The organism is Bradyrhizobium sp. WSM4874 (assembly GCF_055811835.1).
Genome location: NZ_JBVVPR010000005.1, coordinates 113,332 through 168,471 on the forward strand (window position 1 = coordinate 113,332; position 55,140 = coordinate 168,471).

General features: G+C 64.1%; 55 protein-coding genes (1 of these 55 only partly in view). 30 read left to right on the forward strand and 25 right to left on the reverse strand.

Annotation, left to right across the window (positions count from 1 at the left end; all coding sequences use genetic code 11):
* The 5 genes from AC0L3P_RS07215 to AC0L3P_RS07235 all read right to left on the reverse strand — a co-directional run.
* Window positions 1-438, reverse strand: partial view of a TIGR02281 family clan AA aspartic protease gene (locus AC0L3P_RS07215; protein ID WP_275167471.1) — the 5' portion only. 117 nt of this gene lie to the left of the window's left edge; the window shows 438 of its 555 coding nt (coding positions 1-438); it begins with the start codon at window positions 436-438; its stop codon lies off the left edge, out of view.
* A gap of 28 nt (window positions 439-466) precedes the next feature.
* Window positions 467-670 carry a DUF1289 domain-containing protein gene (locus AC0L3P_RS07220; RefSeq protein WP_027569396.1) on the reverse strand — a complete coding sequence of 68 codons (204 nt, stop codon included), beginning with the start codon at window positions 668-670 and terminating at the stop codon, window positions 467-469.
* Between the two features lie 44 nt (window positions 671-714).
* Window positions 715-2,310: a sensor histidine kinase gene (locus AC0L3P_RS07225; RefSeq protein ID WP_275167470.1), complete on the reverse strand. Its 1,596-nt coding sequence runs from the start codon at window positions 2,308-2,310 to the stop codon at window positions 715-717.
* Between the two features lie 137 nt (window positions 2,311-2,447).
* Window positions 2,448-3,725, reverse strand: a complete 1,278-nt coding sequence (gene nhaD / locus AC0L3P_RS07230; RefSeq protein WP_354055702.1) for a sodium:proton antiporter NhaD — start codon at window positions 3,723-3,725, stop codon at window positions 2,448-2,450.
* A gap of 22 nt (window positions 3,726-3,747) precedes the next feature.
* The gene (locus AC0L3P_RS07235) at window positions 3,748-4,620 is read right to left on the reverse strand and encodes an NAD(P)-dependent oxidoreductase (protein ID WP_473301429.1); all 873 of its coding nucleotides are present in this window, start codon (window positions 4,618-4,620) and stop codon (window positions 3,748-3,750) included.
* Between the two features lie 182 nt (window positions 4,621-4,802).
* Here AC0L3P_RS07235 and AC0L3P_RS07240 point away from each other — a divergent pair, with 182 nt between their 5' ends.
* The 3 genes from AC0L3P_RS07240 (at window position 4,803) to AC0L3P_RS07250 (ending at window position 7,738) form a co-directional block, all read left to right on the forward strand.
* Window positions 4,803-5,240 carry a VOC family protein gene (locus AC0L3P_RS07240; protein ID WP_275167467.1) on the forward strand — a complete coding sequence of 146 codons (438 nt, stop codon included), beginning with the start codon at window positions 4,803-4,805 and terminating at the stop codon, window positions 5,238-5,240.
* A gap of 53 nt (window positions 5,241-5,293) precedes the next feature.
* The gene (locus AC0L3P_RS07245) at window positions 5,294-6,436 is read left to right on the forward strand and encodes an Mrp/NBP35 family ATP-binding protein (RefSeq protein WP_473301430.1); all 1,143 of its coding nucleotides are present in this window, start codon (window positions 5,294-5,296) and stop codon (window positions 6,434-6,436) included.
* 210 nt (window positions 6,437-6,646) lie between these two features.
* Window positions 6,647-7,738 carry a TRAP transporter substrate-binding protein gene (locus AC0L3P_RS07250; RefSeq protein ID WP_027517246.1) on the forward strand — a complete coding sequence of 364 codons (1,092 nt, stop codon included), beginning with the start codon at window positions 6,647-6,649 and terminating at the stop codon, window positions 7,736-7,738.
* A gap of 433 nt (window positions 7,739-8,171) precedes the next feature.
* Here AC0L3P_RS07250 and AC0L3P_RS07255 read toward each other — a convergent pair whose 3' ends face one another.
* Entirely contained in the window at window positions 8,172-9,185 is a 1,014-nt protein-coding gene (locus tag AC0L3P_RS07255) for an alpha/beta fold hydrolase (RefSeq protein WP_473301431.1), read from the reverse strand.
* A gap of 310 nt (window positions 9,186-9,495) precedes the next feature.
* Here AC0L3P_RS07255 and AC0L3P_RS07260 point away from each other — a divergent pair, with 310 nt between their 5' ends.
* From AC0L3P_RS07260 to AC0L3P_RS07270, 3 genes are all read left to right on the forward strand, one after another.
* Window positions 9,496-10,170, forward strand: coding sequence for a response regulator transcription factor (locus AC0L3P_RS07260; RefSeq protein ID WP_007592584.1), 675 nt, complete (start codon window positions 9,496-9,498; stop codon window positions 10,168-10,170).
* A gap of 1 nt (window position 10,171) precedes the next feature.
* Window positions 10,172-11,590: a sensor histidine kinase gene (locus AC0L3P_RS07265; RefSeq protein WP_473301432.1), complete on the forward strand. Its 1,419-nt coding sequence runs from the start codon at window positions 10,172-10,174 to the stop codon at window positions 11,588-11,590.
* Between the two features lie 245 nt (window positions 11,591-11,835).
* Window positions 11,836-12,924, forward strand: a complete 1,089-nt coding sequence (locus AC0L3P_RS07270; protein ID WP_275167462.1) for a TRAP transporter substrate-binding protein — start codon at window positions 11,836-11,838, stop codon at window positions 12,922-12,924.
* A 75-nt stretch (window positions 12,925-12,999) separates the two neighbouring features.
* Here the strand turns inward: AC0L3P_RS07270 and AC0L3P_RS07275 are convergent, their stop codons facing one another.
* The 5 genes from AC0L3P_RS07275 to AC0L3P_RS07295 all read right to left on the reverse strand — a co-directional run bounded on the left by AC0L3P_RS07275 (window position 13,000) and on the right by AC0L3P_RS07295 (window position 17,904).
* A complete protein-coding gene (locus AC0L3P_RS07275; RefSeq protein ID WP_275167461.1) occupies window positions 13,000-14,655 on the reverse strand; it encodes a TRAP transporter large permease in 1,656 nt (551 codons plus the stop codon).
* A gap of 27 nt (window positions 14,656-14,682) precedes the next feature.
* Window positions 14,683-15,264, reverse strand: coding sequence for a TRAP transporter small permease subunit (locus AC0L3P_RS07280; protein ID WP_473301433.1), 582 nt, complete (start codon window positions 15,262-15,264; stop codon window positions 14,683-14,685).
* Window positions 15,265-15,433: 169 nt separating this feature from the next.
* A complete protein-coding gene (gene moaA, locus AC0L3P_RS07285; RefSeq protein ID WP_473301434.1) occupies window positions 15,434-16,468 on the reverse strand; it encodes a GTP 3',8-cyclase MoaA in 1,035 nt (344 codons plus the stop codon).
* Window positions 16,469-16,577: 109 nt separating this feature from the next.
* Complete coding sequence (locus AC0L3P_RS07290; RefSeq protein ID WP_473301435.1) at window positions 16,578-17,078, reverse strand: hypothetical protein; 501 nt, start codon at window positions 17,076-17,078, stop codon at window positions 16,578-16,580.
* Between the two features lie 136 nt (window positions 17,079-17,214).
* Window positions 17,215-17,904 (reverse strand): HAD-IA family hydrolase, encoded by a 690-nt coding sequence (locus tag AC0L3P_RS07295; RefSeq protein ID WP_473301436.1) that lies wholly within the window; start codon window positions 17,902-17,904, stop codon window positions 17,215-17,217.
* Between the two features lie 177 nt (window positions 17,905-18,081).
* Here AC0L3P_RS07295 and rpiA point away from each other — a divergent pair, with 177 nt between their 5' ends.
* From rpiA to gor, 3 genes are read left to right on the forward strand one after another with little or no spacing between them, the layout of a single operon-like run.
* On the forward strand, window positions 18,082-18,795 hold the full coding sequence (gene rpiA, locus AC0L3P_RS07300; RefSeq protein WP_275167456.1) for a ribose-5-phosphate isomerase RpiA: 714 nt from the start codon (window positions 18,082-18,084) through the stop codon (window positions 18,793-18,795).
* A gap of 2 nt (window positions 18,796-18,797) precedes the next feature.
* Window positions 18,798-19,316, forward strand: coding sequence for a DUF2059 domain-containing protein (locus tag AC0L3P_RS07305; RefSeq protein ID WP_275167455.1), 519 nt, complete (start codon window positions 18,798-18,800; stop codon window positions 19,314-19,316).
* Window positions 19,317-19,371: 55 nt separating this feature from the next.
* Window positions 19,372-20,760 (forward strand): glutathione-disulfide reductase, encoded by a 1,389-nt coding sequence (gene gor, locus AC0L3P_RS07310; RefSeq protein ID WP_275167454.1) that lies wholly within the window; start codon window positions 19,372-19,374, stop codon window positions 20,758-20,760.
* Window positions 20,761-20,766: 6 nt separating this feature from the next.
* Here the strand turns inward: gor and AC0L3P_RS07315 are convergent, their stop codons facing one another.
* The 7 genes from AC0L3P_RS07315 to AC0L3P_RS07345 form a co-directional block, all read right to left on the reverse strand.
* The gene (locus AC0L3P_RS07315) at window positions 20,767-21,906 is read right to left on the reverse strand and encodes a hypothetical protein (RefSeq protein WP_473301437.1); all 1,140 of its coding nucleotides are present in this window, start codon (window positions 21,904-21,906) and stop codon (window positions 20,767-20,769) included.
* Between the two features lie 336 nt (window positions 21,907-22,242).
* Window positions 22,243-22,428, reverse strand: a complete 186-nt coding sequence (locus AC0L3P_RS07320; protein ID WP_354055672.1) for a hypothetical protein — start codon at window positions 22,426-22,428, stop codon at window positions 22,243-22,245.
* A gap of 63 nt (window positions 22,429-22,491) precedes the next feature.
* Window positions 22,492-23,718 (reverse strand): carboxylate-amine ligase, encoded by a 1,227-nt coding sequence (locus AC0L3P_RS07325; protein ID WP_354055670.1) that lies wholly within the window; start codon window positions 23,716-23,718, stop codon window positions 22,492-22,494.
* Between the two features lie 21 nt (window positions 23,719-23,739).
* Window positions 23,740-24,567 (reverse strand): class II glutamine amidotransferase, encoded by an 828-nt coding sequence (locus AC0L3P_RS07330; protein WP_473301438.1) that lies wholly within the window; start codon window positions 24,565-24,567, stop codon window positions 23,740-23,742.
* Between the two features lie 91 nt (window positions 24,568-24,658).
* The gene (locus tag AC0L3P_RS07335) at window positions 24,659-25,285 is read right to left on the reverse strand and encodes an FMN-binding negative transcriptional regulator (RefSeq protein ID WP_473301439.1); all 627 of its coding nucleotides are present in this window, start codon (window positions 25,283-25,285) and stop codon (window positions 24,659-24,661) included.
* Between the two features lie 75 nt (window positions 25,286-25,360).
* Window positions 25,361-26,827: a MocR-like pyridoxine biosynthesis transcription factor PdxR gene (gene pdxR, locus AC0L3P_RS07340; protein WP_473301440.1), complete on the reverse strand. Its 1,467-nt coding sequence runs from the start codon at window positions 26,825-26,827 to the stop codon at window positions 25,361-25,363.
* 172 nt (window positions 26,828-26,999) lie between these two features.
* The gene (locus tag AC0L3P_RS07345) at window positions 27,000-28,757 is read right to left on the reverse strand and encodes an MOSC domain-containing protein (RefSeq protein ID WP_473301441.1); all 1,758 of its coding nucleotides are present in this window, start codon (window positions 28,755-28,757) and stop codon (window positions 27,000-27,002) included.
* Window positions 28,758-28,925: 168 nt separating this feature from the next.
* On the opposite strand from AC0L3P_RS07345, the gene AC0L3P_RS07350 reads away from it, so the two are divergent.
* The 5 genes from AC0L3P_RS07350 to AC0L3P_RS07370 all read left to right on the forward strand — a co-directional run bounded on the left by AC0L3P_RS07350 (window position 28,926) and on the right by AC0L3P_RS07370 (window position 31,667).
* Window positions 28,926-29,306, forward strand: a complete 381-nt coding sequence (locus AC0L3P_RS07350; protein ID WP_473301442.1) for a nuclear transport factor 2-like protein — start codon at window positions 28,926-28,928, stop codon at window positions 29,304-29,306.
* 274 nt (window positions 29,307-29,580) lie between these two features.
* Window positions 29,581-30,054, forward strand: a complete 474-nt coding sequence (locus AC0L3P_RS07355) for a tellurite resistance TerB family protein (protein WP_473301443.1) — start codon at window positions 29,581-29,583, stop codon at window positions 30,052-30,054.
* A gap of 2 nt (window positions 30,055-30,056) precedes the next feature.
* The gene (locus tag AC0L3P_RS07360; protein ID WP_275167444.1) at window positions 30,057-30,419 is read left to right on the forward strand and encodes a hypothetical protein; all 363 of its coding nucleotides are present in this window, start codon (window positions 30,057-30,059) and stop codon (window positions 30,417-30,419) included.
* On the forward strand, window positions 30,416-31,051 hold the full coding sequence (locus AC0L3P_RS07365; RefSeq protein WP_473301445.1) for a TerC family protein: 636 nt from the start codon (window positions 30,416-30,418) through the stop codon (window positions 31,049-31,051). Before AC0L3P_RS07360 ends, AC0L3P_RS07365 begins: the two co-directional genes overlap by 4 nt.
* Window positions 31,052-31,082: 31 nt before the next feature.
* The gene (locus AC0L3P_RS07370) at window positions 31,083-31,667 is read left to right on the forward strand and encodes a TIGR00645 family protein (protein ID WP_473301446.1); all 585 of its coding nucleotides are present in this window, start codon (window positions 31,083-31,085) and stop codon (window positions 31,665-31,667) included.
* 22 nt (window positions 31,668-31,689) lie between these two features.
* Here the strand turns inward: AC0L3P_RS07370 and AC0L3P_RS07375 are convergent, their stop codons facing one another.
* Entirely contained in the window at window positions 31,690-32,628 is a 939-nt protein-coding gene (locus AC0L3P_RS07375; protein WP_473301447.1) for a LysR family transcriptional regulator, read from the reverse strand.
* Between the two features lie 159 nt (window positions 32,629-32,787).
* Between AC0L3P_RS07375 and AC0L3P_RS07380 the strand changes: the two genes are divergently transcribed.
* Window positions 32,788-33,363, forward strand: a complete 576-nt coding sequence (locus tag AC0L3P_RS07380; RefSeq protein WP_473301448.1) for a hypothetical protein — start codon at window positions 32,788-32,790, stop codon at window positions 33,361-33,363.
* A gap of 32 nt (window positions 33,364-33,395) precedes the next feature.
* Here AC0L3P_RS07380 and AC0L3P_RS07385 read toward each other — a convergent pair whose 3' ends face one another.
* Entirely contained in the window at window positions 33,396-34,478 is a 1,083-nt protein-coding gene (locus AC0L3P_RS07385; protein WP_473301449.1) for a substrate-binding domain-containing protein, read from the reverse strand.
* Window positions 34,479-34,590: 112 nt separating this feature from the next.
* On the opposite strand from AC0L3P_RS07385, the gene AC0L3P_RS07390 reads away from it, so the two are divergent.
* Together AC0L3P_RS07390 and AC0L3P_RS07395 are read left to right on the forward strand one after the other, a co-directional pair.
* A complete protein-coding gene (locus tag AC0L3P_RS07390; protein ID WP_275167804.1) occupies window positions 34,591-36,075 on the forward strand; it encodes an aldehyde dehydrogenase family protein in 1,485 nt (494 codons plus the stop codon).
* Window positions 36,076-36,262: 187 nt separating this feature from the next.
* Window positions 36,263-36,526 (forward strand): hypothetical protein, encoded by a 264-nt coding sequence (locus AC0L3P_RS07395; RefSeq protein ID WP_473301450.1) that lies wholly within the window; start codon window positions 36,263-36,265, stop codon window positions 36,524-36,526.
* A 7-nt stretch (window positions 36,527-36,533) separates the two neighbouring features.
* Here the strand turns inward: AC0L3P_RS07395 and AC0L3P_RS07400 are convergent, their stop codons facing one another.
* Window positions 36,534-37,430 carry an alpha/beta hydrolase family protein gene (locus tag AC0L3P_RS07400; protein ID WP_473301452.1) on the reverse strand — a complete coding sequence of 299 codons (897 nt, stop codon included), beginning with the start codon at window positions 37,428-37,430 and terminating at the stop codon, window positions 36,534-36,536.
* 180 nt (window positions 37,431-37,610) lie between these two features.
* On the opposite strand from AC0L3P_RS07400, the gene AC0L3P_RS07405 reads away from it, so the two are divergent.
* From AC0L3P_RS07405 to AC0L3P_RS07415, 3 genes are all read left to right on the forward strand, one after another.
* Window positions 37,611-38,999 (forward strand): class II 3-deoxy-7-phosphoheptulonate synthase, encoded by a 1,389-nt coding sequence (locus AC0L3P_RS07405; protein ID WP_106943045.1) that lies wholly within the window; start codon window positions 37,611-37,613, stop codon window positions 38,997-38,999.
* Window positions 39,000-39,003: 4 nt separating this feature from the next.
* Entirely contained in the window at window positions 39,004-39,357 is a 354-nt protein-coding gene (locus AC0L3P_RS07410) for a diacylglycerol kinase (RefSeq protein WP_275167439.1), read from the forward strand.
* Between the two features lie 97 nt (window positions 39,358-39,454).
* Window positions 39,455-41,212, forward strand: coding sequence for an NAD+ synthase (locus AC0L3P_RS07415; protein ID WP_473301453.1), 1,758 nt, complete (start codon window positions 39,455-39,457; stop codon window positions 41,210-41,212).
* A gap of 165 nt (window positions 41,213-41,377) precedes the next feature.
* On the opposite strand, the gene AC0L3P_RS07420 is transcribed toward AC0L3P_RS07415, so the two are convergent.
* Window positions 41,378-42,562 (reverse strand): DUF2865 domain-containing protein, encoded by a 1,185-nt coding sequence (locus AC0L3P_RS07420; protein ID WP_473301454.1) that lies wholly within the window; start codon window positions 42,560-42,562, stop codon window positions 41,378-41,380.
* 130 nt (window positions 42,563-42,692) lie between these two features.
* A complete protein-coding gene (locus AC0L3P_RS07425; protein WP_275167436.1) occupies window positions 42,693-42,998 on the reverse strand; it encodes a hypothetical protein in 306 nt (101 codons plus the stop codon).
* Window positions 42,999-43,290: 292 nt separating this feature from the next.
* Here AC0L3P_RS07425 and cysS point away from each other — a divergent pair, with 292 nt between their 5' ends.
* The 4 genes from cysS (at window position 43,291) to AC0L3P_RS07445 (ending at window position 47,416) form a co-directional block, all read left to right on the forward strand.
* The gene (cysS, locus tag AC0L3P_RS07430; protein ID WP_275167435.1) at window positions 43,291-44,673 is read left to right on the forward strand and encodes a cysteine--tRNA ligase; all 1,383 of its coding nucleotides are present in this window, start codon (window positions 43,291-43,293) and stop codon (window positions 44,671-44,673) included.
* Window positions 44,674-44,788: 115 nt separating this feature from the next.
* A complete protein-coding gene (locus tag AC0L3P_RS07435) occupies window positions 44,789-45,298 on the forward strand; it encodes a GNAT family N-acetyltransferase (RefSeq protein WP_275167434.1) in 510 nt (169 codons plus the stop codon).
* Window positions 45,295-46,893 carry a citramalate synthase gene (gene cimA / locus AC0L3P_RS07440; RefSeq protein ID WP_473301455.1) on the forward strand — a complete coding sequence of 533 codons (1,599 nt, stop codon included), beginning with the start codon at window positions 45,295-45,297 and terminating at the stop codon, window positions 46,891-46,893. Before AC0L3P_RS07435 ends, cimA begins: the two co-directional genes overlap by 4 nt.
* A 145-nt stretch (window positions 46,894-47,038) precedes the next feature.
* Window positions 47,039-47,416 carry a VOC family protein gene (locus tag AC0L3P_RS07445; RefSeq protein WP_473301456.1) on the forward strand — a complete coding sequence of 126 codons (378 nt, stop codon included), beginning with the start codon at window positions 47,039-47,041 and terminating at the stop codon, window positions 47,414-47,416.
* On the opposite strand, the gene AC0L3P_RS07450 is transcribed toward AC0L3P_RS07445, so the two are convergent.
* On the reverse strand, window positions 47,413-48,018 hold the full coding sequence (locus AC0L3P_RS07450) for an LOG family protein (protein ID WP_275167431.1): 606 nt from the start codon (window positions 48,016-48,018) through the stop codon (window positions 47,413-47,415). The two genes, AC0L3P_RS07445 and AC0L3P_RS07450, sit on opposite strands and share 4 nt — an antisense overlap.
* A gap of 202 nt (window positions 48,019-48,220) precedes the next feature.
* Here AC0L3P_RS07450 and AC0L3P_RS07455 point away from each other — a divergent pair, with 202 nt between their 5' ends.
* The 4 genes from AC0L3P_RS07455 (at window position 48,221) to AC0L3P_RS07470 (ending at window position 52,812) form a co-directional block, all read left to right on the forward strand.
* Window positions 48,221-50,176, forward strand: coding sequence for an ABCB family ABC transporter ATP-binding protein/permease (locus AC0L3P_RS07455; RefSeq protein WP_473301457.1), 1,956 nt, complete (start codon window positions 48,221-48,223; stop codon window positions 50,174-50,176).
* 82 nt (window positions 50,177-50,258) lie between these two features.
* Entirely contained in the window at window positions 50,259-50,957 is a 699-nt protein-coding gene (locus AC0L3P_RS07460; RefSeq protein ID WP_275167429.1) for a phosphatidylserine decarboxylase, read from the forward strand.
* Between the two features lie 86 nt (window positions 50,958-51,043).
* Entirely contained in the window at window positions 51,044-51,925 is an 882-nt protein-coding gene (locus AC0L3P_RS07465; RefSeq protein ID WP_473301458.1) for a CDP-alcohol phosphatidyltransferase family protein, read from the forward strand.
* Between the two features lie 167 nt (window positions 51,926-52,092).
* A complete protein-coding gene (locus tag AC0L3P_RS07470; protein ID WP_354055620.1) occupies window positions 52,093-52,812 on the forward strand; it encodes an RraA family protein in 720 nt (239 codons plus the stop codon).
* A gap of 18 nt (window positions 52,813-52,830) precedes the next feature.
* Here the strand turns inward: AC0L3P_RS07470 and AC0L3P_RS07475 are convergent, their stop codons facing one another.
* Window positions 52,831-53,142, reverse strand: a complete 312-nt coding sequence (locus tag AC0L3P_RS07475; RefSeq protein WP_473301459.1) for a hypothetical protein — start codon at window positions 53,140-53,142, stop codon at window positions 52,831-52,833.
* Between the two features lie 308 nt (window positions 53,143-53,450).
* On the opposite strand from AC0L3P_RS07475, the gene AC0L3P_RS07480 reads away from it, so the two are divergent.
* Both AC0L3P_RS07480 and AC0L3P_RS07485 read left to right on the forward strand, forming a co-directional pair.
* Window positions 53,451-54,224, forward strand: coding sequence for a motility protein A (locus AC0L3P_RS07480; RefSeq protein ID WP_275167425.1), 774 nt, complete (start codon window positions 53,451-53,453; stop codon window positions 54,222-54,224).
* A 23-nt stretch (window positions 54,225-54,247) separates the two neighbouring features.
* A complete protein-coding gene (locus tag AC0L3P_RS07485; protein ID WP_007608835.1) occupies window positions 54,248-55,078 on the forward strand; it encodes an OmpA/MotB family protein in 831 nt (276 codons plus the stop codon).
* Window positions 55,079-55,140 lie beyond the last annotated feature (62 nt).

Consider the following 55,140-nt stretch of genomic DNA (forward strand, 5'->3'; position numbering starts at 1 on the left):
GAGCAAGTTGGTCTTCATCTGACCGCGCGGCACGACGAGGGCGGGGACCGATTTCTCGACGAGGTGGCCGACCGAGAGGCGGTCGATCGTGAGGCGAGCCGCCTTGGTGCGACCGCCCGCGGTTTCGAGATCGACGTCGTATTCGAGCATCTCGAGCGGCAGCCCGATCGCTTTCGCAGTCTCCCAGGTCAGCACCACCGAAGTCGCGCCGGTGTCGATGACCATCGGTGCGGCCACGCCATTGATCTTCGCACGCAGCGCGAATTCGCCGCCTTGGCCGCGCTGAATCTGCACCGCGGGGGCGGGCGCTGCGGTCTGCGTGCGAAAGATATGCGAGACCTTGCTGCTCGCGCGCGCGATCTGGTCGGAATCGCCATAGGCGACGACGGCACCGGCCGTGCAGGCGAGCATGATGAGAACGAGCAGGAACCGGATCATGGCGCACCTCCCGATGCGCTCAGGCCGGTCAGGTGCGTTCCGGCGATCCCGCGATGGGCGCAAGTCCAGCCTGATTCATGCGCGCCGGCAACAGCGCCATGACCGCGAGCCGTTCCGCGCTCTCCATGGCGTGCCAGCGCGCGATCTCCGGCAATGTACGTCCGCAGCCGAAGCACAGCCTGGTCTTGGGATCGATCATGCAGACGGCCACGCACGGCGTTTCTTTGCTCATTCGGACATAGTGGCGGATGGTCGGGCATGTCTGCAAGCATCTCGTTACGAGCCCGTACCTGCGCTCATGATCGGCTTGCGACGGGGCCGGCGCTTCTCGTCCGCTACCGCGGAACTCTCGGGTTGGAGCGGCGGAGAATCATCCGACATCGGCGCCAGCGCGCTCATCACGCGCTCGGGCGGGAAGGTGACGATCACTTCGGTGCCGATGCGCAGCTTCGATTTCAGCGTGAACGTACCGCCATGCAGGTCGATCAGATTCTTGGCGATCGGCAGGCCGAGACCGGCGCCCTGTTCGGCCGATTTGATCGAGTTGGAGCCTTGGCCGAACGAGGCCAGCACGACCGGGATCTCGTCTTCGGGGATTCCGGAGCCGGTATCCTTCACCGAGAGATATTGTCCGCCTGAGGCCGTCCAGCCCGCCTTGAGCCAGATCTCGCCGCCTTGTGGGGTAAACTTGATCGAGTTGGAGAGCAGATTGAGCACGACCTGGCGGATCGCGCGCTCGTCGGCCCACAGCCGCGGCATCGCCTGCTCGAACACCTCGTGGATGGTGATGCCGCGGCTCGAGGCGCGCAGCTTCATCAGATGATGGCAGTCGGCGACGATGCCGACCAGCGAGACCGCTTCCTCATTGAGCTCGTAGCGGCCGGCCTCGATCCGCGACAGATCGAGGATCTCGTTGATGAGGTTGAGCAGGTGGACGCCGGAATTGTGGATGTCGGCCGAGTACTCCTTGTAGACCGGCACGGCATGCGCGCCGAAAATCTCGCTCTTCATCACCTCGGAGAAGCCGAGGATCGCGTTGAGCGGCGTGCGCAGTTCGTGGCTCATCTGCGCCAGAAAGCGCGACTTCGCGACATTGGCGGATTCGGCGCGGTGGCGCGCTTCGTCCGAGATCGCCTTGGCTTGTTCGAGCTCGCCGATCAGCGCGTCCTTCTCGGCCCGCGCCTCGAGCGTGGCGAAGGTCGAAGAATGCAGGCGGTGAGCCAGCAGCACGAAATAGCCTTCGGCGGCGACGGCGAGCGCGGCCAGGATGTAATTGTCCAGCGAGCCGGTCATCACGAAGCTCAGCGCCATCGCGACCGCGACCGGCGCGGTGGCGGCAAGGGCGGCGATCGGCAGATTGGCGGCCAGCATGCTCGATACTGCGATCACCAGCAGCATCAGGAACATCATCAGCGATTCCGTGATCATGTCGAGCACGGGATGGATCAGGATCGCCATCCAGCAAAGGCCATAGAGCAGGTCGAGCACGACGAAGCGCGTCTGCCATGTGCGCGTTGCCGCGGGCGAGGCGGGCTCGGCCAGGAAGCGGTGGCAGCTGCGGATCATCGCGGCATGGATGCAAAGCATGCCGGCGGTCCAGGCGGCGGCCGGGATCGGCTGCATCCACAGCCCAAACAGCACGCCCGTCGCGACCACAAGCAGCATTACGACATAGGAGGCCGACAGCCGGGTCTGGGCGTAATGGCGCAGCATCTCGGCGTCGAAAGCCGGCCGGGTTCCACTGGTCGACGTTAACTTGTCGCGCGCCTCGCGCACCCGCTGTGCCGCAGCCCGGCGATGGCTCGCCGACGGCACGCTCACCGGCTCGGCCGGAAGCTGCACAACCTCGGGCTTTTCAGCGGGTTTACTCATCGCACAACAACAATTCCTGCCCGCGCGGGACGGGCCTTCTGCATTGTCTATCTCTGGCAAGAAATCCTTAAGAGGTGACTTAAGGAGCTAAAGAATTACGTTAACCCGGCGTTAATTTTGGATCCGGCGTGAGCCGCTCAATGCAGCGCCGCGTGCTGCGCGATGTACACCACGGCGCCCGCCAGATAGCCGGCGAGCGCGGGAACGGCGATGCGGCGGGCGTACCAGAGGAACTCGATGCGCTCGAGCCCCATGGCCGCGACGCCTGCGGCCGAACCGATGATCAGGATCGAACCGCCGGTGCCGGCGCAATAGGCGATGAACTCCCAGAGGAAGCTGTCGGGTGGATAACGCGCCAGGTCGTACATGCCCATGGTCGCGGCGACCAGCGGCACGTTGTCGATGACGGCGCTGAGCAGCCCGAGCACGATCACGATGATGTCCTGTCGGCCGATCGTGGTGTCCAGCCATTTGGCCACCATAGAGAGCACGCCGGCATGTTCGAGGCTGGCGACCGCGAGCAAAATGCCGAGGAAGAACACGATCGAGCCCATGTCGATCCGTGTCAGCGCATTCGCAAGCGTAAGCGGACCGCGGACATGCTCATCCTTGTTGCGATGAACGATCTCGCCAACCAGCCACACGATGCCGAGCCCGAGCAGGACACCCATGAAGGGCGGCAGGTGCGTGATCGTCTTGAAGGCGGGCACCGCGATCAGTACGCCGAGTCCGAGATAGAACATCACATTCCGCTCGAACGGATCGACACTCTGCAATCCGTCCTCTTTCGGCGGCGGTGCGATGGTCTTGCCCTTGAGCGAAAAGCTGATGAATGCGAGCGGCACCAGCAGGTTGAGCAGCGAGGGCAGGAACACCGCGCCCATGATGTTCACCGGCGAAATCTGTCCGCCGATCCACAGCATGGTCGTGGTGACGTCGCCAATCACGGTCCATGCACCGCCGGCATTTGCGGCGATGACGATGAGTGAGGCAAACAGCAGGCGGTCGTCGCGCTTGGCGATCAACCGCTGGATCAGCGAGACCATGACGATGGTGGTGGTCAGATTGTCGAGAATGGCACTGAGGAAGAAGGTCACGAAGCCAATCAGCCATATCAGACGGACCTGGCTCGTCGTGCTGATGCGGGAAGTGATGACCTCGAAACCGTCATGGGCGTCGATGACCTCGACGATGGTCATCGCGCCAATCAAGAAGAACACGATCTGCGCGGTGGCGGCGACGGACTCGTCAAGCTGACGGCCGACCAGCGTATGGTCTCCCGTCGCGAGCGCATAGATTGTCCAGAGCACGCCTGCGCCGAGTAGCGCAGACGCGCTCTTGTTCACCCCGATAGGATGCTCAAGCGCGATCGCCGCATAGGCGAGGACGAAAATTGCGGCGAGTGCGATCAGCAAGGCAGGATCACTTCATCAGGTGTCAGCGATTGAGGCGCGCGAGCAGGCTCGACGTATCCCAGCGCTTGCCGCCCATCTTCTCGACCTCGGAGTAGAACTGGTCGACCAGCGCGGTCACCGGTAAATTGGCGCCATTGCGGCGGGCTTCGGCGAGCGAGATCGAGAGATCCTTGCGCATCCATTCGACCGCGAAGCCGAAATCGTATTTGTCGTCGTTCATGGTCTTGTAGCGGTTCTCCATCTGCCAGGACTGCGCGGCGCCCTTTGAGATGGTTTCGATCACGGCCGCGACGTCAAGGCCGCTTTTCTTGGCGAAGTGAATACCCTCGGAGAGGCCCTGGACGAGGCCGGCGATGCAGATCTGGTTGACCATTTTGGTCAGCTGGCCGGAGCCTGCCGGCCCGAGCAATTTGCACATCCGCGCATAGGCGCCTGTGATGATCGGCTCGGCGCCGGCATAGGCGTCCTGCGCGCCGCCGCACATCACCGTCAGCACGCCGTTCTCGGCGCCGGCCTGGCCGCCGGACACGGGTGCGTCAATGAACTTGAAGCCGGCCTTGGTGGCGGCCGCATCGAGCTCACGGGCGACCTCGGCGGAAGCGGTGGTGTGGTCGACGAAGGTCGCACCCTTCTTAATGCCGGCAAACGCGCCGTCGGCACCGATCGTGACCGCGCGCAGATCGTTGTCGTTGCCGACGCAGCACATCACGAAATCCTGGCCCTCGGCTGCAGCCTTCGGGGTCGCCGCGGTCTTGCCGCCGAACTTGTCCGCCCACTCCTTCGCCTTGGCCGCGGTGCGGTTATAGACGGTGACCTCATGGCCCCCTTTTTTCACGAGGTGTCCGGCCATGGGGAAGCCCATCACGCCGAGACCGAGGAAAGCGACTTTAGCCATCTGTGGTACCTTGTCCGTAGTTTGGGTTTTACGGTTCTTGCCGGGCGAGGGGCGCCCGGTTCCGCCATTGCGGCAGATCGGGCGCACCATAAACCCTTGAGGCCGGAGGGCAACGGCTTCGTTTGGCCCCCGCCTGTGCTAGGATGGCGGACCTAAGGACTTCAAAAAAAGGGAGCGAAGGCATGGGCGGCGTAAGTGTGGGCGTGCTCGATCATTTCAACATCCGGACCCGGAATCTGGCCGAGACCGTCCGCTTCTATGAGGACGTGCTGGGCCTGGAAAAAGGCGCCCGGCCGAATTTCGCATTCCCCGGCGCCTGGATGTACAGCGAGGGTAAGCCGGTGGTGCACCTCGTCGATATTTCTCCGACTGCCGAGCCACAAAAGCCGGATTCCGGCGTTGTCCACCATGTCGCCTTCGCCAGCCGCGGGTTTGACGGCATGAAGCAGCGGCTGGCCTCAAAGGGGATGACGTTCGACTCCCGCCAGGTGCCCGGCGGCGAACTCTGGCAGATCTTCGTTCACGACCCCAACGGGGTCATGATCGAGCTGAATTACGAGGCGGCGCTGGAGCAGGGCGCGGCGCCCGCCGAGATGGCTGACGATATCGGCAGGCAGTAGCCTTTTGGGCGTTTCCGCTCTAATGGGGCATCTTGAATTCTAGGAGATGCGCTTTGAGCGTGACGCAGCAACAGGTTCTCGACAGCCTCGCCAGGATCAAGTCGCCCCGCGGGGTCGCGCTCACCAATGCCAACGTGCTGAGCGCGATCAGCGCGGCCGACGGCAAGGTGTTCTTCTCGATCAATGTCGATGCCGCCGAGGCGCGCGCCTGGGAATCCGTCCGGGCCGAGGCCGAGGCTGCTGTGCGCGCGATTCCCGGCGTCACCACCGTCATGGTGGCGCTGACCGCCGAGCGCAAGGCCGGCGCGGCGCCACCACCGCCGCCAACTCCCAGCCGCGGCACGCTTGGCGTGCAGCCGGTCCACGCCCACAAGCCGCCGCCACAGGGCGGCGCCCAATCACCGATGGCGCGGCAGTCCGAGATTCCGGGCGTCGCTGCCGTGATCGCGGTCGCCTCGGGCAAGGGCGGGGTCGGCAAGTCCACCACCGCCCTCAATCTTGCGCTGGGCCTGCGCGATCTCGGCCTCAAGGTCGGGCTGCTCGATGCCGACATCTACGGTCCCTCGGTGCCGCGGCTGACGGGCCTTCACGAGAAGCCGGAGCTGGATGGCGAGCGCAAGATGATTCCGCTCAGGCGCTTTGGCTTGGCCATCATGTCGATCGGCTTCCTGGTGGAGGAAGAGACCGCGATGATCTGGCGCGGACCGATGGTGATGTCGGCGGTGACGCAGATGCTGCGCGACGTCGCATGGGGCCAGCTCGACGTCCTCGTCGTGGACATGCCGCCAGGCACCGGTGATGCCCAGCTCACGCTGGCGCAGAACGTCCCCTTGAAGGGCGCCGTGATCGTCTCGACCCCGCAGGACCTGTCCCTGATCGACGCAAGGCGGGGGCTTGCGATGTTCAAGAAGGTCAACGTGCCCGTGCTCGGCATCGTCGAGAACATGAGCTATTTCCAATGCCCGCAATGCGGCACGAAATCCGACATTTTCGGCCATGGCGGCGCGCGCCACGAGGCCCAGAAGCTCGGGGTGCCGTTCCTGGGCGAGATCCCCCTGCACATGGCGATTCGCGCCACCTCGGATGCCGGCACGCCCGTCGTGGACAGCGAACCGGATGGTCCTCATGCGGCGATCTATCGCGCCATTGCGGGACAGGTGCGGGACCAGCTCAAGGGCGTCATCGCCGCCGCCTGAGCGGATCCAAACCAAAATCAATACTTTGGGGACATGCGACTTTCGTAGAGCCCTGTCATGCCAATGTCGCGTTTCGAAAGCGGGGCTTCCGTGTTAAAGGCCCACGGCAGTCAAGCCCCTTCGGTTCGACGCGGGCCAAGAACGCGTCGCCGGAATGAGCGGCAGCAAAGAGGAAGTTAGGGGAAACGCCCCAACAAGGAGAGACTAAAGATGAAGCGTCGTGATTTCCTGAAAGTGTCGGCAGCCGGTGCGGCGGCGACCGCCGCGGTAGCCTCGCCGGCGATCGCGCAGTCCTCGCCCGAGATCAAGTGGCGCCTGACGTCGAGCTTCCCGAAGTCGCTCGACACCATCTATGGCGGTGCCGAGCAGATGGCGAAGTACGTCGCCGAGATGACCGACAACAAGTTTCAGATCCAGGTCTTCCAGGCGGGTGAAATCGTTCCGGGCCTGCAGGCGCTGGATGCGACGCAGAAGGGCACCGTCGAGATGTGCCATACGGTGTCGTATTATTACGTCGGCAAAGACCCGACCTTCGCGATCTTCGCATCGGTGCCTTTCGGCCTGAACGCACGCCAGCAGAATTCCTGGCTGTACCAGGGCGGCGGCAACGAACTCGCCAATGAGTTTTTCAAGAAGTCGAACGTGGTCGGCTTCCCCTGCGGCAACACCGGCACCCAGATGGGCGGCTGGTTCCGCAAGGAGATCAAGACCGTTGCCGACCTCTCGGGCCTCAAGATGCGCATCGGCGGCATCGCCGGTCAGGTGCTCCAGAAGGTCGGCGTGGTGCCGCAGCAGCTCGCCGGCGGCGACATCTATCCGTCGCTCGAAAAGGGCACCATCGACGCCGCCGAATGGGTCGGTCCCTACGATGACGAGAAGCTCGGCTTCGCCAAGGTCGCCAAGTACTACTACTACCCGGGTTTCTGGGAAGGTGGTCCGACCGTTCACGCCTTCGCCAACATCGATAAGTGGAACGAACTGCCGAAGAACTATCAGGCGATCCTCACCAACGCGACCGTCAACACCAACACCTGGATGGCCGCCCGCTACGACATGGTGAACCCCGGCGCCCTGAAGCGTCTGGTCGCCGGCGGAACGCAGCTTCGCCCCTTCACCAACGAAGTTCTGGAAGCCTGTCTCAAGGCGACCAACGAATTGTGGGGCGAGATCTCGGCCAAGAATCCCGACTTCAAGAAGTCGATCGATGCCATGCAGGCCTACCGCTCCGACGAATATCTTTGGTGGCAGGTCGCCGAATACACCTACGACAGCTTCATGATCCGCTCGCGCACCCGCGGCTGATCTTCGAACCAGTCACAAGACGACGCGCCCGGTCTCGTTCGCGAGGCCGGGCTTTTTCTTTGGGGCGACGCGATCGGAAAAGGCGAGGCGGAAGCCGCCGAGCGGCGGTGTCGCCGGGGGCCGGGCGGGGCGTCCAACAAAAAATCTGAAAAACAACCCCATGCACAGTAGACGAGGGGTGAGCGGACAACGCGTTGCGAGTGCAGCCAAACGCTTGATGCGATGGAGCTAATTGGGGGCAGGCCCGAGCATCGCACGGTCGATGGCAACTTCGCATTTTGGGCGCCAAAGCGGGGCAGGCGCGCGTGCTTCAGCGAGACCGTTTGACTCGTCGGGCAAAAACAGTGGCATAAAGGCATTATCGCAAAATCCGAAATTGTTGGCTTGGGTGGCTCCTCGCGCTCGTCAGGCGCCGGAAGTCTCTCGGGGCTGCTTACGCCCGGACCTTCCCGTCCTCGGCAGCAGCTTCGTCGATGGCCGCCATCACCTCAGCGGTTGCGGAATGATGGATCATGTGTCCCGCTCGGTCGATCCGGCGCAATTTGCTCTGCTTGATCTCGCTATGCAGCCTAACCGACTGCTTGATATCGATCAGGCGATCGTCCTGGCCCGCGATAATGATCGTGGGCATCTTGAGTTCTGCATAAGTCTTCGAACCTGAGAATGCGGCGGGGATCAACATCGTCGCTTCGGCCGCTGTGGCCCGCATCTGTGATGGGCGGACCGCCATTTCTTTCGGAAAGCCCGCGAACTTGCTCGGGACCGGGCGGGGGCCAAACAGCTTGCGCAAGATCGCGGGCCACATCATCCGACCGGCTAGCGGGGAAATCGTGGAGCTGATGATGTCCCCGAGCACCGGTATGGCGGACAGCACCGACGCGGCGCTGTCCGAGCGGGGAGTCGGGAAATAATAACCCGACGCCAGCACGAGAGCCTGCACGAACGAAGGATGTCTTGTCGCCAGCGCAACCGCAACCGACGCTCCCCACGAATGGCCAAGGACAATCGCTTGAGAGACGCCGAGCTGATCGAACGCGTTCTTGAACAGGTCCGCTTGGGCCTCCGGGGTCCAGACGACGTGTCGAGGCCGCGAGCTGTGCCCAAAACCGGGACGATCGAACACCAAGACCCTGTAGTTCTCGGCTGCGAGATCAATCAATCCACTCGAGTCGAAATCCTGGACCATGCTGCCATTGCCGTGAAACAAAACCAGCGGCTTGCCCCTGCCGCGTTCCAAATAGTGCAGGCGAACGCCCTCGACGTCGATGAACCGCCCCTGCGGAGGATTATCGCGTTGCGCTTTGTTCGCGAGCCGCCGGTTCATGATTGCGGTAGCCGCAATGAGGGTACCTGCTGCAGCAAACGCGGCGCCGCCCGGATGTCGCGTGATAGCGGTCAAGCAATCGGATAGAAGGGAGCTGGAACGTGTTCGTCGTGCAACCCGCATGTGCATTACCTTAGGTGGTCTGCACGACGCCCCATCAAATGAGAAATGTTGCAGCTGAGTTAAACGGTTCGCCGGGGTGTTCGTTCCTTGGCAGGGTCGATGCGGCGTCGCCGGCGGGTTCAAGGAGGCAAATTTCGGCGCCATCCGCGACCTCATCCGCACGTGCCCTGACTGGCTTACAGGAACCTGACGGAAGGGAGCGGCCGGCCCGGGCGCTTTTTCGCTGGCCGAGATGCCCGGGATGGTGGAAGAGATCGAAGATGCGGCGCGAGCCGTGCGGTGATACCGGAACGTCCCGCGGGAAAATGCGATGCGACTTCTGATCGTCGAAGACAATGCCGAGCTGTCGCGGCTGGTTGCCGGCGGGCTGTCGGCGGCCGGCTATGAGAGCGACATCGTCGGCAGCGCCGCCGAAGCGCGCGAAGCCGTGAGCAGCGTCAGCTATGCCGCGATGATCCTGGACCTCGGACTACCCGACGGCGATGGCCTGTCGGTGCTGCGCGAGCTGCGCCGGCAGATGGAGCCCTTGCCGGTTCTGGTGCTGACCGCGCGCGGCGGCTTGCAGGATCGCGTCAGCGGCCTGCGCAGCGGCGCCGACGACTATCTCGCAAAACCGTTCGCGATGGAGGAGCTGGTGGCGCGGCTGGAGGCGATCCTGCGCCGTCCGGGCCAGTTGCTCGGCCGCTCGCTGCGCCTCGCCAACCTCGTCTATGACACCGAAAGCCGCCAGATCTTCGTCGACGACCAGCCGCGCATCATCTCCGCGCGCGAGACCTCGGTGCTTGAGATCCTGCTGCGCCGGCAGGGGCGGGTGGTGCCGAAGAAGAACGTCGAGGACCACATCTTCGGGCTCGACGGCGAGGTCGCCTCCAACGCGGTCGAGGTCTACGTCTCGCGGCTGCGCAAGCAGCTCGCCGAGCATGGTGCCAAGGTCGTGATCCACACCATCCGTGGCGTCGGCTATCTCATGGCCGAGGAGAAATAGCGTGGCCCGGATCGGACCTCACGCCGGATTACGCGCCGGGGTCCGTGCGAGGTCGCCGACGTTCAAATCGCTGATCTGGCGCATCGTGTTCCTGCACATCGTGGCGGTCGCGGTGGTCGCGATCTTCCTGCCGCTGGTGCTGTTCTGGCTGCTCAATTCCGAGATCGACCAGCTGCATCGCGATGCCATGCGCGCGCAAGCCGAGGTGTTGGCCGAGCGCATCGTCGCCCAGCCCGACGGCCTGTTGACGTTCAACCTGCCGGACAGTCTCAAGGGCCTTTATTCGGAAGCCTATGGCCGCTACCAGTACGACATTCGCGATGCCGAGGGACATCTGCTGTTCTCGTCGCGGCGCAAGACCGGCACTGCCACGGCCGCACCGCCGCTCTCCGAGACGATTTCCGGCGCCGGTGTCACCCGCACCATTGACGGCAAGGTGATACGCATTCGCGTCGCGGAGGACCTCGGGCACCGCGACGTCATCATCGACGATATCGTGTCGAACTTCTTCCGGCGGGTCGGGTGGATCACCATTCCGATCCTGCTGGTCCTGCTCGCCATCGACATCATCATCTTTCGCCGCGCTGTCGCGCCGCTGTGGAAGGCCTCCGAGGAGGCGAGCAATATCGGCCCGGCGCGCACCGACATCCGCCTGCCGACGGAGCAGATCCCGCGCGAAATCATGCCGCTCGTCATCGCCGTCAACCAGGCGCTCGACCGCCTCGAGGATGGCTTTCGGGTGCAGCGGCAGTTCACCGCCGACGCCGCGCATCAGTTGCGCACGCCGCTCGCGATCCTGCGCACGCGGATCGAGACGCTCGGCGACGGCGCCGCGAGGCAGGCGCTGCATGCGGATATCGAGGGCATGAGCCGCATCGTCGTGCAGCTGCTGGAGATCGCTGAACTCGACACGCTGGTGCTCGATCCCGGCGAGACCGCGGATTTGCGCGCGGTCTGCGCCGAGGTGGTCGGGTCGATCGCGCCGCTCGCGATCGCGCAGCACAAGGATATCGCGCTGAGGGGCACCGAGGCACCGGTACTGATCCACGGCAATTCCGTGATGCTCCAGCGCGCGATCTTCAACCTCGCCGAAAACGCCATCAAGTTCACGGCAAAGGACACGTCGGTCGATGTCGATGTGAGCGCGGACGGTGCGGTGCACGTGCGCGATTACGGCCCGGGAATTGCGGAAGCCGAGCGCGAATTGATCTTCCACCGCTTCTGGCGCGCCGACCGCCAGCGCAGTGACGGCGCCGGCCTCGGGCTTTCGATCGTGCGCGCCGTCGCGGATGATCACGCGGCGACGGTTGCGGTAGAGAATCGTCCGGGCGGCGGCGCGCAGTTCACGCTGCGGTTCAGGCTGGCGGATGGCGTGCAGCCAGCCGGCCCCAATCCGGCGGCCGGAGCGGCGGCAGCCTGAACCTGCGCCGTCTCGATGGCGACGTGTGGTCGCCAGGCGTCCGACGGGTCTGCACCACTTCGTGCTCCGTCTTCCGATCACCGGCTATCGATCTAAGCCTAAAGTCGTAGGACCCGATGGCGCGGGAGCTGAGCATTTTCATCCCTCACATCGTGAGGGATGGAAATCGGACGAGACATGTTCCATGCTGGCCTCCAAGCCTCGGCAAGAAGGCCCACCGTCACAATCCATCAGGGTAGGAAATCATGAAAAGACGAGACTTTATCAAGGTCACCGGGCTTGGTGCGGCGGGTGTCGCCACGCTCGCCGCTCCAGCGATCGCGCAGACGACGCCCGAGATCAAATGGCGCATGCCGACGAGCTGGCCGAAATCACTCGATACGCTCTATGGCGGCGCCGAGATGATGGCCAAGATGGTCGCGGAAGCGACCGACAACAAATTCCAGATTCAGACATTTGCCGGCGGCGAGATCGTGCCGGGCCTTCAGGTGCTCGATGCCGTGCAGAACGGCACCTGCGAAATCGGCCACACCGCGTCCTACTATTATTTTGGCAAGGACCCGACCTTCACCTTCGGATCGGCGGTGCCGTTCGGACCGAACATGCGCATCAACCAGGCCTGGTACACACTCGGCGGCGGCAGGGACATCCTCAACGAGTTCTACAAGAAGTATAACGTCGTCTCGCTGCTTGCCGGCAATACCGGCTGTCAGATGGGTGGCTGGTTCCGCAAGGAGGTCAAGACTCCCCAGGACTTCAGCGGATTGAAATTCCGCATCGGGGGCTTCGCCGGAAAAGTGATGGCCAAACTCGGCGCGGTGCCGCAGCAGATCGCCGGAGGCGACATTTATCCGGCGCTCGAGAAAGGCACCATCGACGCTGCCGAATGGGTCGGACCTTATGACGACGAGAAGCTCGGCTTCGTCAAGGTCGCGCCGCATTATTACTTCCCGGGTTGGTGGGAAGGCGGGCCCATGCTTCTCGCCTTCGTCAACCAGGACAAGTGGAATGCGCTGCCGAAGCACTATCAGAGCATCCTCGAGCAGGCGGGTCACTACGCCAACAATTGGATGATGGCGAAGTACGACCAGGCCAATCCACCGGCGTTGCGGCGCCTGCTCGCGGCCGGCGCCAAGCTGCATCCGTTCTCGCCCGAGGTCATGCAGGCCTGCTTCAAGGCGTCAAAGGAGCTGCACACCGAAGTCTCGGCCAGCAATCCGGACTTCAAGAAGGTCTACGAATCGCTGACCGCGTTCTCGAACAACGGATATCAGTGGTTCCAGGTCGCCGAAGTCGGCTATGACAACTTCATGGCGCGCAACTCGCAGAGCTGATTGCGAGCCACGATCGGCCCAAACGAAAAAACCCGGAGCGAAAGCTCCGGGTTCTTTTTTGCCGGTGAGCCGGCGCTACTGCTTCGGCTGGCCGAAGTCGAGCGGCGGCAGATCGATCTGGGGAATGTCGATCTTGATGCTGTTGGGATCGACGGTGGACTGCACGCCCTTGTAGTGCATCACCATCGACGGGAACATGATCACGAGCAGCACCATGATCATCTGGATCACGACGAACGGCACCGCACCCCAATAGATCTGTCCCGTCGTGACCGGCTCCATGCGCTTGCCGGTGACGCGATCGGTATAACGTTCCTTAGGCGCAACCGAGCGCAAATAGAACAGCGCAAATCCGAACGGCGGATGCATGAACGACGTCTGCATGTTGACGCCGAGGATGACGCCGAACCAGATCAGGTCGATGCCGAGATGCTCGGCAGCCGGCCCGAGCAACGGGATCACGATGAAGGCGAGTTCGAAGAAATCGAGGAAGAACGCCAGCACGAACACGAAGGCGTTGACGAAGATCAGGAAGCCGACCTGGCCGCCGGGCAGGGAGGTCAGCAGGTGCTCGACCCAGACGTGGCCGCTGACGCCGTAGAAGGTGAGCGAGAACACGCGTGCCCCGACCAGGATGAAGACGACGAACGCCGACAGCTTCGCCGTCGATTCGGTGGCCTGACGGATCAGGTCCCAGGTCAGCCGCCGCTTCGCGGCTCCTAGAATGAGGGCGCCGGCTGCACCCATGGCGCCGCCTTCGGTGGGCGTCGCGACACCGATGAAGATCGTGCCCAGCACCAGGAAGATCAGGAACAGCGGCGGCACCATGACGAAGGTGGTCTGTTGCGCCATCTTCGAGAGGAAACGGAAGCCCGTCAGCTTGTCGAGGACCCAGTTCGCGATGGCGACGAAGAACGCGAAGAGGATGCCGAAGAACATGCTGAGCACGACGAAGTCGGCGCCATGTGTCTCCGAATTCCGCATCATGAACCAGCCGAAGACGCAGCTCGCCAGGAACAGCACGCCGAGCGATCTGAGGCCGCGGTCGCCGCTCTCCTCGCGGAAACCGATGGCTTCCTTGGGCAGGCCCGGGGCGGCGTTCGGGAAAATCATGGTCACGAGGAACGCGTAACCTGCATAGAGGCCGGCGAGCACCAGGCCCGGAATGAACGCGCCCTCGTACATGTCGCCGACCGACTTGCCGAGCTGGTCGGCCATCACGATCAGGACGAGCGAGGGCGGAATGATCTGCGCCAGCGTGCCGGAGGCCGCGATGATGCCGGTCGCCACGCGGCGGTCGTAGCCGTAGCGCAGCATGATCGGCAGCGAGATCAGGCCCATCGAGATCACCGAGGCCGCCACGACGCCGGTCGTCGCCGCAAGCAGGGCGCCGACGAACACCACCGCGTAGGCGAGGCCGCCGCGGATGGTGCCGAACAACTGGCCGATGGTGTCGAGCAGATCCTCGGCCATGCCGGAGCGCTCGAGCACCAGTCCCATGAAGGTGAAGAAGGGAATGGCGAGCAGGGTGTCGTTGTTCATGACGCCATAGACGCGCTCGGGCAGGGCCTGGAGAAAGTCCGGGTGGAATTGCCCGAGCTCGACGCCGATGATTGCGAAGAAGAGGCCGACGGCGCCGAGCGAAAATGCCGCCGGATAGCCGAGCAGCAGCACGACGACGAGCGTCCCGAACATGATGGGCGCCAGATTGGCGATGATAAACGCAGTCATGACTTCCCCCTAAACCGTCGCCAACGGCTACTTCTTTTCGATCGCTTCAACGAGGTGCTCGACCTCGGCCTCTAGTGCGGATACCTGCGACTCGTGAGGGTCCGGGATCATGCCGCGCATGATTGCAATTCGTTTGATCAGCTCGGAGATGCCTTGGACGAGCAGGAGGGCGAAGCCGATCATGATCAGGGCTTTTGCCGGCCATTGCGGCAGGCCGCCCGCATTGCCGGATTGCTCGTTGATCTGGAGCGAGCGCAGGAAGAACGGTATCCCGGTCACGATCATGACAACGGTCAGCGGGATCAGGAAGAAGATGTGCCCGATGATGTCGATGATGTTGCGAGCCCGCTTCGGCATCATGCTGTTGAAGATGTCGATCCGGATGTGCTCGTTGTCGAGCAGCGTCCAGGACGCGCACAGCAGGAACACGATGCTGAAAAGCACCCATTGCAGCTCGAGCCACGAGTTGGAGGACGTGTCCAACGTCTTCCGAATGATCGCATTCACCGCCGAGATGACGACGGCGAGCAGGATCAGCCAAGCCAAACGCTTGCCCGTCCAACGTGTGAACGCGTCAATTCCATTGCTCAGCTTCAGGAGCGCTTGCAAGATTAGTCCTCCCCGATTTGCCCCGGCCGTCTTGACTGCACCGAGTGGCGCGTTGGCTTGTCTCGCCGCGCAGGCATGAGGCAGCCGCACCAAACCAGCGAGTTTGCCGCCAGTCAATCGGAAGTTTGTTGATAGTTAAGGGGAATAAGCCGCGGCCGGGCAGCCGATGCTAGCCGCCGGTGACGCTCATGTGCCTGCTGACGCTGGGGCGGTCGTGGCGGCGGTCGATGATGAAATCGTGCCCCTTCGGCTTCAGCCCAATGGCCCGGTCGATCGCATCCGCAAGCAGCGAATCGTCGTCCGATGCACGCAGAGGTTTGCGCAAATCGGAGGCATCCTCGTGGCCGAGGCAGGTGTGCAACGTTCCCGTGCAGGTGACACGCACGCGGTTGCAGGATTCGCAGAAATTATGGGTCATCGGGGTGATGAAGCCGAGTTTGCCGCCGGTCTCGGCGACGCTGACATAGCGCGCCGGCCCGCCGGTGCTCTCGGCCAGATCCGTCAGCGTGAACTGCTGGGCGAGGCGCGCGCGCACCAGCGACAGCGGCAGGTATTGATCGATTCGTCCCGATCCGATCTCGCCCATCGGCATGACCTCGATCAGCGTCAGCCCCATGCCCTTGCCGTGGGCCCAGCGCATCAGGTCGGGAAGTTCGTCCTCGTTGAGGTTCTTCAGCGCAACGGCATTGATCTTGACCGCGAGGCCCGCAGCGCGTGCCGCCTCGATGCCTTCCAGCACCTTGTCGATCTCGCCCCACCGGGTGATCTCGCGAAACTTCTGCGGGTCGAGCGTGTCGAGCGAGACGTTGATGCGGCGGACGCCGCAATCGGTGAGCTCGCTTGCGTGTTTCGCAAGCTGGGTGCCGTTGGTGGTCAGCGTCAGCTCGCTCAACGCGCCGCTCTTGAGATGCCGCGACAGCGAGCGCACCAGCGTCATCACGTTGCGGCGGACCAGCGGCTCGCCGCCGGTGAGCCGCAGCTTCTTGACGCCCTTGGCAATGAAGGCCGAGCACAGCCGGTCGAGTTCCTCCAGCGTCAGCAGGTCCGCCTTGGGCAGGAACGTCATGTCTTCCGACATGCAGTAGAAGCAGCGCAGGTCGCAGCGGTCGGTGACGGAGACGCGCAAATACGAGATGGTCCGTCCGAACGGATCGGTCATCGCGCTCGACAGCGCGGCGCGGGGGCTCGCGGAAAGTCCGTTCATACCAAAATGCCTTGTCACTTGCGGCAACGCGAGCAGCTTTGCTTCAGCGGTGTCCTGGAAGCAATCTAAGCATCGAACGCGTCAGAGACAATTGGGGGGATGACGGAGGTCAGCGCTTGCCCGTGTTTGGATCGGGGAACGGCGAGGCCGCGGCCGGCGCGGCAGCAGCAGCCGGGGCAGCGACGGGCGCCGCCGGTTTCGGCTTCTTCGGCCGGTGCGGCTTGCGCACCGGTTTCGGTGGAATGGCCGGCTGGAGCTCCGCGAAAACCGGGTTGGGGTCGGTGGTGACCGAGGCGGGCGTCGTGAAGTCGCCGGGATTCCTGATGACGTTCACCGGCACGCTTACCGGCTGGTGTTTTGGCAATGCGAAAGCGACCGTGAAGGGGGCGTCGGGCGCGGGAACCGAGACGGAGCAGGGGGTCTTGCAGCCCGCTCCGAGTGAGCTCGTGGCGTCCGCACCAGGGGGATTGGATTCGAGCCGGACTTGGACGGTCGGCGGGGCCGATTTGAACATGTCCCAGGAAACCGAAGACATCGAGGAGCAGCCGGCAAGGCTTGTTGCCCCGAGGACGCTTACTCCAGCTAACGCAAACGAGATGACACGACGCATGACATCCACCTAGTGCGACGAACCGCCACATCCCCGGGCGAACTTAGGAGCGTCGTTCCGAACGAGCAACCGGCGGGCCGCGCATAGTTAGTAGATGGTTAACGCGGGAGTCTGCGGAATAATAAAGCCATCTCAGTTACTTGAGAGCTGCGTGCGCGGTCATCAGGCTGCTGGCGGCGGCCGGCAGGTCGCGCATGTGATGGATCAGCCGGTCCGGCTTCAGCTCGGCGATCGGTACGTCCGTATAGCCGAAGCTCACCCCGATCACGGGAACTCCGGCGCGCCGGGCCACGCCGACGTCGGGTCCGGCGTCGCCGACCATGATGCTGGCTTTGACCTCGCCGCCGGCCCGCGCCACCGTTTCGCGGAAAATGGTCGGATCGGGCTTCTGGACGCCAAAAGTGTCGGCGCCGCAGATCGCGGCGAAGCGCCGGCTCAGGTCCAGCTGGTCCAGCAGGCGCTTCGACAGCCATTCGAGCTTGTTGGTGCAGACCGCGAGGCGATGGCCCTGGGCCGCAAAATGGTCGAGTGCGGCCTCCAGCCCCTCGAAGGGCCGGGATTCGACGGCGATATTGTCGGCGTAATAGGCGATGAAATCGGCCGTCATACGGTCCATGTCGGCAACCGTGACGCTGCGGCCCTCGGCCTCCAGCCCCCGCTCGATCAGCTTGCGGGCGCCGGCGCCGATCATGTTGCGGGCCGAGGCCATCGGCACGGGCGGCAGCCCTTCGCGGTCGAGCACGTAATTGAGCGCGGTGATCAGGTCGGGCGCCGTATCCACAAGCGTGCCGTCGAGATCGAAGACGATGGTGTAGGAGGGGGTCATGGTCCAGCGCTACCGGCCCGGCCCCGCCCGCGCAAGGGCCGAAGCCATAAGATCACCTTATAAGGTGGACCCCTGAGGCCTGTTCCCCCAGACCCTGTTCTCCGAGGGAAAACGAGGCTACACAGGCCGCCGCGAGCCTATCCGGCAGCACACTCGTCATTCAGGGACGGCGCAAACGTGAACATGGACCAATTGAAGCGGCAGGCTGCGGCGCGCGCCCTCGAGGACGTCCGTGACGGCATGCAACTCGGGCTCGGCACCGGCTCGACCGCAAAACATTTCGTCGAACTGCTCGGCGAGCGGGTCCGCGCCGGACTGAAAGTGATCGGCGTGCCGACCTCCGAGGCGACGCGCCTCGATGCGCTGCGATGCGGCGTGCCGCTGACCACGCTGGACGAGATCGACCATCTCGACATCACGGTCGACGGCGCCGACGAGATCGACCCCGAACTCAATCTGATCAAGGGCGGCGGCGGCGCGCTGTTGCGCGAGAAGATCGTGGCGGCCGCCTCGGATCGCATGATCGTGATTGCCGACGACACCAAATGGGTGCCGACACTCGGCCGCTTTCCGCTGCCGGTCGAAGTCATCCCGTTCGGGCTCGGCGCAACGCGACGCGCGATCGAGAAGGCGTTTGCGGAATGCGGCGTTTCCGGGCAGATGGCGGTCCGCAACGGCAAGGACGGCCACGTTTTCGTCACCGATGGCGGCCACTGGATCGTCGATGCCCAGCTCGAAATGATTGAGGATCCCGCGCGCCTCGCCACGGCGTTGAGCGCGATCCCCGGCGTCGTCGAGCATGGTTTGTTCATCGGCTTGGCCAGCTCGGCTGTTTTGGCGGGTGGCGAGGGAATTCGCGTGATTGAACGGCGAAAGCCGAAGGGAGACTAGGAATGAAGAGCGTTTGGAAATTGTTGCCCGTCGCGACCCTCGCTGTGGGACTGGCTCTCTCGGTCGCCCCGGCCGGGGCCCAGCAGCCAGCGGCGCCGAAATCGTCGCCGGCGGCCATCGCGGCCGCCAAGGAAATCCTGGCGATCAAGAACGCCAGTGCGATGTACGCGAACGCCGTGCCCGGCCTGGTCGAGAAGACCAAGATCGCGCTGATCCAGCAGAACCTCAACTACCAGAAGGACCTCACCGAGGTCGCCCAGGTCGTCGCCCAGCAGCTCAAGGGCCGCGAGAACGAAATCGGCGAAGGCATGGCGCAGGTCTATGCCAGCGAGTTCACCGAGCAGGAGTTGAAGGATCTCGTCACCTTCTACAAGTCGCCGCTGGGCAAGAAGCTGATCGAGGCCGAGCCGCGCGCCATCGGGCTGAGCATGGCCTTCATGAACTCCTGGGCCCAGAACTTCTCCGAGACCGTGATGGGCAACTTCCGCGCCGAGATGCGCAAGCGTGGCAAGGAGATATGACAGTTCCTATCTGATCAGAATCCGGATCATGTTCTGAAAGAGGTCGGAGTGGACAATGGCTGAATTCGACGTCGACCTCTTTGTCATCGGTGGCGGTTCGGGCGGCGTGCGTGCCGCCCGCATCGCGGCCGGTTACGGCGCTCGCGTGATGATCGCGGAAGAGTACCGCATGGGCGGGACCTGCGTGATCCGCGGCTGCGTGCCGAAGAAGCTGTTCGTCATCGGCTCGCATTTCCGCCATGAGATCGAGGACGCCGCCGGTTTCGGCTGGACCGTTCCACCTGCGACCTTCGACTGGCCGACGCTGATCGCCAACAAGGACAAGGAGATCGCGCGTCTGGAGGCGGCTTACACCGCCAATGTCGAAAAGTCGGGCGCGCAAATCGTCAAGAGCCGCGCGGTGATCGAGGACAAGCACACCGTCCGCCTGCTCGAGAACGACCGGAAGATCACCGCAAAATACATTTTGATCGCCACCGGCGGCGCGCCCAATCACGGCGCTCCGATTCCCGGCATCGAGCACGTGATCTCCTCCAACGAGGCGTTTCACCTGACGAAGCTGCCGAAGCGGATCGTGATCCAGGGCGGCGGCTACATCGCGCTGGAGTTCGCCGGCATCTTCGCCGGCTTCGGCTCCGACGTCACAGTGATCTATCGCGGCGACAACATTCTTCGCGGCTTTGACGAGGACGTTCGCGCCCACGTCCGCGCCGAGATGGAGAAGCAGGGCATCACCATCCTCACCGGCTGCACGGTGGCGAAGGTCGATCGGCACGGCGAAGAATTCACCACGCATCTGTCGAACGGATCGAGCCTCGCCTCCGACCAGGTGATGTTCGCAATCGGCCGCCATCCGGCGGTGGCCAATCTCGGCCTGGAGAAGGCCGGCGTCGCCATCAACCCGCGGAACGGCGGTATCGCGGTCGATCATTTCTCGAAGAGTTCGGTCGACAGCATCTATGCGATCGGCGACGTCACCCATCGCTTCAACCTGACGCCGGTCGCGATCCGCGAGGGCCATGCGTTCGCCGACACCGTGTTCGGCAAGCGCGAGGTGCAGGTGGATCACGCCAACATCCCGACCGCCGTGTTCTCGCAGCCGGAGGTCGGCACCGTCGGCCTCACCGAGACCGAGGCCCGGGCGCAATTCAGCCATGTCGACATCTACAAGACCACGTTCCGCCCCATCAAGGCGACAATGTCGGGCCGCGATACCCGCGTGTTGATGAAGCTCGTCGTCGACGGTTCAACCGACCGCGTGCTCGGCTGTCACATCGTCGGCGATGCCGCGGCGGAGATCACGCAGGCGGTCGCGATTGCGGTGAAGATGAAGGCGACCAAGGCCGATTTCGACGCGACGATCGCGCTGCATCCGACCGCGGCCGAAGAGCTCGTCACCATGCGCACCCCGACTGCACGCCACGTCCGCCAGGCGGCGGAGTAGCTCCGCTCAGCCGTAGAGGTAGCCCACCGGCTTGCCCTCGGTCCGCAGAGGACGGATGTCCCTCTGCGTGATGATCTGACCGGCGAGGCCGTCGATCTCGTCGCGCTGTGTCGGCGTCCAGCTGCGGAGGTCGTTCATGCCCTTGAGAAGGCCGAGCCGAAGGACCTGGGTGTTCTCGCCGACACCGACGAGGCTTGTGGCGTTCTTCCCCGCCGTCACCACATCGCCGGCCGTGAGCTCAAAGCTCTCGCCAGTCTTGTTCCTGAATTCGGCCGTGCCGCGGATGACGCGGTAGATCACGACCTCGCCCTTGGCGAAACAGGTGCTGTCCGCTGCTGCCAACGTGCTCTTGGGCAGGAGCGATTGGCCGCGCGGATCGGTTGCGATGATGTGGCCGGTGACGAGATGGCCGCTCGGCACTTCGATGCCGATGTCGCGCACATAGACCGGCATGGATGATTTGACCGGGCCGTCGGTGAGCGGCTTGAACAGCGCATCCAGCGCCAGCGGGTCCTGAAGCCAAAAGCCTGCGTCCGCAGGGCGATCATGCAGGGAGTGGCTCCATGCCACCCGTGGTGTCTCGTCTTCGTTGATCTGATCCGGGCCGACAATGGTCGGATTTGGAAAGGTCGTCGGATCGGTGATGAAGGCTTCGAGGAATTTGCCGGAATAGCCCATGGAAATCGGATCCGGCGCCACCGTTTGTGGCGTCTTCAAATTCTCTTCGGTCGACAATCCCGACCAGGTGTAGAACAGCTGGCGGTGCACGATCGCGCTTTGCAGCATCACCGCGCCGGGACCGACATTGTAGAAGCGCCCGTCATAATCGAACGTGAACGCGCCCGAGGTGACCAACACGAGCTGAAAGCCGCCCGGCGGCAGATGAAGATGGAAATCTGTGGGACCGGTGTCGGGCAGATAGATCGGCAGATTGGTCGCGACTTCGTGCAGCAGGAAGGTTTCGTTGTTGGCGTGGAAACCCTCGTTGGCGCGATTGTAGAGGGCTTGCGGCCGGTACGTCGCCTCGAACTTCGCATTCCGGTCGCGGTCGATCGCCACGAAATCCTGAGCGTTGAGGCGAAGGGGCGCGCCGTCCGGGCGGGTGAGGCCGGTGATTTTGAGATCGCCGGCGGCATGCACGTTCATGGCATTCTCCGATTCTGGGCCGCTCACCCCGTCTCTCGGCGCACGCATCTTGCTGCTCCAATCGGGAGAGCAGGGGATCAGGCCTGATGCTGCCCTGCGAATTTTGGGCCAGTCGAGGCGCCGCGCGGCACCGAGGCTTTGCCACCCGCCGCCACGCGAAGAAAAATCGAGGTTGCACCTGAGGTTAGATGACAAGCTTCGTCAGCCTGCATGGCCATGTTCGCCCCGTCTGCAAACCCGGCGACGAGAGGTGTCTTGTCTAATTTGTCGGCATTCTGGCGCGGACGTGCAGCCGTGCCGATCAGGAGAAGTCGGCGTCCGGGTGTCTGAAGCCGTTCATTCGAAAGATCGACGGACGATCCGCTCGGGCTTGCCGTATGGGCTGTCAGCCCACTTCGCCATGTCCGCTGCACGCGCCTCGATGAGCTCGCACCACAGGCAGCTGAGCTCCGCGAGCCCTTTGGCAGAGAGCATCGGAATGAGACCATGGCCGCAGCCGGCGCAACATTTGATGCGATTCATGGTTCTCTCCGCGACCTTCCGGATTCAGGACCGACATTGTCGCTCCCGAAGCTTGCGCGGACGCTATGAGGGCGCGGCGACGCCTGCGGCCGGGGTGCTCGTCCCCGAGATCGTCGCGTCTGCGATCCAGCGCGACACGGCGGCGATGTCCTCCGCATTGTCGCGGAAGGCGCGAAGCTGGAATTCAGCCGAGCTGCCTCGTTCCACGATGGTGCGGCAGTGTTCGACCTCGGCGGCGCAGTTCAGCGCGCCGGCGTCTTCGGCGATGTCCCCGATCACGCGGGAGAGCAGCTCGGAGATCTCGACCGGCCCGTCCTTCGAGGCAAAGATGCAATCGGTGCCGTAGCGCTGGGCGCGCCATTTGTTCTCCACCGCGATCGCGCGTTCGACCGCGGTGACCTCTTTCGACAGATGAGGCCGTAGATAGAGATAGCGGGTCAGGCAGCGATAGAGCGAGGCAATGGCAACGGCGTCGTCGACGAAGGTGCAGGTATCGGGCGCACGCAGCTCGAGGGTCGGGTGCTTCATGGAAGGGCGCATGGCCCACCAGATGTGGCTTTCATCGGGGATCACGCCGGAGCGCTGCAACGCGCCGACATATTCGTCGTAATCCTGCCTGCTCTCGAACAATTCGGGCAGGCCGGTGCGCGGCAGCTCGGAATAGGCGGCGAGCCGGTAGCCCTTCAGTCCGGTCTTGTGTGAATTCCAGAACGGCGAGGAGGCCGACAGGGCGATGAACAACGGCAGATGCGGCAGCATCGCTCGCATTACCGCCATGCGCTTTTCGGGATCGGGCAGCTGGACGTGCACGTGCATGCCGCACATCAGGTTGCGGTGGCCGATGCTGCGCAAATCCTCGATCATCTCCTCGTAGCGCGGCTTCGGGCTTGGTTGCGACATGCGCCAGACCGCGGTCGGATGCGTGCCGCAGGCCATGATCACGAAGCCGTATTGTGCCGCGACGTTCGCGACCTCGCGGCGCAGGAAGCGAAGCTCTTCGCGCGCGTCGGCGACGTCGATATGAACGTTGGTGGCGACCTCGAGTTGGGACTGCAACATCTCTCGCATCGCCTGACCCCCAGTCGACCAGTTCGCAGATTCGAAAAGCTCATTGGGGGTCTGGATCGCGACCTCCAGGCTGCGGCGATCGGCGAGGAAGTATTCCTCCTCGATGCCGAACGAATATTCCGCGGCCTTGCCGCGTCCTCCAGCCGAGCGAATGACGAGGTGCTGCTTGTCTTCCGATGAATCAAGCCGCAGCAGTTTCAAAACGTCTGAAGCAAATGTCATCGTGCCACCCGGCCAAGGTATTTACCTGCGGGCGATAATCCTTCTAACCGGGGCGGGTTCCGCGTCGGCCCCACCGGAAATTGCAAGGTCGAACGGAACAATTTTCACGCTCTCTGACGCGCGCGCGACCACAGCGTGATTCGCGGGCACTTCCGTCCAGTCCGTTTCCTGGTCGAACGGCTCGGACACGACGATGACCTGGCCGCCAGCCTCGCGGAAATACAGCGTGTTGGCGGCATCGTTGACCGCAACCCGGAAGGCATAGAGATCCCGGCCGTTGGCGATGGCGCTGGTGAAGCGTAGCCGCTCACGAAGCTCGCCTTCGTTGACCAAGCCGACGAGGGCTTGAAGCACGCGACGCGTTGCGCCGAGCGGATCGGCGTCGAGACCCGCGCCCATCATGGCGAGAAAGACAGCTTCCGAATCCGTCGTGCCTGTCCGTGAGGGGTAGTAGGCGTCGGGGATCAGCGCCTCGACCTTACGCCGCAGGCGATTCCAGCTTCCGACGAAGCCGTTGTGCATGAACATCCACTGGCCGCAGGCAAAGGGATGACAGTTCTGCCGGGTGACCGCCGTGCCGGTGGCGGCACGCACGTGGGCGAAGAACAGATGCGAGCGGAGATGTCGGCAGAGGTAGCGGAGATTCTCGTCCGACCAGGCGGGGCGTGTTTCACGATAAAGACCAGGCTCCGGATGCTCGCCGTACCAGCCGAGACCAAAGCCGTCGCCATTCGAGCCGGCCGTCGACTGAAGCGAGCGGATGCTTTGCGCAATCAGCGAATGCTCGGGCTCGGTGACGTAGGGTTCGAAGGACGTCGTCTCGCCCCGGTATGCGATCCAGCGGCACATAGGAATCCTGTCAGGAGATGCTTGCTGAAATGTATCAACCAACCTGACAGGACGATGGTTCCCGACGCGAATGTCGGAAACCAAGTGGTCACTACACCGGAACCGGAATCAATGGCGCAACTTCCCGATCGTGTACGCTCTCGCTTGCTGCGAGACCTTGTGCGACGCCGACACGGTCGGCCTCGGGACGGTTCTGGCTCATCTTGCGCTTGCCTTCGAACCGCACGACGGGAATGCGCACGCCGACGATTCCGCGCAGCTGCGCTGCGATGAAATCTTCGGGGGCATCGGTAACGGCCCACGGCTTGGCGCGCGATCCTTCATGCCTGTTCGTGAGCCGCGTCACGGCATCGAGCAGGCGCTCAGGCTCCTGGAAGAATTCAACCGGGCCGTAAGCATGGACCGCGACGTAGTTCCAGGTCGGCACGACCTTTTCGGTCTCCTGCTTGGTCGCGTACCAGGACGGCGTCACATAGGCGTCGGGACCGCTGAAGATTGCCAGCGCATCTCCGATCGGCGGCAGTTTCCATTGCGGGTTGGCTTTCGCCACATGTCCGTACAGCACGCCGTGCTCGCCCTCGCTCTCGTCGAGAAAGAGGGGCAGCGGCGTGGCGACTGGGCCTTCGCTGGTGGCCGTGACCAAACTGGCGAGCCGGGCGCCGCGAATGGTCGCCCGGATGCTCTCGATGTCGTCTTTGAAGGCGGGCGGGATGTACATGGTTCAATCTCCAATGTTGGTCTGGAGATAGCCGGAATCTGGCCTGCAAGAAACTGCCAGTTATCGTCTATTTCATCAGTCCAGTTCGGCGACGGCCTGTGCAAGAAGCCTGCAGCCGCGCTCGATCCGTGCGACCTCCAGCGCCGAATAGCCCATGACGAGGCCGACTGTCTTCCGCGGTCGGCGAGGTCCGACGAACAGTGCCGAGACGGGATAGATGCCGAGGCCCTTTGCATGGGCCGCCTTGATCAACGCGTCCTCACGCTTCTGCGGCAGATCATCGAACCACGCCACGATGTGCAGGCCGGCGGCCGTGCCCTCGATCCGGACGCGATCCCCGAACCGGCGGCGGAGCGCGTCGAGCAGCGCCCGCTGGCGTTCGGCGTTGCGCCGGCGCACGCGCCTGATGTGGCCGTCATAGGCGCCGCTTTCGAGCATCGACGCGAGAGCGTCCTGTTCGATCAGCGGCGTGTGCCGGTCCATGATCTGCTTGGCGGCGGCGAACAGGGATCGCAGGGCGGCGGGCACCACCAGATAGCCGATCCGCAAGGTGGGGGAGAGCGTCTTGGAGACGGTGCCGAGATAGATCACGTTGTCGCCGCCCTCCAGCGTATGCAGCGGCGGGATCGGCTTGGTGTCGTAGCGATACTCGCTGTCGTAATCGTCCTCGATCACGTAGGCGTCGTTTGCCCTGGCCCAGGCGAGCAATTGGTGCCGGCGTCCGATCGGCATGACGCCGCCGAGCGGATATTGGTGCGACGGCGTGACATACGCGAGGCGGGCTTCGACGCCATCGAGCCGCGTGGTCTCCAGTCCATCCGCGTCGACCGGGATCGGGATCGTCTCGGCGCCCGTCGCTGCGAAAGTGTGCCGCGCCATCTGATAGCCGGGATCCTCCATCACGAAGCGGTCGCCGGCGTCGAGCAGCAGACGGGCGCAAATGTCGAGGCCCTGCTGCGAGCCGTTCACGACGACGATCTGATCGACCTCGCAGCGGACGCTGCGCGACCGCCACAGATAGCCCTGAAGCGCGGTCCGCAGCCGCAGCGCGCCGCAGGGATCGTCGTAGGCCAGCCGCTCGGGCTTGCGCGCCATCGCGGCAGTCACGGCCTTCTTCCATGCCAGCACCGGGAAATCCGACGGCGCGAGCTCGCCATAGCGGAAGTTCGCGACGAGCCCGCGCGGCGGCTCGGTCCAGCGCGGCGGGTCCTGAAGCAATCGCTCACCGAACGCAGAGAGCCGCACCTTCCGCGCCGATGGCTGCGACACTACGCGCGTGCGTCCCCGTTCGACGACGGCGCGGGCCACACGCGGCCGCGCACCATGGCGTGTCTCGATGAAGCCTTCGGCGGCGAGCTGTTCGTAGGCGACCGTGACGGTCGAGCGCGCCACGCCCATCTCGCCGGCCAGCGCGCGGGAGGACGGCAGCAACCCGTTGATCCCGTACACCTGCGCCACGATCTGATCTCTCAGGGCCTCGTAGATCTGGCGCGCGCCCATGCGGTCGGCACGGGGGGCGGGTTTGGTCTTCATCTGGATCATCCACATTCCAAGCCGGCATTCGCCCGAGCGGACCATGTCGGAATGTGGTTCTAATCCCGTTCGCCGAGAGTTTCGACGTAAGCCTTGCCGTAGGGATAAAAATGCTCCTTGCGGCCCTGGTCCCACAACGCAAGGAGGCCGGGGCGCCACCTCGCATAACAGGTCTCCACTTTTATAGATCAATCACGACGTCGTTGCGGGGGCGTGAGCAGCAGATCAGGACATTGCCGTCCGCCGGCGGATCGAGCGGATCCGGCGCATAGTCGACCGTCCCCGCGATCAATCCGCTCTCGCAATTATGGCAGACGCCGGTCCGGCACGACCAGCGCACGGGGACATCGCAGGCTTCGGCCAGCTCCAGCAGGCTGACGTAGGCCGGTCCCCAGCACACGTTGAGGCCGCTGCGGGCGAACGAAACCATCGGGCCGGGGCCGGGGGCGCCGACCGGCGCATGCGCTCGCTTCTGCGGGGAGGACGCTATGCCGGGCGTCAAGGATGGTCCGGCGCCAAACAATTCGGTGTGCATGCGATCCGGTGCGATGCCCAACGTGGTGAGACCAGCTTTCAGATCGCTCATGAAAGCTGGCGGTCCGCACAGATAGAAATCGCCGTCACGCGGCACGCTCAGGTTCTGGAGCAGACTCGCATCCAGATGACCGGCGGTGTCGAAATCCGCCTCCAGTCGGTCGCCCGGATCGGGTGAGCTGTAGCAGACATGGCTGTGATGGTGAGCGAGCCGGGCCAACAGCCCACGCGCCTCGGCGGCAAACGCATGTTCGCGGCCGTTGCGGGTGCCGTGCAGCCACCACACGTCCCGCGTCGTCGCTTCCGCCGCGAGCGCGTGGAGCATTGCGAGCACCGGGGTTACGCCGATGCCGGCGCTCAGCAGGACGACGGGCCGGGCCCCTAGTCCTAGCGTGAAACTGCCGCGCGGCGCACCGAGCTGCACGGCGGCGCCGGCCAGCAGCTCGTCGGCGATGTAGTGGCTGGCGGCGCCGTGCGCTTCGCGCTTGATGCTGATGCGATAGGACGCGGCATCGGCGCCGCTCGAGAGCGAATAGCTGCGTGTCATCGCCTGCGCAGCGGAAGGCTCGAGCCTGATGACGACGTATTGACCGGGCAGGGCAGCCGCCACGGGAAGTCCGTCGACGGGTTCGAGGGTCAGCGACGTCACGTTGCCGCTTTCCGCGATCTTGCGCGCCACGCGAAAGGAGCGGAATCCGCGCCAGGCCGGAGGTGGGCTCGCCGCCGGCCCAAGCCCGGCGTTTCCCGCGGTCTTGTTGTCCTTCTGCTGCTCGAGCAGCGCCTCGAAGGAACGCTGCCAGCCGCGGCTCAGCGCGGGAATCCGCAGCGCGCGCTCCAGGCGTTCGCGCGGATGCGGCGGCATGTAGAGCAGTGCATTGATCTCGAACACGCTCATGCGCTCGGGTCCCACGGCGATCTGCGTGATCTCGTCGCCGGCTTCGACGTCGCCTTCCTCGATCACACGGAGATAGAACCCGGGCCGGCCGTGCCTGACCAGCAGCGCGGCCATGTCCGGCTCGTCCATGCGAATGCCGAGCCGGTAGCAGGTGACGCGCGGTTGCGTCACTTCGAACAGCGCGGAGCCGATCCTGTAGCGGTCTCCGATGCACACGTTGGTGTCGGCGAGGCCCTCAACCGTAAAGTTCTCACCGAACTGGCCATGAACGAGGTTCGATCGACCCAGATGCTCCTGCCAGTACCGATAGGATTCGTCCTGATAGACGAATACGGCACGATGTTCGCCGCCATGACCGGCCGTATCGCCCTGACCGTCGCCATCGATGTTGAGCCGGCGCACCCTGCGCGGGCCTGTGACCTGCGCCTTCCAGGTGCCGGTGTGGACGGTCCGACCCTGCCAGGCGACGTCACGCGGCAGACCGACATTGACCGAAAGCAGACGTGCCATTGCGGGTTCCCCAATCACTGCGCGGCTCTGCCATCATCCTTGCATCCGGAGGGCCTTTTTGGCTCGTTAGTCGTTGTTAGAGGTTGCGAGCAAGTCTTGTCACCGGCTCCCTGCGCGCCAATCTGAAATGGCGTAACGAGGACGCAGTCGGGACAACGGGAGATCACGATGGATGATCAGGGCAAGCTGGCCGCGCTTCAGCGCCATTGGATCGCTTCGGATGCGAACTATTTCGAGGCCGAGCACGACATCTATCGCGAGGACGCGGTGCTCGACTATCCGCAGTCCGGCGAGCGGATCCGCGGTCGCAGCAACATCCAGCAGAGCCGGTTCGTGCAGCCGAACAAGAAGCGCTTCACGGTTCGGCGAATCGTCGGCGCTAACGATCTCTGGGTGAGCGAGTTCGTGCTGACCTATGACGGGGTGCCGTCTTACGTCGTGAGCATCATGGAATTCCGCGACGACCTGGTGGCGCACGAGACGCAATATTTCGGCGACAGGTTCGAGCCGTCGCCCTCGCGGGCGAATCTTGTCGAGCGGACGGGGTAGCACGGGCTCGGTCGCAACACGGAACCGATGCGGCGGCTGGTCGCAGTCGCGTCGTCTTGATTCCGACGGCCCCACCTTTATGTGTGAAAGGAACAAGAATCCGGGCCCCTCTGGCGAGGAAGTCGACATTGTCGGCAAAACCTCGCGATGTCGGATGACCTGTCCCGCGCGAATGCGATGGATCGGCCGATCGTCGGGCCTTCTTGAGAGTCTCTCCGACTAATCGTCCCCATCGCAGCCCCGTGCGGTCATTTCGCAAGATACGGGAGCAACGATGTCCGACGCCAAGCATTCAAATCCGATCGAAATCGAGATCACCGAGCCGTCCAGCCTGAACGAGCAGGCTGCGGTGGCGTTGGTGATCGTCGGCGCGCTGGTTGCGGTCGCCGACCGGCAAGTTTCGCCGGTCGAACGCGACGAGGTCGTCCGTTTCATCCGGGATCGCAAGCTGGCACCGCACATGTCTGACGACCGGCTCTACGCGATGTTCGACGAGCTTGCCGAACGTCTCGAGGAACCGGATTTCGCCAATGTGGTGATCGACAATTTGCGTCCGGTTTCGGACCTGCCGCTGTCGGCCCATTTGATGGAACTGTCGGAGCGCGTCGCGGCCGCGGACGAGGACGTGCATCCCCATGAAGTGCAGGCGATCAAGCTGTTGCGCTTGCTGACGCTGGTGCTGCCGCGCGCAAAGCAGGTGGCGCCTGGTGCAGTGCGTGCCGATCAGCGCGTCGCCGCCGAGGAATAAGCATGAGCGCAGTTTCGGACGAGGATAAGACAGGGACTGCGGGCGCTACCGGCCAGATGGCCGGCGGCGACCCGCGCCTCGACAAGCTTGTCCTTCGCCTGCCGCCGCGCATGGGCGACACCGTCACCTATCTGCTCAAGCCGTCCAGCCGCTGGGTGAGAATTCCCTCGGGCGCGCTGCTCATTGTCGGCGGCGTGCTCTCCTTCCTGCCGGTGCTCGGCGTCTGGATGCTCCCGCTCGGCCTGGCTTTGCTCGCTGAAGACGTGCCCGCGCTGCGATCCTCGCGCGCCAAGGTTTTGGATTGGGTCGAGCGGAAGAAGCCGCATTGGCTCGATTCGTCCGCACCGAAAAATGACCAATCATGACTGAATTCATCACAACCGAAGCGCTGACCGCTCTGTTTCAGGTCGTCCTGATCGACCTCGTGCTCGCCGGCGACAATGCCGTCGTCATTGGCCTTGCCGCAGCGGGCCTGCCGGCCGAGCAGCGGCGGCGCGCAATCGTCGTCGGCATCATCGCCGCCACCGCCCTGCGCATCGTCTTTGCCGGCGTCGCGACCCAGCTTCTGCAAGTGATCGGGCTATTGCTCGCCGGTGGCGTGCTGCTGCTCTGGGTATGCTGGAAGATGTGGCGGGAGCTGCGCGAGCAGTCCGCGCAAGCGAACGAGTTCGCGTTCAGCCACGGCGGCAGCAGCGCTGCTCCTGCCTCCCGAAAGACCTTTAGACAGGCGGCCGTGCAGATCGTCGCCGCCGACGTCTCGATGTCGCTCGACAACGTGCTCGCGGTCGCGGGCGCTGCGCGCGAGCATCCCTACATCCTCGCCTTCGGCCTGTTATTGTCGGTCGCGCTCATGGGCGTCGCCGCCGATTTGCTCGGCCGCGTGCTCCAGAAGCAGCGCTGGATCGGCTATGTCGGCCTCGCCATCATCGTTTACGTCGCCTTCGAGATGATCTATCGCGGGTCGCTAGAGCTCGCGCCTGTGATCGCGAGTCTCTGAGGCAACGTCTGTCTATCATCCGGAGTGATCAATGACGTCCGAACCCAAAGCACCTTCGGCGGTTTCCGTGCCGGCGCCGCAAATCGGCGCGTTCGCCCAACTCATCTTTGGCTCGCGCTGGCTGCAAGTTCCGCTTTATGTCGGCCTGATCGTTGCGCAGGCCGTCTATGTGCTGCTGTTCCTGAAGGAGCTCTGGCACCTGGTCGTGCACTCGTTCGACGCCAGCGAGCAACAGATCATGCTGGTCGTGCTCGGGCTGATCGACGTCGTGATGATCTCAAACCTGCTGGTGATGGTGATCGTCGGCGGTTACGAGACCTTCGTCTCGCGCCTGAACCTCAGCGGTCATCCGGACGAGCCGGAATGGCTCAGCCACGTCAACGCCAGCGTGCTCAAGATCAAGCTTGCGATGGCGATCATCGGCATCTCGTCGATCTCGCTGCTCAGGACCTTCATCGAGGCGGGCAATCTCGGCACGACGCGTAGCAATTTCACCGAGAGCGGCGTGATGTGGCAGGTGCTGATCCATCTGACCTTCATCATCTCCGCGATCGGCATCGCCTGGGTCGACCGCCTCAGCGAGAGCGGCCAGCGCAAGGGAGCCGGCCACGCCTGAGCACTCGACCGGCGGCGCCTGATCAGGCGATCTGCGGGTAGGCCGCGTTTTCCTGCCGCTCGCGCTCGCCCAATTCGCGCACCAGCTCTTGCAGGAAGGATTCCGTGTAGGCGGGCAGGGTGCGCTCGGCGCGAACGTAGATGCCGAGGTCGGACCAGACCGGGCTGCCGGCATTGTCGAGCGGCAGGAAGACGAGCCGGCTGTCGCGTGACAGCCGGCCGATGCCGAGCTGGGTCTGGAAGGCGACGCCGACGCCGCGCGCGGCGAGCTCGCGCATCAGGTCGATCGAGTTGGCCTGGATCGCCGGCTCCGGCGTCTCGGACAGCTGCGCGATCAGCGGCTGGAGCAGATGATAGATCGACAGCTCCGGCAGCGCGTGGATGACGGGAAAAGCGAGACATTGGGTCAGCGTGACCGTCTTGCCGCGCGCCAGCGGATGCTCGCGTGCGACGACTGCACCCAGGCGAAACCGTTTCAAGGCGACCTGGCGCAGGTCCGGCGGATGGCGCAGCGCCATGGCGATGCCGATGTCGGCCTCGGCCCGGCTCAGTGCCTCCAGCACATCCGACGATCCCTTCACCTCGGCGGTGAAGCTGACGCGCCGGGCCCGGCCGCGATGGGAGGCGATCAGGTCCGGCAGCACCGATTCCGTGAGCGACTCGATGCAGGCAATGCTGACGGTGCCATGCCAGGTCCCCGACAGGGACGCGACGTCCGAGCGGAAGCGATCGAGGTCCTGGAGCACGTTCATGACGTGCCGGGCCAACATCTCGCCGACCGTCGTCAGCGTCAGGCCGCGCGCATTGCGCTCAAACAACGGTGACCCAACCTCCTGTTCAAGCTTGAGAATCTGGCGGCTTACAGCCGACGAGGCAACGTTCAGCACGCGCGCCGCGGCCCGGATCGAGCCGGTGCGGCGGACGGCGTGGAAGTACTGGATGGCCGGTGAGTGAAAGCGCATGGGACCCCCGGGTCTGACTATAACTGTTGCCGAAACGGCATCAACATGTACGAAATTCTCTGCTTTTCGAGCGCGCTTCTCCCACCTAGGTTCGCCGCCGGCTTGGCCGGTCCCGCCGGACCGTCATGCCATGCGCAACGAGGCGCGAGGGGATCCGGGGTGGACGAGAACATTGTTTGCGAGGTCGCGCCGGACACGCGTCTGGTCGATCGCCGTCGCGCGGCTGCCTATGTCGGCGTGACCGCCGGACGCTTCGAGCAGCTGGTGCGCGACAGCGTCGTGCCACCGCCTGTTATGGTGGACAACAAGCGGCGCTGGCCGCTCGTGTTGCTCGACGTGGCGAAGGACGCGGTTGTCAGCAGCAGCATGCCATGCCTGCCGCAGGTGACGGTCGAGATTGCGCAGGACGCGCGTCCCTGCGAACGGGCCCCGGCACCAGCCTCGCACGAACTGCCGGACCATGCCTGGTTCGAGCAGCGCGCGCGGTTCGTTCAGCGCGTGCGCCGGTCGCTGCTCTCGGGCAACGAGATACGTCTTTTGCGCGAGTTCAAGCTGCTCAGGCAGAACCAGATCAGCATGTTCGGCTATTACGGCAGCTTCGAAGCCCTGATGGTGCGCGGCTACATCGTCGAGCTCGCGCGAAAGCCTCCGTCGAGCCGTCCGCTGGTGACGTATCGCCTGACCGCCCAGGGCGAGCAGGTCATGTCGGCGCTGAAGGACGAGCCGGCGATCTGACCGGCGCGGACAGGTGATGGAATCCTCCGGCATCATCGCACGGCGTGCATCTCCAGAAACGCCTTCACGCCGGTGACGGTGCCGGTGTCCGACGGCACATAACCCGGCAGGGTGGCGACGGCCGCGCGAAAATCGGCGCTGCGGATGATCTCCAGGATGCGTCGCATCGGCCCGGTGTCCAGGAACGCGCGCTTGCAGACGAAGAAATAATCCTCAGTCAGGAGCCGGATGAAATCGAGCCCGAAATGCCGGGCGGCGGCTTCGACGCCGAAACTCGCATCGGCCATGCCGCTTGCGACATAGGCTGCGACCGCGGCGTGGGTGAACTCGATCTGTTGCGCGCCGTTGATGCGGCTCTCGTCGATTCCATTTGCCGCGAGCAGTTGGTCGAACAGAAGCCGCGTGCCGGAATCGTGGTTGCGGTTGACGAAGCGGACTTTTGGTCCGGTGAGATCATCAATAGACGCGATGCTCAGCGGATTGCCGCGCGCGACCATCAATCCCATTTCGCGTGTGACGAAGCTGATGATGCGATCCTCGCGCGAATCGAGCCATTCGCGCGCAGCCTTGATGCCCTGGGCGCGTAGGGCGCCGTGCGGCAGATGCAGGCCCGAGAGATCGCAGGCCCCCTGCGCCAGAGAGACCAGTGAATGCTGGTTGCTGACATAGCGCAGATCGACGCCGATGCCGGGCTCGCGGTCGAGGAATTCGCGCAGTTTTGCGACCGCAAAACCGTGGCTGGCATGCACGCGGATCACCGACGGGCGCTGCTCGAGGAACGGCTTGATCTCGTTCGCCAGCTCCTGCGCCAGATTTTCGAGCTGAAGTCCGAGGCGGGCCTGCATGCGCTCGCCCGCCCACACCAGCCGCTCGCCGAACGGTGTGAGCTTTGAGCCCTTGCCGCGCTGGGTTTCCACCAGCGGCGTGCCGAAGAACTCCGACCATTGCTCGATCAGATTCCAGACGTGGCGATAAGAGAGGTGCGCGTCCTTGGCTGCGCTGGTGATCTTCCCGGTTCTCCTGATCTCGTTGAGGACGCCGAGCATGACGATGGCGGTGCGCGGATTGCCCTCGCGGCGAAACCGCCAGACGGCCTCGATCTCGATCTGAAGCATTGGTCCTCCTTATGAACTACACTTCATATGACGGCGATCCATTTGCAATTCATATCATATTTACTCAGGCCTGCCGGCGTCTAGTCTGGTATACCAAACTGGAGGAAATATGATGTCTGTTGCATATGACTTTGCACATTCGCCTGCGAGCGAGTTCATGTCCCGGCCACAGCATCTGCTGATCGACGGCCGCCGCGTCCCCGCAAGCTCCGGTCGCACCTTCAAGTCGCTCAATCCGGCCACCGGGCAGGTCATCGCCGTCGTCGCCGAAGGCAACGAGGCCGATGTGGAGCATGCGGTCGCCGCCGCGCGCCGGGCTTTCGAAGGCTCCTGGCGCACAATGCGGGCGTCCGAGCGCGGCCAGATCCTGCTGCGCTGGGCAGACCTGCTCAAGGCTCACGCCGAGGAGATCATCGAGCTCGAGTCGATCGATGCGGGCAAGCCGATCGCCGCGACATCGCGGCAGGATTTTCCGGCCGCCGTCGACACGCTGATCTACTATGCGGGTTGGGCCGACAAGATCAGCGGCGACGTCGTGCCCGTGCGCGACGATGCCCTGACTTACACCGTGCGCGAACCGGTCGGCGTGGTCGCGGCGATCGTGCCCTGGAATTTCCCGCTGATGATCGGGATGTGGAAGCTCGCGCCGGCGCTGGCCTGCGGCTGCACCATCGTGATGAAGCCGGCCGAGCTGACCTCGCTGTCGGCGCTGCGCATCGCCGAGCTCGCGCTCGAAGCCGGCCTGCCGGCGGGCGTCTTCAACGTGGTCACTGGCCCCGGCCGCGTCGTCGGCGACGCGCTGGTCAATCACCCCGACGTCGACAAGGTCACCTTCACCGGCTCTCCCGGTGTGGGGCGGGGAATCATGAAGGGCGCCGCAAGCAATTTCAAGCGCGTCTCGCTCGAGCTGGGCGGCAAGTCGGCCAACGTCATTTTCGACGATGCCGATCTCGAAGCCGCATCGAAAGCTGCGGCTTCCGGCATCTTCTTCAATGCCGGCCAGGTCTGCTCGGCCGGCTCGCGCGTGCTGGTGCAGGAGAAGGCCTATGACGAGGTCGTCGAACGACTGGCGGCGCGCGCAAAGTCGCTCAGGATCGGCGACCCGCTCGACCGCAAGACGACGCTCGGCCCCGTCATATCCGAGAAGCAGATGAAGTCGGTCCTCGACTATGTCGAGATCGGCCGGAAGGAGGGCGCGACCCTCGTCACCGGTGGCGAGAAGGTCGGCGATCGCGGCTACTTCATCAGCCCCGCGGTGTTCGCGAATGTCGCGCACGAGATGCGGATCTCGCAAGAGGAGATCTTTGGCCCCGTCGTCAGCGTCATCAAGTTCAAGGATGAGGCCGACGCTTTGCGGATTGCCAACGGCACGGCTTACAGCCTCGCCGCCGGCGTCTGGAGCCGCGACATCGGCAGGCTGCAGCGCTTCGCCAAGCGGGCGCGCGCGGGCACGGTGTGGATGAACACCTATGGCTACACCGACGTGCGCCTGCCCTGGGGCGGCGAGCGCGACTCCGGCCTTGGCCGCGAGCACGGTTCCGCCGCGCTCGACAATTTCACCGAGCCAAAGGCTGTCTGGATGAATCTGGCCGTCTGATACCTCCTGAGCGGCCAAGCCTGGAGCCCGCCTGACCACCCGTGCAGGCGGGCTCTTTTTTCGAGATCGATAAAATTGTCTGCATTCCGCTCAGCGGCGGCAAACCCTGCGAACAAGAACTGTGCGGCCTTAAACCCCGGCTTTGGAACCGGCGTGCATTCTGCCTGCAACAGGGTGGGGCATCAGCATGTCAGTTCTTAGGGAGGTCGTCGTCGCGATCGCGGGAGTGTACGCACTTCTGTTCGCGTGCGACGCAGTGTTCGGGATCGGCGAGGCGCGCTTCGACGACACCTATTACAGCGCCAGCTTCTACGCGCCGCGGCCGAAGGAGTTTCGTTTCGCCGGCGATACGCCGCCGGCCGTCCGCGTCAGCGAGGCATTTGCGCAATTCGCGCCGGGCGAGGCCAAGCCGAACAAGCGCTACTCGTCGCTGACGACGATCCTCCGGTAAGCGCCGTCTACTCTCCCTGAATCCATTCCGCGACGCCACGCCACAATGTGTCCCGGTGGTCGGGGCGGAAGAAGCCGAAATGGCCGATCGCCTTGGCGCCGACGTCGGACGGCTTCACGTTAATTACCTCCGGCTTGATTGCGGTGAATCCGCTCGCAAGCAGCTCGACAGCGGGCCGCGTCGCCCAGGGATCGTCGGAAAAGCAGAGTGTGCGCAGCTCGCCCTTGAACCTGGCGAAATTCTCCAGCTCCGGCAGCTTTGAATCGAAGAGATAGCGCGGGCTCGAGACCCAATCGGCCCATTGCAGGAAGACGCCCTTGGGCAAATCCTCACCGATGCCGGCCCAGCCCGGCGCATAACCGAGCGCGTGGACGAGCGGCACGCCGACAAAATTCATGAAGGCGAAGACGCGGTATTTTTCCGGCGACGTCATCAGCCGCCAGGTCGCCGCCTGCGAGGCCACGAACGCGGCGCGCGAAATGTCCGTGTTGTTGGCGATCAGCCCGAGCGCCTGGCCGCCAAAGGAGTGACCGACATAGGCCAAGGGCAGGGTATTGTAGCGCTGGCGCATCCAGTGCACTGCGGCGGTGACGTCGAGCGCGGCCCAGTCCGACATCGAGGCCTTGAAGCCGACCAGCGATTTCGGCTGGTTGTAGCCGACCATCGCCGGCAGCCGGGAGTCGCCGATGCCGCGATAGTCGTAGGTCAGGACCGCGCAGCCGCGATGGGCGAGATAGGAGGCAAAGCCGCGATAGATTTTTCGCGGGACGGCGGTCGCCGAATTGACCAACACGGCATGACGTTTGGTGCCGCGCGGCAAGAATAGCGTACCGCTCAGCGCATACCCGTCGGTCGCCGGGAAGCTGATCTCGTCGATGAAAACGTCGTCCAGTGCCACGTCCATGGGCCGAAGGTATCTTGCCAGTTCCGAGCCGTTTCCCAGCAAATGCGAATTTGGCTTTCCCCGCAAGGCTTTGCAGTGCCAGACGGATTTACAACTGGCGGCCGGTGGCCAGCCTGTGTATAAGGCGACCCTCGCAACCCACAGATCAGGTTGTGCTTTTTGCTTCACGGAGAGATTGCGATGTCCGAGCGGTGGACGCCCGAGTCCTGGCGCAGCAAGCCGGTGCTACAGGTGCCCGATTATCCCGACGCCAAGGCCCTGGCCGACGTCGAGGCGCAGCTTGCGACCTTTCCGCCGCTGGTGTTCGCGGGCGAGGCGCGCAATCTGAAGAAGGCGCTGGCGCGGGTCGCGGCCGGAGAGGCCTTCCTGCTGCAGGGCGGCGATTGCGCCGAGAGTTTTGCCGAGCACGGCGCCAATAACATCCGCGACTTCTTTCGCGTGCTGCTCCAGATGGCGGTGGTGCTGACTTATGCCGGCGCCGTCCCGGTGGTGAAGGTCGGGCGCGTCGCCGGCCAGTTCGCAAAACCCCGGTCCTCGCCGATGGAGAAGATCGACGGCGTCGAGCTGCCGAGCTATCGCGGCGATATCGTCAACGACATCGCCTTCACCAAGCAAGCGCGCGTCCCCGATCCGCAGCGCCAGCTGATGGCCTATCGCCAGTCGGCGGCAACCCTAAATTTGTTGCGCGCGTTCGCGACCGGCGGCTACGCCAATCTCGGCAGCGTGCATCAGTGGATGCTCGGCTTCCTCAAGGATAGTCCGCAGTCCCGCCGCTACAAGGAATTGGCCGACCGGATCTCCGATGCGCTCAATTTCATGCGCGCCTGCGGCCTCGATCTCGAGGCCCATCCCGAGCTGCGCGCCACCGATTTCTACACCAGCCACGAGGCCCTGCTGCTCGGCTACGAGCAGGCCATGACCCGTGTCGATTCCACCACTGGCGACTGGTACGCGACCTCGGGTCACATGATCTGGATCGGCGACCGCACCCGCCAGCTCGACCACGGCCATATCGAATATTTCCGCGGCATCAAGAATCCGATCGGGCTCAAATGCGGCCCGTCGCTCAAGCCCGACGAGCTGCTGAAGCTGATCGACGTGCTCAATCCCGACAACGAACCGGGCCGGCTGACGCTGATCGGCCGCTTCGGCTCCGACAAGATCGGCGAGCACCTGCCCAACATGATCCGCGCCGTGAAGCGCGAGGGCAAGGTGGTTGTCTGGTCGTGCGATCCCATGCACGGCAACACCATCACCTCGACGTCAGGCTACAAGACGCGGCCTTTCGACCGCATCCTGTCCGAGGTGAAGTCGTTCTTCGCGATCCACGCCGCGGAAGGCACCCATGCCGGCGGCGTGCATCTGGAGATGACCGGTCAGGACGTCACCGAGTGCCTCGGCGGCGCCCGCGCGATCACCGACGAGGATCTCAACGACCGCTATCACACGGTCTGTGATCCCCGGCTCAACGCCGAGCAATCCATCGACATGGCTTTCCTGGTCGCAGAACTGCTCAAGCAGGAACGCGCAGGCAAGGTCAGGCCGATGCCGGCCGCGGCGGGGCTCTAAGACCTTGCTGCGAATCTGGAAGGCCACGATCAATTCCCGTAACGGTCTGGCCTTTGCGTTCCGCTCGGAGCAGGCCGTCCGCGAGGAGATCGTTGCGCTCCTGTTGTCGCTGCCGCTCGCATGGTTCGTCGGCGCGACCGCGATGCGCGCGGTCGAGCTGATCTGCGCGGTCGCGTTCGTGCTGGTGGTCGAGCTGCTCAATACTGCGATCGAGAAGCTTGCCGACCGGCTGACCATGGATCACGACAAGCAGATCGGACGGGTCAAGGACATGGGCTCGGCCGCGGTCGGTATTGCGCTCCTGATGGCCGGCGCGTTCTGGATCATCGCCATCATCGAGCGTTTGGGATTTCTCTAAAGCGCGTATCGCGCTCTAGGCTGTTTTTTGAGCATGATCTTTTCGGAAAACCGCTTCACACTTTTCCGGATCATGCCGTGATCGGAGCGCGGCGGCCATGACCGAACGTCTCAACGCATTCGCGGTCACGGTCGCCCAGCTCAATCCGACCATGGGCGACATCGACGGCAATGCCGCGAAAGCGCGCGCGGCTCGCCTGCGGGCAGCCGCTGACGGCGCCGATCTCGTGCTGCTCCCGGAATTGTTCATCGCCGGTTACCCGCCGGAAGACCTCGTGCAGAAGCCCTCCTTTCAGGCCGCCTGCCGCGCTGCGATCGAAGCGCTCGCGCGCGAGACCGCCGATGGCGGGCCGGCCATGCTGATCGGCACGCCCTGGGTCGAGGAGGGCAGGCTCTACAATGCCTGCGCGCTGCTCGATGGCGGCCGTATCGCTGGCTTGCGCTTCAAATGCAATCTGCCGAACTACGGCGTGTTCGACGAGAAGCGGCTGTTTTCGCGCGGCCCTGCGGCCGGTCCCGTCACCGTGCGCGGCGTGCGCATCGGTGTGCCGATCTGCGAGGACATCTGGCTGGAGGAGTCCGAGGACTACGAGAACGTGGTCGAGACGCTGGCCGAGACTGGCGCCGAGATCATCCTTGTGCCGAACGGCTCGCCTTACGCCCGCAACAAGGCTGACGTGCGTTTGTCGGTCGCGGTCGCGCGCGTCACCGAGAGCGGCCTGCCGCTGGTCTATCTCAACCAGGTGTGCGGCCAGGACGAGCTGGTGTTCGACGGTGCTTCCTTCGCGCTCAACGGCGACCTTTCGCTCGCGGCGCAATTGCCGGCCTTCGCGGAAAGTATCACCACACTGCGCTTCGCGAGAAGCGGCGACGATTGGCGTTGCACCGGTCCGATCGCCGCGCAGCCCGAGGGCGACTACGCCGACTACGCGGCCTGCGTGCTGGGCTTGCGCGACTACGTCGCCAAGAATGGCTTTCCGGGCGTGCTGCTCGGGATTTCCGGCGGCATCGACTCCGCGCTGTGCGCAGCGATCGCGGTCGATGCACTGGGTGCCGATCAGGTGCACGGCGTGATGCTGCCTTATCGCTACACTGCGGCAAGCTCGATTGCGGATGCCGGCGAGCTCGCCGGCCATCTCGGCATCCGCTACGAGGTGCTGCCGATCGCGGAAGCGGTGACCGGGTTCGAGACCATCCTGTCCGGCGTCTTCAAGAATCTGCCGCCTGATGTCACCGAGGAGAATCTCCAGGCCCGCACCCGCGGCACGCTACTGATGGCGATCTCCAACAAGACCGGCCTGATGGTGGTGACCACCGGCAACAAGTCGGAAATGTCCGTCGGCTACGCCACGCTCTACGGCGACATGAATGGCGGCTTCAATCCGATCAAGGACATCTACAAGACGCAGGTGTTTCGGCTGGCAAGCTTGCGCAATTCGTGGAAGCCCGAGGGGGCGCTGGGGCCGGCCGGTGAGGTGATCCCGCCCGACATCATCACGCGTCCACCGACCGCGGAGCTGCGCGAGAACCAGACCGACCAGGATTCGTTGCCGGCTTACGACGTGCTCGATGCCATCCTGGAGCGTCTCATCGAGCGCGAAGAGCCGCTCGACCAGATCATCGCCGCCGGCTTCGACCGCGAGACGGTCATCCGCATCGATCATCTCCTCAATGTCGCCGAATACAAGCGCCGCCAGGCCGCCCCCGGCGTCAAGGTCACGGCCAGGAATTTCGGCCGCGACCGCCGCTATCCCATCACCAACCGTTTTCGCGACAAAGGCGAGCAGCTCGCCGCCCCGGACGAGACGCTGGTATCGCGCGGGAGCAAAGCCTCGATCGACGCGTTCGAAGGGTGAGGCTGGCCGAAGTTCGTGGATGGACGCTGTCGCCACGTACGACGCCGTCATCATCCGCGAAGGCGGATGATCCAGTACGCCGCGGCGGGCGTTGTCGAAACCCAAGTGATGACACGGAGTACTGGATGCCCGCCTTCGCGGGGCATGACAGTTGTGCGTGGTGACCTACTTCTGCTGTTGCGGCAGGAAACTTGGCCCAACCGAACGGATCGGCTTGTTCTCGGACGAGGTCGCAGGGGTGCCCGTTTCCGCCGGCGGCGTTGCTGCCGGCGCGGTTGCCGTCGCCGGAGCCGCGCCCTTCTTGGCATTCGCGGGCGTGCCCTTGTTGAGCTGCCGCTGCTGCATCTTCTTGGCGCTCTCCTCGGTGACGATGATGTCACCCTGCTGCTCGGCCGATGCCTTGTCGTCGGCCGATTTGAGCGCGTCCGCCCAGGTCTGGCCCGCGGCCTTGCAGGAGCAGGACGGGTTGAACTCGCTGCGGAATTTGAACGCGGTCGGCAGCGCCGTGTAGGGCTGGCCGCTGGTGGAGACCGCGGAGTTCATATCCTCGCCGGGGTTGCGATGGGTGTAGAGCACGGCCTCGGCGGCCGGGCACAGCGCTTTGCAGGTCTTCTCGTCGTCGGGGAAGCGCGCCGGCACGGTCGCAAACGAGACCGGGAAATAAGCGCCGTCACAGGTGCGCACGCACACGGTGCGATAGGTGCCTGATTGCGGGCCGAGATCGGACGGCGGCACGCCTTGCGGATTGTTGGGGTTGTTGCCGCCGAACAGATTGCTCAGGAAGTTGCCGCCGCCTTGCGACTGCGCGGCGTTGGCATATTGCGGGCCGCAATTGTTCTGCGCCAGCGCCGCCAGCACGGAGCGGCGCTGGTTGTCACGCTCGGGACTGAAGCCGCCGGGGCCGCCGCCGCGCAGGCGTTCGAGATTGCCGGTGATCTGGTCCAGATTGGCGCGCATCTGCTGGATCTGGGTGTTGACCGGACCGCATTGCGCCGACTGGCCGCTGAACAACGAGAAGAAGCCGGAGGAATCGCAACCCATGCGCTTGGCCTGCATGGTGACGCGGTCGAGCTCGGCCTGCTGCTTGCTCTGGGATTCCTGATAGCGGCGGATCTGGTCTTCGCGCGCGGGATCACCGCCGCCGCCGCGATCGAGACCGGCGAGCTGGCCTTCCAGGCGCGCGCACATCGGGTTGGGTCCGAGTCCGTTCTGGCCAGGCTGAGGCGGCGGTCCCGGCGGTCCGGCCTGTGCGAACGCGTTATTGACGAGCATGACCGTGCTCAAGAGCACGGCGCAGGCAAGGATCGAGCGAGCACGGGAGAGAGACAAAAATTCAGGCATATCCGCCATTCTAGCGAGGTCACGGCCACGCGTGATGTGGGGGGCCGAAGCGCGCCCTCCCATAGCCGCTTCCTGCGGCATCGTCACGTCGTTTCAGAGGCCAGCGATTGGGCCTAAAGTACGCCAGTTCCGAGCGAATTCAGCGCTGGCAGGTGATTGCGACATATTCGTCGCAATGGCCATGGGAGCAGTTTGCGCCGGATTTGGGGACAGAGCCGGTAATTTCGTCGGGATCGACCCGGCGATAGGCCGAAGCCTGGGCAAAATCGCGTGACTGGCAGTAGGTGCGCGCGACCTGCGCGCCGCATTTGTCGCTCTTGGCCAGGCACTGATCGACGCCGTAACCATCCGCCTGGTTGGGGATGATGAAGACGCGGGTCTCGGCGCAAGCGCTGGAAACGACAAGGATGGAGGCGCAGGAAATGAGCGCGAGCAATGATCGCATGAAAACACCGGGGGCAAAAAATGGGAACTGCCAGTTCCAGAATGGGCTCAAATGGTTAAGGAGATGAACCATCTATGCGTGGCGGCTGCGCATGGCGGAGATGAAACCGCATTTTCGCGGCTCTCTTGACGCGGGGCCGCCTCATAGCCCATATGTTCCATCATGAACGGTCTCCTCGTCATTTGCGCCATTTGCCGCGAGATTACGAGCTAGCGATTCGCTGGCTGGAGCCGTCTTTTCTCAAAACCATTGAGAGCACTGGACGCCCGGCCAACAGCCGACGGGTATCCTTATGGAATTGCGCCTCTACGATACGCTGAGCCGGGAAAAGCGCACCTTCGTGCCGCTCGATGCCAAGGAGGTCCGCATGTATGTCTGCGGACCGACCGTCTATGACTTCGCCCATATCGGCAACGCCCGGCCCGTGATCGTGTTCGACGTGCTGTTCCGGCTGCTGCGCCATCTCTACGGTGAGGCGCACGTCAAATATGTCCGCAACATCACCGACGTCGACGACAAGATCAACGACCGCGCGGCGCGGGATTTCCCCGGCCTGCCGCTGAACGAGGCGATCCGAAAAGTCACCGAGCAGACCGGCAGACAGTTTCACGCCGACGTCGACGCGCTCGGCGCGCTCCGGCCCAGCGTCGAGCCGCGCGCCACCGAGCATATCGGCGAAATGCGCGAGATCATCGAGCGGCTGGTCGCCGGCGGCTTTGCTTATGCTGCCGAGGATCACGTGCTGTTCTCGCCGCAGGCGATGAACGCGGCCAATTCCGGGCTGCCGCGCTATGGCGCGCTGTCCAACCGCTCGCTGGACGAGATGGTTGCCGGCGCCCGCGTCGATGTCGCGCCCTACAAGAAGGGCAACACCGACTTCGTGCTGTGGAAGCCGTCCAAGCCCGGCGAGCCGTCATGGCCGTCACCGGCCGGCATAACCGCGCAGGGGCGCCCGGGCTGGCACGTCGAGTGCTCGGCCATGGCCTGGAAGCATCTCGGCGAGCACTTCGACATCCATGGCGGCGGCATCGATCTCGTGTTTCCGCATCACGAGAACGAGGTCGCGCAGACCTGCTGCGCCTTCCACCGGGAGCGGATGGCGAATTACTGGATGCATAACGGCTTCCTGCAGGTCGAGAGCGAGAAGATGTCGAAATCGCTCGGCAATTTCGTCACGATTCACGAGCTGCTCGCGGATTGGCCGGGCGAAGTGTTGCGCCTGAATATGCTCAAGACGCATTACCGCTCGCCGATCGACTGGACGATGAAGTCGCTTGAGGAGAGCGCCAAGACGCTCGACGACTGGTATCGGGTTGCGGCTGACGTCGTACCCGGCAAGCCCGCCCCGTCAGTGGTCGAGCCGCTGCTCGACGACCTCAACACCCCGCTGGCGATCGCGGCGCTGCATGGCCTGCGCGGCAGCGATGTTGGTGCGCTCGCGGGTTCGTTGCGTCTGCTCGGCTTTCTCTCCGAGAGTGCCGCGCAGTGGGAAGGGCGCAAGCAGCAGGCGAGCGGCGTCGATGCCAAGGAAGTCGAGCGCCTGATCTCTGAGCGAACGGCGGCGCGTGCGCGCAAGGACTTTGCGGAATCCGATCGTATCCGCGATCTGCTTGCCGCGATGGGCGTTGCGATCAAGGATTCCAAGGAAGGGACGACTTGGGAGGTCGCGCGATGAAGCGGCCCGACACGCCTTTTCCGCGGCACTGGTTCTATTACATCGCGCTGAAAATCCTACTGCTCGGCGCTGCCGTGGCGCTGGCGCTGAAACTCTATGGGATGTGGTGAAGACGATGGCACAAGCACTCCCAAAGCCCGGCCTGCGGCCCTTCCTGCCGGAAGACGTGCCGGTTCTCGCCGCGATCTTCACGGCCAGCATCGAAGAGCTGACCGGCGACGACTATAACGAAGCGCAGCAGCAGGCCTGGATGGCGGCGGCGGAGGACGAAGAGTTCGGCAATCGGCTCGCCTCCGACCTGACGCTGATCGCAACGCTGGAGGGATCGCCCGTGGGCTTTGCGTCGCTGCGCGGCAAGGATCATATCCGCATGCTCTATGTGCATCCGGCCGTGGCCGGGCAGGGCCTCGCGACGATGCTGGTCGATGCGCTGGAAAAGCTTGCGGGCGGCCGCGGTGCCGACAAGCTGACGGTCGACGCCAGCGACAACGTACAGGGCTTTTTCGCCAAGCGCGGCTATGTCGCCATGCAGCGCAACAGCATCACCGTCAACGACGAATGGCTGGCCAACACCACCATGCAAAAGACGCTCGGCAGCGGACCCGCATCGGGAGCACTGCAATGAGCAAAGAGCGCCTCTATCTGTTCGACACCACGCTGCGCGACGGTGCGCAGACCAATGGCGTCGACTTCACGCTGACCGACAAGCAAATCATCGCCCAGATGCTCGATGAACTCGGCATCGACTATGTCGAGGGCGGCTATCCGGGCGCCAATCCGACCGACACCGAGTTCTTCGGCACCAAGCCGAAGTTTTCGCATGCGCGCTTCACGGCGTTCGGCATGACGCGGCGAGCTGGCCGGTCGGTGTCCAACGATCCGGGCGTGGCCGGGCTGCTGGAAGCCAAAGCCGACGCGATCTGCTTCGTGGCGAAGGCGTCGGCCTATCAGGTGCGCGTTGCGCTGGAGACGACGAAGGAGGAAAACCTCGCCTCGATCCGCGACAGTGTCGCAGCAGCAAAGGCCGCCGGCCGCGAGGTGATGCTCGACTGCGAGCATTTCTTCGACGGTTACAAGGAGGATTCCAGTTTCGCTCTCGCCTGCGCCAAAGCTGCTTATGAAGCCGGGGCGCGCTGGGTGGTGCTGTGCGACACCAACGGCGGCACCATGCCGAACGAGGTGGAAGCCATCGTTACCGAGGTGACCAAGCACATCCCCGGCGATCATCTCGGCATCCACGCCCATAACGACACCGAGCAGGCGGTGGCGAATTCGCTGGCCGCGGTGCGCGCCGGCGCGCGGCAGATCCAGGGCACGCTGAACGGCCTCGGCGAGCGCTGCGGCAACGCCAATCTCTGCTCGCTGATCCCGACCTTGAAGCTGAAGGCCGAGTATGGTGACGCCTTCGAGATCGGCGTCACGGCGGAGAAGCTCGCAACCCTGGTCAAGGTGTCGCGCACGCTCGACGACATGCTCAACCGGGTGCCGAACCGTCATGCAGCCTATGTCGGCGAGAGCGCCTTCGTCACCAAGACCGGCATCCATGCCTCCGCCGTGCTGAAGGATCCGCAGACCTACGAGCATGTCTTGCCGGAGCTGGTCGGCAATCACCGCAAGGTGCTGGTGTCCGACCAGGCCGGCCGTTCCAACGTCATTGCGGAGCTCGATCGCGCCGGTATCGCCTACGAGAAGAGCGATCCGAAGCTGTCGCGGCTGGTCGAGGAGTTGAAGGAGCGCGAGGCGCAAGGCTACGCCTATGAATCCGCCAACGCCTCGTTCGAGCTGCTGGCGCGGCGCACCCTCGGCAAGGTGCCGCACTATTTCGAGGTCGAACAGTTCGACGTCAATGTCGAGCAGCGTTACAATTCGCATGGCGAGCGCGTCACCGTGGCGCTGGCGGTGGTCAAGGTCGACGTCGCGGGCGAGCATCTGATCTCGGCAGCCGAAGGCAACGGTCCCGTCAACGCGCTCGACGTTGCCTTGCGCAAGGATCTCGGCAAGTACCAGAAATATATCGAAGGCCTGACGCTGATCGACTATCGCGTGCGTATCCTCAACGGCGGCACCGGCGCGGTCACGCGCGTCCTGATCGAGAGCGAGGACGAGAACGGCGACAGCTGGACCACGGTCGGGGTCTCCCCCAACATCATCGACGCCTCGTTCCAGGCGCTAATGGATTCGGTGATCTACAAGCTGGTGAAGTCGGGGGCGCCGGCGTAGGGAATAGTGACGTGAGCTATGGCGGCGCCATCAATGCCGTCATTGCGAGGAGTGAAGCGACGAAGCAATCCAGAGTGCTTCCGCAGAGCCAGTCTGGATTGCTTCGCTTCGCTCGCAATGACGAGGAGAGAGGGGAGCGCGACCCATGATCGACCACATCTCCGTCGGCGTCAGCGATCTGAAACGCTCGGCGACATTTTACGAAGCAACGCTCGGGGCCATCGGGCTCACGCGCGTCGTCACGCGGCCGCGGACGATCGGCTTTGGCAAGGCCTATCCCGAAGTCTGGATCAATCTGCGCGAGGGCATGCCGCACGTGCCGCCGGAGAGCGGCGTGCATATCTGCCTGCGGGCCAAGACGACCGCCGAGGTCGATGCATTTCACGCTGCCGCGCTGTCCGCCGGCGGCGCGTCCGACGGCGCGCCGGGTATCCGCCCGCACGACCGCGTGCGTTATTACGCAGCCTTTGTCGTCGACCCCGATGGTAACCGGATCGAGGCGGTGACGTTTCCTGCGGACTAAAGTTTGCGCGCCATTTCCGGGGCGAGCTGCTTTTCGGCATCGTCGATCTGTGCCGCAGCCGCCTTCAGCTTCGGCAAAATCTCTTCGATCCGATCGGCCTTGAGGATGTCGACCGAAAGCCCGGCGCGGATGAACTCGGTCTGACGCATGTGCGACAGCAGCGAGAACAGCGGCTCCCAGAAATTATCGATGTTGGCAAGCAGCACCGGCTTGGCATGACGTCCCAACTGCTTCCAGGTCAATTGCTCAACCAACTCCTCCAGCGTGCCGACGCCGCCAGGCAAGGCCACGAAAGCGTCGGAGCGTTCGAACATCAGCCGCTTGCGCTCGTGCATGTCGGGGGTGACGATCATCTCCTGCACGCGGGTCAGCGCGTTTTCGCGCATCCGCAGGAAGTCGGGGATGATGCCGGTGACGGTGCCGCCGTGATCGAGCACGGAGGTCGCGACCGAGCCCATCAGGCCGAGCGAGCCGCCGCCGTAGACGAGGCGGATGTTGTTCTCGGCGAGCGCCTTGCCGAACGCCTTGGCGCCTTCGGTGAAACGGGGATTTGTTCCTGGGCCGGAGCCGCAATAGACACAGACGGTTTTGATCGTGCTCATTGGTGCCATGATGCATTGCAGCGAAGAGGCGTCAAGCCCAATCGGTGATTCGGGACTTCCGGAAATCTACCGGTAAACGACGAAGAACAATCGAAGACTCGCCATCTGGCGGGGTGCATGGGCATCGGTAAGGCTCTATATGACAAACGAAAATCCTTAATGGCAACGCAGCCCGCATCTGACGGGCTTTTCAGGCTTCTTGATGGACCAAGCTCAATCGCCCGCCGGCCCCAACGTTCCTGATCCCGCCGGGGGGCCGCTGGAGCGGGCCACGCTGATGGGCACGCTGGCGCATCTGTGGCCCTATATCTGGCCGGGCGACCGTTTCGACCTGAAGATGCGCGTGGTCTGGTCGATGGTGCTGCTGCTCGCCGCCAAGCTGATCACGCTGACGGTTCCTTTCAGTTTCAAATGGGCGACCGACGCGCTGACCGGCGCCAATACCGCGCCGGTTCAGGCCGACAATTGGCACCTTTGGGTGATTGCCTCGCCGCTGCTGCTGACAGCGAGCTACGGCGTGATGCGCATCGTGATGGCGGTGCTGACGCAATGGCGCGACGGCATTTTCGCGCGCGTTGCCATGCATGCGGTGCGCAAGCTCGCCACCATCACCTTCATCCACATGCACGAGCTGTCGCTGCGCTTCCACCTGGAGCGCAAGACCGGCGGCCTGACGCGCGTGCTCGAGCGCGGCCGCGAGGGTATCGAGGTCATCGTGCGCATGGTGATCCTGCAGTTGATCCCGACCATCGTCGAGGTCTCGCTGCTGATGGCCGTGCTGCTGTGGCAGTTCGATTGGCGCTACGTGCTCGCGACCCTCGTCACTGTCGCGGTCTACATGTACTATACCTACATCGCGACCGAGTGGCGGATCGGCATCCGCCGCAAGATGAACGATGCCGACACCGAGGCGAACACCAAGGCGATCGACTCGCTGCTGAACTACGAGACCGTCAAATATTTCACCGCCGAGACCCGTGAGTCGCAGCGCTATGACCGATCGGTCGCGCGTTACGAGGAGTCGAGCGTCCAGGCTTACACTTCGCTTGCCGTGCTCAACACCGGGCAGGCCGTGATCTTCACGCTGGGGCTGACCGCGACCATGCTGATGTGCGCGATCGGTGTGCGCAACGGCACCAACACGGTCGGCGATTTCGTGCTGGTCAACGCCATGATGATCCAGCTTTACCAGCCTTTGAACTTCATGGGCATGGTCTATCGCGAGATCAAGCAGGCGATCATCGACATCGAGAAGATGTTCAACGTGCTGGGGCGCGAGGCCGAGATCAAGGATGCGCCGGGCGCGAAGCCGCTGGTGGTCTCCGCGGGCAATGTGCGTTTCGAGGACGTGCGCTTTGCCTATGAGCCGTCCCGTCCGATCCTCAAGGGCATCAGCTTCGAGGTGCCGGCCGGCAAGACGGTTGCGATCGTCGGCCCGTCAGGTGCGGGCAAGTCGACCATCTCACGCCTGTTGTTTCGCCTCTACGACATTTCCGGCGGCAAGATCCTGATCGACGGCCAGGACATTCGCGAAGTCACGCAGGCGAGCTTGCGCGCGTCCATCGGCATGGTGCCGCAGGACACCGTGCTGTTCAACGACACCATCCGCTACAACATCCGCTACGGTCGCTGGGACGCCGGCGATGCCGAGGTCGAGCAGGCAGCGCAGCTGGCGCAGATCGATCGTTTTATCCGCATGGCGCCGAAAGGCTACGAGACCCAGGTCGGCGAACGCGGCCTGAAACTATCCGGTGGCGAAAAACAGCGGGTCGCGATCGCGCGCACCGTGTTGAAGGCGCCGCCGATCCTGGTGCTGGACGAGGCGACCTCCGCGCTTGACACCCACACCGAGCACGAGATCCAGGGCGCGCTCGAGCGCGTGGCGAAGAACCGCACCTCGCTGGTGATCGCCCATCGGCTTTCGACCATCGTCGGCGCCGACGAGATCATCGTGCTGGACCAGGGCCGGATCGCCGAACGCGGCACCCACGCAAAACTGCTCGCGGAGGAGGGACTTTACGCCAGCATGTGGAACAGGCAGCGCGAGGCCGAGGCGGCGCGCGAGAAACTGGCCAGGATGGCCGATTCCGGCGAGGCGCCCAACCGGGAGCCTCCGCCGGTCGCCGATGTCCTGACGACGCCTGCCGCGGCGGAGTGACCTTGTCTCCGGTCCCAACTCTGGCCTAAACAACACCACCGCGCGGGACGACCTGCGCCATCAACCCTGAGCGGCAATAACTATGTCCATTCTCGATTCGATCCAGCGTCAGATCCCGCCGATCCACAAGGAGGGTTATCCCTTCATCGGTGGCTTTGCGCTGGCAAGCCTCGTCCTGTTCTGGCTGTGGTCGCCTTTGGGGTGGATCGGCACCATCCTGACCGTGTGGTGCGCGCTGTTCTTCCGCGACCCCGTCAGGGTGACGCCGGTGCGCGAGGGGCTCGTGGTGTCGCCGGCCGACGGCCGTGTCTCGATGATCACCATGGCGCTGCCGCCGGCCGAGCTTGGGCTCGGCGACCGGCCGCTGCCGCGCGTCTCGGTGTTCATGAGCGTGTTCAACTGCCATGTGAACCGTAGCCCGATCGCGGGCAGGGTGGACCGTATTGCCTACCGCCCCGGCCTGTTCATCAATGCCGAGCTGGACAAGGCGAGCGAGGACAACGAGCGCAACTCGCTGGTGATCACGACGCCGACGGCGCGGATCGGCGTGATCCAGATCGCGGGCTTGGTCGCCAAGCGCATCGTCTGCTTCGTCAAAGAAGGGCAGGCGATCGGCGCCGGCGAGCGTTTCGGCCTGATCCGCTTCGGCTCGCGGCTCGACGTCTATCTGCCGCTGGGCACCAAGGCGCTGGTCTCGGAAGGGCAGACCGCGATCGCCGGTGAGACGATTCTGGCCGATCTCGCCGGAGACGACCCGAGCCGCGCCTATCGCGCCAATTAACCAATAAGTCGGCCTGAGGGGCCTTCCGCCGCAATGGCGGAGGGGAACGCGGCTTGCTATATCTCGCCTCAAGGTGAGGACGAGCCATGACGCCCTACGACTCTAGAGATCCAGACGTACGCCGGCGGCGGTTCCGCCCGATCCCGGTGCGCATGCTGGTGCCCAACGTCATCACGCTGCTGGCGATCTGCGCCGGCCTGACCTCGATCCGGCTCTCGATCGAGGGGCGGATGTCGCTCGCGGTCTACGCCATCGTGTTCGCGGCGGCGCTCGACGGCATCGACGGCCGCATCGCGCGTATGATCAAGGGGCAGTCCAAGTTCGGCGCCGAACTCGACAGCCTCGCCGACTTCGTCAATTTCGGCGTGGCGCCCGGACTGATGCTGTATTTCTGGCAGCTGCACGAACTCGGCAATGCCGGCTGGATCGCGGCCATGGTGTTCGCGATCTCTGGCGGCCTCAGGCTGGCGCGCTTCAATGCCACCATGGACGATCCCAACAAGCCGGCCTTTGCCGCGAATTTCTTCACCGGCGTGCCGGCGCCGGCCGGCGCGATCACGGTGCTGTTGCCGATCTATGTCGCGTTCCTCGATCTCGGCCGGCTGCCTGCGGCGGTGACGGCTGCGTATACGCTGCTGATCGCCTTCCTGATGGTGTCGCGCCTGCCGGTGTTCTCCGGCAAGACCAAGCGCATGCGGGTGCCGCCCGAATTGGTGCTGCCTGCGTTCGTCGCAGTCATCGTCTTCATCGCGCTGCTGATCGCCTATCCCTGGCACGTGCTGTCGATCGGCACGGTGCTGTATCTCCTCGCTTTGCCGCTCGGCTACAAATCCTATCGCGATCAGGCGCGCGCGTTGGAAGCCACCGGGCCGGCAGGAGGCGAAGTCTCGTCGCCGCCGTCGGCACCGACGCTGACAAACCTGTCGGAGCCGCCGCGCGACGACGACCGGCCCGACCGCTTGCACTGAACGGCAGGGCACTAAGCAGCAAGGCGCTGAGCAGCAAGCCACTGATCAACAAGACTTGGATATCTGCCATGAGGCGCCCCGAGTTGGGTTGAGACCCGATCTCGGCTATATCGCCAAGTGCCGGCGGCACCGCGCCAACAGCGGCCGCCAATCTGGGAGAGAACGCCGTGACGAATACTGCGACCGGGCCGCTGCCCGCTTCCGTCCTCGAAGCGCTGGGCCGCTATGACACCCCGACGATCTGCAATGCCATGGAGATCGTGGCGCCCGAGCGCCGGCTGATCGGCTACACCACCAAGCCACTGGTCTGCCCATTCCCCGATCTGCCGCCGATCGTCGGCTACGCCCGCACGGTCGCGATCCGCTCGGTGCTGAAAAACTCGCTACCGCCGGAAGAGCAGTCCAAGCGCCGCATCGACTACTACGAATATGTCGGGACCGGCCACGGTCCGCGCATCTCGGTGATCCAGGACATCGACGGTCCCGACGTCGGCTACGGTGCGTTCTGGGGCGAGGTGCAGAGCAACGTGCACAAGGCGCTCGGCTGCCTCGGCGTGATCACTGACGGCTCGATCCGCGACATCCCGCAATGGGCACCTGGATTCCAGGCGCTGGCCGGCTCGATCGGCCCGTCGCATGCTTGGGTACATGCGGAGAGCTTTGGCGGCGAGGTGCGCGTTGCCGGCATGACCGTGAAGTCGGACGACCTGATCCACGCCGATCTGCACGGCGCCATCGTGATCCCGCGCGACATCGCCGCAAAGCTGCCCGAGGCCGCCGAGCTCTGCGGCCGCCGCGAGACGCCGATCCTCGAAATCGCCCGCAGCCCCGACTTCTCGCTGGAGAAGCTGAAGGCCGCACTGAAGCGCTCGGCGGAGATCCACTAACGGCCGGACCGGAACGATCTACGGCTGCGACGCTGCTCGTAGGCCGTCCTGGTCCGTCAGGAACAGGGCGGCTTGATCTGGCTCGCCGAATACCGCGGCAGCGCATCCGATCAAGGTGAAGCCGCCGGCAAAATCCCACAGTGTGATATCTTCCGCATTGTCCGGCATCTGGATCAGGCGCGCTGCGATCACGGCCAGGGCCGCCTCGACAAAGAGCAGCACGCTGAAGGCCGGCAAGACGAGCTCGGGTTCGAGCATGTGGAGCGCCAGCACTGCGGGAAGCGCGGTGAGAAGACTGAACAGCGTCACCATTGCGATGCCTTCCGCCATGAGGTGCCGGTCCGGTCCAGAATACCAACTGATCGGTCGCGCCCGATGTGGCGCAGGGCCGCAGCCGAAGGTTTCGCGCACGCACGGTGATGGGTGCGCGGCGCCGTATGGTTAGCAAAATGTTGAAATCCCTGTCGGCAGTCGGCAAAAGCCGGCGCCTTTTAGCGCCCTGCGGCCGCCGGGCGCGCCGGCTCAACTTAACCTTTACGCGTCTTTAATCGCGGCTCACTAGGGTCTCCGATGCGGTTCGGGGTTGGGCCGCGCCATCGGCCAGGACGGCCGTTGTTGCGTTCGCGTTGGAGTCTCCCATGGATATCATGACGAGCATCGGGCTCGTGGCGGGCATTATCGTCATCGCGACGATGATGCTGCTGGGCGGCGATCTCCACATGTTCGTCTCCGAGCATGCGATGATCATCATCTTCGGCGGCTCGACGGCTGCGACCATGATCCGCTTTCCGCTCTCGACGCTGATCCATGGCCTGCCGCTCGGCGCCAAGTTTGCCTTCACAATGAGCCGTCTGTCGGCGCACGATCTGGTCGACGAGCTCGCCCGCATCGCCGAGATCGCCCGCAAGCAGGGCCCGGTGGGGCTGGAAAAAGTCGAGACCGACGAGCCGTTCCTCGCCAAGGGCATCCGCTACGTCGCCGACGGCTACGACCTCGATTTCATTCGCGACAACCTCGAGCGCGACCGCGACAACTTCCTGATGCATCTGGACGAAGGCAGCAAGATCTACCGCGCCATCGGCGACTGCGCCCCGGCTTTCGGCATGGTCGGCACGCTGATCGGCATGGTGCAGATGTTCGCCAACATGACCGACCCGTCAAAGCTCGGCCCGTTCATGGCGACCGCGCTGCTCGCCACTCTCTACGGCGCGCTGGTCGCCAACCTGTTCTGTACCCCGATCGCGGACAAGCTGCATGGCAAGCTCCTGGACGAAGAGACCAACCGCACGCTGATCATCGACGGCATCCTGATGATCCGCGACTCCAAGAGTCCGACGCTGGTCCGCGAAATGCTGCTGGCTTATCTGCCCGAGAAGCACCGCCACGCCGAAGGCGAGCCGGTTCCGGCCTGATTCTGCCCGCCGGGATTTGAGATATGGCCAAGAAGAAGCGCGGCGATTCACACGGAGGCGGTCACGGCTGGTTCGTGACCTTCGCCGACCTGATGGGCCTGATGATGAGCTTCTTCGTGATGCTCGTCGCGTTCTCGACTCAGGATGCCAACAAGCTGAAGGTCGTCGCGGGCTCCATGCGCGACGCCTTTGGTGTCCAGACCGAAGCGCGCTACTCCGGCATCGTCGAGTCCGACGGCCTGCCGACCCGCCCTCGGCTGAAGAACGTCGATCACATTCAGCCTGAGGACTCCTCCAACACGCCGACGCCGGACCAGGAGGATCGTGACCGCACGTCGGGCGCGAAGATCAAGGTCGACCGCAATTTTGCGCTGGCGGCGGCCTCGTTGCGCCAGGCGTTGCAGGACATGCCGGAACTGACCGAGATGTCCAAGCACATCATGTTCGAGGAGACCAAGCAGGGTCTTAACCTCGAGATCGTGGACCAGGACGGCCGGTCGATGTTCGCCGACGGCTCCAAAGTGCCCTATGACCGCACCCGCCGCTTGATCGAGAAGCTCGCTGTTCCGCTCAAGGCGACGCCGCTGCGCGTCTCCATCGCCGGCCACACCGCGGCTGGATTTGTGCCGACCCGCAGCGACTACGGTGCCTTCGACCTGTCGGCCGACCGCGCCAATGCCGTCCGTCAGATCCTCGAACGCGAGGGCCTGCCGGGCGCCCATGTCTTTGCCGTCTCCGGCAAGGCGGACACCCAGCCGCTGTTCCCGGACGATCCGTCGCTTGCCGCCAACCGGCGGGTGACCATCACTCTCATGCGTGAAGATCCGCCGCTGCCGCCGAATCTGAAGCCTTAGGGCGTCTCCGAGCGAGGTGAACGCCGCTTCGTCTGAAGAAAACGCGACAAAACAGGGATGTA

Excerpts from the sequence above, each read along its gene's own strand:
- AC0L3P_RS07220 (WP_027569396.1), bottom strand. The coding sequence starts at position 670 with ATGAGCAAAGAAACGCCGTGCGTGGCCGTCTGCATGATCGATCCCAAG.
- AC0L3P_RS07225 (WP_275167470.1), bottom strand. The coding sequence starts at position 2,310 with ATGAGTAAACCCGCTGAAAAGCCCGAGGTTGTGCAGCTTCCGGCCGAG.
- AC0L3P_RS07235 (WP_473301429.1), bottom strand. The coding sequence starts at position 4,620 with ATGGCTAAAGTCGCTTTCCTCGGTCTCGGCGTGATGGGCTTCCCCATG.
- AC0L3P_RS07240 (WP_275167467.1), top strand. The coding sequence starts at position 4,803 with ATGGGCGGCGTAAGTGTGGGCGTGCTCGATCATTTCAACATCCGGACC.
- AC0L3P_RS07250 (WP_027517246.1), top strand. The coding sequence starts at position 6,647 with ATGAAGCGTCGTGATTTCCTGAAAGTGTCGGCAGCCGGTGCGGCGGCG.
- AC0L3P_RS07255 (WP_473301431.1), bottom strand. The coding sequence starts at position 9,185 with ATGCGGGTTGCACGACGAACACGTTCCAGCTCCCTTCTATCCGATTGC.
- AC0L3P_RS07260 (WP_007592584.1), top strand. The coding sequence starts at position 9,496 with ATGCGACTTCTGATCGTCGAAGACAATGCCGAGCTGTCGCGGCTGGTT.
- AC0L3P_RS07270 (WP_275167462.1), top strand. The coding sequence starts at position 11,836 with ATGAAAAGACGAGACTTTATCAAGGTCACCGGGCTTGGTGCGGCGGGT.
- AC0L3P_RS07275 (WP_275167461.1), bottom strand. The coding sequence starts at position 14,655 with ATGACTGCGTTTATCATCGCCAATCTGGCGCCCATCATGTTCGGGACG.
- moaA (WP_473301434.1), bottom strand. The coding sequence starts at position 16,468 with ATGAACGGACTTTCCGCGAGCCCCCGCGCCGCGCTGTCGAGCGCGATG.
- AC0L3P_RS07290 (WP_473301435.1), bottom strand. The coding sequence starts at position 17,078 with ATGCGTCGTGTCATCTCGTTTGCGTTAGCTGGAGTAAGCGTCCTCGGG.
- AC0L3P_RS07295 (WP_473301436.1), bottom strand. The coding sequence starts at position 17,904 with ATGACCCCCTCCTACACCATCGTCTTCGATCTCGACGGCACGCTTGTG.
- AC0L3P_RS07305 (WP_275167455.1), top strand. The coding sequence starts at position 18,798 with ATGAAGAGCGTTTGGAAATTGTTGCCCGTCGCGACCCTCGCTGTGGGA.
- gor (WP_275167454.1), top strand. The coding sequence starts at position 19,372 with ATGGCTGAATTCGACGTCGACCTCTTTGTCATCGGTGGCGGTTCGGGC.
- AC0L3P_RS07315 (WP_473301437.1), bottom strand. The coding sequence starts at position 21,906 with ATGAACGTGCATGCCGCCGGCGATCTCAAAATCACCGGCCTCACCCGC.
- AC0L3P_RS07320 (WP_354055672.1), bottom strand. The coding sequence starts at position 22,428 with ATGAATCGCATCAAATGTTGCGCCGGCTGCGGCCATGGTCTCATTCCG.
- AC0L3P_RS07325 (WP_354055670.1), bottom strand. The coding sequence starts at position 23,718 with ATGACATTTGCTTCAGACGTTTTGAAACTGCTGCGGCTTGATTCATCG.
- AC0L3P_RS07330 (WP_473301438.1), bottom strand. The coding sequence starts at position 24,567 with ATGTGCCGCTGGATCGCATACCGGGGCGAGACGACGTCCTTCGAACCC.
- AC0L3P_RS07335 (WP_473301439.1), bottom strand. The coding sequence starts at position 25,285 with ATGTACATCCCGCCCGCCTTCAAAGACGACATCGAGAGCATCCGGGCG.
- pdxR (WP_473301440.1), bottom strand. The coding sequence starts at position 26,827 with ATGATCCAGATGAAGACCAAACCCGCCCCCCGTGCCGACCGCATGGGC.
- AC0L3P_RS07345 (WP_473301441.1), bottom strand. The coding sequence starts at position 28,757 with ATGGCACGTCTGCTTTCGGTCAATGTCGGTCTGCCGCGTGACGTCGCC.
- AC0L3P_RS07350 (WP_473301442.1), top strand. The coding sequence starts at position 28,926 with ATGGATGATCAGGGCAAGCTGGCCGCGCTTCAGCGCCATTGGATCGCT.
- AC0L3P_RS07355 (WP_473301443.1), top strand. The coding sequence starts at position 29,581 with ATGTCCGACGCCAAGCATTCAAATCCGATCGAAATCGAGATCACCGAG.
- AC0L3P_RS07360 (WP_275167444.1), top strand. The coding sequence starts at position 30,057 with ATGAGCGCAGTTTCGGACGAGGATAAGACAGGGACTGCGGGCGCTACC.
- AC0L3P_RS07365 (WP_473301445.1), top strand. The coding sequence starts at position 30,416 with ATGACTGAATTCATCACAACCGAAGCGCTGACCGCTCTGTTTCAGGTC.
- AC0L3P_RS07370 (WP_473301446.1), top strand. The coding sequence starts at position 31,083 with ATGACGTCCGAACCCAAAGCACCTTCGGCGGTTTCCGTGCCGGCGCCG.
- AC0L3P_RS07375 (WP_473301447.1), bottom strand. The coding sequence starts at position 32,628 with ATGCGCTTTCACTCACCGGCCATCCAGTACTTCCACGCCGTCCGCCGC.
- AC0L3P_RS07385 (WP_473301449.1), bottom strand. The coding sequence starts at position 34,478 with ATGCTTCAGATCGAGATCGAGGCCGTCTGGCGGTTTCGCCGCGAGGGC.
- AC0L3P_RS07390 (WP_275167804.1), top strand. The coding sequence starts at position 34,591 with ATGTCTGTTGCATATGACTTTGCACATTCGCCTGCGAGCGAGTTCATG.
- AC0L3P_RS07395 (WP_473301450.1), top strand. The coding sequence starts at position 36,263 with ATGTCAGTTCTTAGGGAGGTCGTCGTCGCGATCGCGGGAGTGTACGCA.
- AC0L3P_RS07400 (WP_473301452.1), bottom strand. The coding sequence starts at position 37,430 with ATGGACGTGGCACTGGACGACGTTTTCATCGACGAGATCAGCTTCCCG.
- AC0L3P_RS07405 (WP_106943045.1), top strand. The coding sequence starts at position 37,611 with ATGTCCGAGCGGTGGACGCCCGAGTCCTGGCGCAGCAAGCCGGTGCTA.
- AC0L3P_RS07415 (WP_473301453.1), top strand. The coding sequence starts at position 39,455 with ATGACCGAACGTCTCAACGCATTCGCGGTCACGGTCGCCCAGCTCAAT.
- AC0L3P_RS07420 (WP_473301454.1), bottom strand. The coding sequence starts at position 42,562 with ATGGCGGATATGCCTGAATTTTTGTCTCTCTCCCGTGCTCGCTCGATC.
- AC0L3P_RS07425 (WP_275167436.1), bottom strand. The coding sequence starts at position 42,998 with ATGCGATCATTGCTCGCGCTCATTTCCTGCGCCTCCATCCTTGTCGTT.
- cysS (WP_275167435.1), top strand. The coding sequence starts at position 43,291 with ATGGAATTGCGCCTCTACGATACGCTGAGCCGGGAAAAGCGCACCTTC.
- AC0L3P_RS07435 (WP_275167434.1), top strand. The coding sequence starts at position 44,789 with ATGGCACAAGCACTCCCAAAGCCCGGCCTGCGGCCCTTCCTGCCGGAA.
- cimA (WP_473301455.1), top strand. The coding sequence starts at position 45,295 with ATGAGCAAAGAGCGCCTCTATCTGTTCGACACCACGCTGCGCGACGGT.
- AC0L3P_RS07445 (WP_473301456.1), top strand. The coding sequence starts at position 47,039 with ATGATCGACCACATCTCCGTCGGCGTCAGCGATCTGAAACGCTCGGCG.
- AC0L3P_RS07450 (WP_275167431.1), bottom strand. The coding sequence starts at position 48,018 with ATGAGCACGATCAAAACCGTCTGTGTCTATTGCGGCTCCGGCCCAGGA.
- AC0L3P_RS07455 (WP_473301457.1), top strand. The coding sequence starts at position 48,221 with ATGGACCAAGCTCAATCGCCCGCCGGCCCCAACGTTCCTGATCCCGCC.
- AC0L3P_RS07460 (WP_275167429.1), top strand. The coding sequence starts at position 50,259 with ATGTCCATTCTCGATTCGATCCAGCGTCAGATCCCGCCGATCCACAAG.
- AC0L3P_RS07465 (WP_473301458.1), top strand. The coding sequence starts at position 51,044 with ATGACGCCCTACGACTCTAGAGATCCAGACGTACGCCGGCGGCGGTTC.
- AC0L3P_RS07475 (WP_473301459.1), bottom strand. The coding sequence starts at position 53,142 with ATGGCGGAAGGCATCGCAATGGTGACGCTGTTCAGTCTTCTCACCGCG.
- AC0L3P_RS07480 (WP_275167425.1), top strand. The coding sequence starts at position 53,451 with ATGGATATCATGACGAGCATCGGGCTCGTGGCGGGCATTATCGTCATC.
- AC0L3P_RS07485 (WP_007608835.1), top strand. The coding sequence starts at position 54,248 with ATGGCCAAGAAGAAGCGCGGCGATTCACACGGAGGCGGTCACGGCTGG.